Here is a 57,671-nt window from a genome sequence, read left to right as displayed (position 1 = left end):
TGAACGCCTACACCGGCATGGCGAGCGTGAAGATCCAGCTCGCCCAGTACCTCAAGGAGCACCGCGACTGACCGCCGCGGCCCCGGCTGGAGTCGACCTCCGGCCGGGGCCGGCGGTTCTCCCACTCCGCCACGACCGATCAGGCCGTGGCGGAGTCGGAGAGCCGGAACGGCTCGGCAAAGCAAAGAGGCCCCGTGCGAGGGGGCCTCTCCTTTGTTCTCGCGATCCGCTGACAAGGAGCGATTCGCATGGCCAACGCTACCAGCGGGGGTGCCCGGTGAGTACTACCGCAGCCCCGGCCCCCGACAAGGCAACGGACGACACGTACGTGGCACACAGCCCCTTCGCGGCGCTGCTGGCCACGGTCATCGCTGTGGTCGCCACCGTCCTGGCCTTGTTCGACCTGTTCGCGAACGGCCTGTGGCCCACCTGTCTGCACGTGGCCGTCGGCCTCGCCGTCTTCGGCGCGGTCCGGCTGTGCGTGGGCCTGGCCCTGGAACCGTTCATCCCGACCGACGACCCGGAGAGCACCACATGACCGCCGTCGACTTCCGCAAGCCCGACGTGATCCGCCCGGACGGCGACGATGACCAGCACTCCTGGGACGTCCCCGCCCCGGCCGACCACTCCGACTACCCCGACCACAACGACGACCAGGAGCAGCTGAAGCTGGACGACGCCCCGGAGGCCGGCACTGAGCCGGACGACGACCCGCGCGCCATGCGGCTGCTCGCCGTCATCGCCGGAGTCGGCGGCCTGGTGCTCGCCGGGATCGGCTTCACCGGCTCTTACGACACCCTGCGCAACCTCGCGGAGGACAAAGGCTTCGGCCTCTTCTCCTACGCGTTCCCCATCGGGATCGACGCGGGCATCCTCGTGCTCCTGGCGCTCGACCTCTACATGATGCGCAAGCGGATGCCGCTGCCGATCCTGCGCTGGGCAGCCCACGGGCTGACCGCCGCCACGGTGGCGTTCAACGCCGCTGCCCCCCGGGGGCCGTGGACGGCCGACCCGCTCGCGGCCTCCATGCATGGTGTCATCCCGGTGCTGTTCGTCATCGCGGTGGAGGCCGCCCGCCACTACATCGGCCGGATGGCCGACCTGCTGGCTGGTGAAGCCCCGCTCGGGTCGGTCCCGCTGACCCGGTGGCTCCTCTCCCCGCTGACCACGCCCCGCCTGGCCCGCCGGATGCGGCTGTACAACCTCCCCTACAAGGAGGTCGCCGCTCAGCACCAGCAGCTGCGGATCTACCGCGAGGGCCTGCGCCAGAGGTACGACGGCAACGAGCAGGGCTGGCGGAAGGCGGCGACGGCGAACGAGATGTTGCCGTTCAAGTTGGCGCCCTTCGGGTTCAGCGTGGAGCGTGCCCTCGCGGTGCCGCTGGAGGAGGAGACCAAGCGGATCGAGAGGGAGGCGCAGGCCGCCGTTCAGCGTGCCGAGGCCGAGATTCAGCGAGTGAAGACCGATGTTCAACTCGGAGCCGCTCGCATTCAGGCGGAGGTCGACAAGATCCGCGGCGAGGGTCAGCTGAAGATCGCCAAGGCCGAAGCGGAACGGGAGGCTCAGGCGGAGATTCAGCGCGCCGAAGCCGATGCTCAACTCCGTGAGGCCAAGCGTCAGCACGCGCTCAAGCTCGCTGAGGACCAGGCAGCGGCCGAGGCGCAGGCGCTCGCCGACGAGACCGAGAAGCGCCGCACCCTCGCCCAGATCGAGCGGGAGAAGGTGCAGGCCAGTTGGGGTCTGGAGAAGCAGCAGATGGCCACGGAGGCCACCGAGGCCGAGCGCCGGATCCAGGCGGATGCCGCCGCCCGCGCTCAGCGCGACGAGGTCGCCCGCAAGGCCGGCATCGCGGAGCAGGAGCGGCGCCGGGCGGAGGCCGAAGCCGCGGCCAAGAAGGCCCTCGAAGAGGCTGCTGAACACGAGCGGAAGGAGGCTGAACACCGCGCCGCGACGGTGAACGCGACCAAGGAGGAGCAGCTCGCCAACGAGGAAATCGCCGCCTCGAAGGCCCGCGAGGAGGCTGCGGTCGAAGAGGCCGCGGAGCGTCGGGCGCGTGCTGCTGAGCACGAGGCCCGCGCGGTCGAAGCCGCCGCCCTGGCCCGCATGAACCAGGTCGACTGGGACGTCCAGAGGGTCGTCGCGATGATCCAGGCCCGGGGCGAGAGCGCGGTGACCGTCCGCGTCATCGCCGACGAGCTGGGCATCTCCACCGGCTCCGCGCAGGACCGCAAGACCCGCGCCGTCGACCTGCTCAAGGGCGGTGGCACTGAGGCTCCGGAGCAGGCCGCGGCCTGAAAACGGAACCTGATCGAAGGTCCTCCTGGCCCTCACGGTCGCCCCTCGCAGCGCCTCTCCGGCACACCGCCGGACGGGGTGGCTGTCGGGGGTCGGCCGCGGCCGCCAGACCGACCACTTCACCCGCTCCACCCAGCACGATCCGGCCCACCAGCGGCCCGGAAGGCACCTTTTGCACCCTGACCCCGCCGTTTACGGAAAGTAGCGGCGAGGCGAGGCGAAGCGAGGCGAGGCGAGGGAAAGACCCCCTCCCAGCCCCCCTGCTGCGCCCTCCAACCGGGGGTGCCGGAGGGTCTCTGCCCTCACCTCGCGTCGCCTCGCCTCTCCTCTCCGCTACACATTGTGAGGAGATTCGTCGTGGCAGACACCGCGACCGCGCCCCCGGACACCACCGCCGGCGGCACCACCACCGAGGACACCCACACCGCCGAATACACCGTCGTCACCGAGCCTTTGGAGACCACGGACCCGGCTCCGGAGCAGAAGAAGACCAGCCGCAGACGCCCCCAGGCGCTGCCGCTTCTCGTCCACGGCACGAACGCAACCGGAATCGCTACGGGCATCGCCTACGGCGTCGCCGGAGTGCCCGGACTCATCGCCGCGGGCGCTGCCGGAGTGGCTGTCGCCGCTGCCGCGCTGGCCGGGCGCAAGAAGCGCTCGAAGGTCTCCGCCGCCCGCAAAGCCGCCACCGCGAACCGCTCCGGAGGCGGCTCCGGCCGGGCCGGCGGGGGCGCGGGCAAGGGCGGTTTGCTCGGGCGCGGTGGAGGTCGCGGCCGGTCAGGCGGCGGCGGGTCCGGCGGCGGCCGGATGAACAGTCGCGGCGGCCGGTTGAACGGCACCGGCGGCAAGATGAACAGCGCCGAGAGCGGCGCTGGACGCCGCCCGGGCGGCGGCCGACACGCCGCCGGCGGCGGCACCGGCGGGTCCGGGGCCGGGAAGAACGGACGCGGCCTGGGCGGTCTGCTCGGCAAGGGCGGAGGCCGCGGCAAGGGCGGCCTGGGCGGCAGAGCCACCAGCCCCGCCGCCAACACCCCCAAGGGCACCGGGGGCGGCAAGAACGGCCCCGGCGGGAGCAGCGGCGGCGGGAAGGCCGGCGCCGGTCAGCAGTCTCACACCGGCAAGGCGTGGCAGACCCTCAAGGGCTGGGGCAACAAGATGCGCCGCAAGAACGGCGGCGCGGGCACCGGCAGCTCCGGGAGCGCCGGTTCCTCCGGCGGCTCCAGCGGCTCCGGCTCCGGGTCGGGCTCCGGCTCCAGCGGCAAGGGCACCACCACCCCGGCGAAGTCCCGCCTCGGGCGCGCGATGCAGAAGATGCGCGGCTGGGCGGGCAAGCTGCGCCGCTCCAAGAAGGGCAAGGGCGGCACGTCCGGCGGCGCCAGTGGTTCCGGCACCAAGGCCGGTACGGCATCGGGCCGCCTGTACCGGATGCGCCGCACGGCCGCCCGCAAGCTCGGGCACTGGGCCCGCTGCGCCGGAGCCGGGTTCCTCGCCGGACTCGCCGGGCTCCTCACGCTGCCGCTGGGAATCCTGTGGGGCACCTGGCGCCTGCTCACCAAGCACCGCGACCCGCTCGCCGGGTTTGCCTTCCCCGTCCGGACCGCCGGACGGATCTGGCGGTTCTTCTTCCGCCGCTCCAAGACCCGCCACGACAAGGAAGCCAAGGCGGACCGGCTCAACCTCACCGTCAACGACCCCCGGAAGGACACCGACCCCATGACCGGACCCTCTCTCGCCGCCGGCACCAGCGTGCTGGACGGCAACAACTCCAAGTTCGCCCTGGCCATGCGCGCCACGCACTCCGCGTACACCGGCTACAGCCCGACCAGCATGATGGAGGTCGCCGCCGAGTACGCGGGCCTGCCCAACGGCATCCGCGCCGCGGCGATGGCCGTGCAGCAGATGGCCGTCAACTTGGACCAGAAGTACCCGTGCTCCAAGCGGGCCCTCGCCAAGCTGACCGAGGCGTACCAGCGGATGGTCAACGCCGCCTCACGTGCGGAGAACACGGTCGTCCTGTTCCGCTTCGCCCACGCTTTCGACATCGAGCGGATCGTCGCTCCGAGGACGAACGAGTGGATGTGGAACGTCACCCCGAACGGGTCGTCCGCGTCCGAGGCCGCGATGTTCCAGCCCGGCCGGATCGAGTCCGGGTGCGTCCTGATGGCCGTGCTCTACCGGACCTTCGACCCGGTCCACATGATGCAGGTCGGCTCCGAATACCAGGGCATCGGCTACGGGCTCAACGCCCTGGCCGACGCGATCGACGCCCTGCACCAGCGCACCCGCGACCTGTACCCGGTCGACGACCGAGTCACCGACGAGCTCGGCACGCTGGTCCAGATGATCCGGGCGGCGGCAGACGACGCCGACATGGCGGCGAAGCTGTTCCTCGAGGACCACCGCCTGGAGATCAGCCACAACACCAACCCCCGCAAGGGCCCGGCCGCCGAGTCCATGTGGAACACCCCCCGCTGACCCACCAACCTGCACGACCCGCACCACCAGGAGCCGGTGGCCGCCCCCAAACCCGTGGGCCGGCCACCGGCTCCCTTGCTGCCTATCCACCTTGTTGCTGCCCCCGCCCCGCCTTCCTGACCAGGACGGAGAACCTTCCCATGTCGATGCGTCACTGGGACTGGTCGCTGCCCAGCGGCCACACCACCTTCCTCGGATACGCCAGCGAGACCACCGCCTCGATGGTGATGCTCGCCCCGATCACCGGACTGCCCTGGCAGACCGCCGCCATCACCCTCACCGGCGCGGCCGCCGCCGGCACCGTCCACGACCTGCGCGAGGGCACCACGGTCGGCACCCTCACCACCCGCGCCCTGTCCTGGGTCACCGCGGCCGGATGGGCGTCCTGGGCGCTGGCGACCGCGCCCCTGACCTCCACCGGCTGGGCGACCAGCCTGGGACTTGCCGCCGTCGGCATCGCCGCGAACGCGTCCGCGACCCGCTCGGAGTCCACCCGCTCCGAGCGCAAGCGGCTGCTCAAGCTGCGCCGCGAGTCCGTCGGCATCCTGCACGACTGGGAAGACCGCATGAATCGCGTCGCCCGGGTGGATAACTGCGTCGGCAAGGACGTCCAACACTGGCCCGGGAAGGTCGGCTACACCATCGAGATCGACCTGCCCTCCGGCGGTATGAACGTCGACGACCTCAACGGCTACGGACCGAAGTTCGCCGCCGACCTGCGCCTGCCCGACGGCTGCGGTGTCGAGATCTTCCCCGGCGCCAACCGCGGCACGATCCTGATCGAGGTCACCCTCAAGGACGTCATCAGCCAGGACATCAACTACCCGGAGGACTTCTCCGAACTCACCCTGACCGAGCGGTTCCCCTTCGGTCTGCACCGCAACGGCCAGGAAGCGCTCGGCAGCCTCTGCAACGACTGCGGCATCCTCATCGGCGAGACCGACGCGGGCAAGACGAACACGCTGCGCGTCGTCACCGCCCAGCTCGCCCGGATGCCCGACGCGCTGATCTGGGCCATCGACATCACCGGCGGCGGCGTCGCCCTCCCCTGGATCACCCCGTGGGCCACCGAGGGCCTCGCTTCCGCGCCGGTCGTCGACTGGATCGCGCACACCGAGGACGAAGCCCGGCTCATGCTCAAGATGGCCGGGGAGATCATCGCCGCCCGCAAGGCCGGCTACCAGCAGCTCATGCGGGAGAAGAAGACCGACAACAAGCTACCGATCTCCCACGAGATCCCCGGCATCGTCATCATCTGTGACGAGACCGCCTCCCTCCCCTTCGACGTCAAAGAGGGCCTGGACAAGGTCGCCGAAGAGGGCCGCGCCATGCGCGTGCGCAACCTCGTCTGCGGCCTGCGCGCCACACAGGACGTCGTCACCGCCACCATGAAGATCCAGGCGAAGTGGCGCGTGGGCATGACCGTCTCCGACGCCGAAGAACTCGCCTACCTCTTCCCCGGCTACATCAAGATCGACCCGAAGGACGCGCCCGTCGCGGGCGCCGGCTGGACGATGCACACCCGCCTCGGGCCCAAAAAGCCCACCGCGATGAAGGTGTGGCGCCTGGTCGACGAGCTCACCGACAAGATCTGCGCCGCGACCGCCGCACGGCGGCCCAAGCTGGACCAACTGTCCGCCTCGGTGGAAAGCGGCGCGTTCTACCCGCAGCGGTGGGCGCGTACGCTGCCCGACCTCTACAAGGGCCAGCAGCTCACCGAGCCCGCGCAGTACGCCATCGACAACGCCGGGGAGATCATCGACGCCTCCACCCTGCTCGCCTCCGACCCGGCCGCGCCCAAGGCGGCCGGCACCACCCCGGTGGCCCCGGCCGCCTCGGTGCCGCAGGGATTCGAGGGCTTCGGCGGCGCGGCGGAGCTGTTCGCCGCCGTCGACGCCACCCTCGACCCGACCGCCGGGCCGATCACGGTACCCGCAGGCCCGGCGCCGGCTCCGGCCGCCGCCCCGCAGGCGGCACCACTCCCCCGCCCCGCCCGCCCGGTCGACCCGCGCGAGAAGGGCTGGGAGCTCCTGGTCGCCGCCGGCGAAACCGGCTACACGCCCAAGGCCCTGCACGACATGCTCAAACAGCTTCTGGGCGACGACGCCACCCCGGCGCCGCGTACGGTCGGCGGCTGGCTCCAGACCTGGGCCAAGGACGGCAGGGCCATCAAGGACGACTCCGGGCAGTACACCCGGTACATCGCCCGCGAGGCCGCCGCCCAGCAGCCCAGCACCGCCCCCATCGAACCGGCCGGGACGGCGCTGCCCGAGGGCCTGGACGGCGCCCTGGTCCTCCAGGCCGTCGACCTGATCGTGTCCACCCAGTTCGGGTCGACGTCGATGCTCCAGCGCAAGCTGCGCATCGGCTTCGCCCTGGCGGAGACGCTGATGGACTACCTCCACCAGCTGGACATCGTCGGCCCCTCCGACGGCTCCAAGGCACGCGAAATCCAGGTCTCGACTGACGACCTGGACGTGGTGAAGATGAGGATGGCCGACGAACTCGGCTTCACCGCGCGCGACTTGGACGCGATGGGGCTCGCGGCCGCCGCCGCTTCGCACACCAAGGAGTGACCATGGAGACAACGGATGAGGAGATCGAGCGCCTAGAGGCCGAACGGCACTCCTACAGCGAAACCTTCAAGAACACCTCCGAGGCCGACACAGTCACCCGCGCGCACCTCCAGTCGGAGATGGACCGGCGCACCGTCCGGATCCAGGAGCTCCAGCAGCACCAGCCGCTGGGGTTCTTCGCCCGCTGGGGCCTGCGCGCCGCCGCCATCGCGGCAGTCTGGGGCGCGTTCGAGTTCGGCCCGTGGTGGGTGAAAGTCGGCCTCGGCCTCCTCGCGGCGTTCCTCGCCTTCTACAGCCTCGGTTGATCCCCGCCCGCGCACCCCACGGCCCGCTCCGGGCCACCAGGACCCGCCCAGCCATCCCGGCCGGGCGGGTCCTTCGCGTTCCCCGCCACCCTCTCCCCCGTCAAGGAGCACTCCGTGGAACCCCGCGATCTCACCCTCACCGACTACCAGCACACCCTGCCGAACCCCAGCCCGGCCACCGCCGGCCTCCCGGTCGACGGGCTGGAGCAGATCTGGGCCCTGTTCCCCGAGGCCCGCCCCGGCGACCATCCGGCCGCACCCGCCCACGCCGTCGTCGGACTCCCCACCGACGAGGCGTACATGGCGCGCGTCTACGACCTGGTCCGCCGGGAGGAAGCCCTCCAGTACCTCCGCGCGCAGTACCAGCAGGCGGCCCTCACCCCGGTCCCGGTCCACGGTCAGATCATGGCCCCGGCGCCCACGCACCTGCTTCCGCCCGCCGCTCCGACCGCGCCGCAGCGAGCGATGCCGGCGTTCGTGTGGAAGTACAGCGCCATCGCCCTGTCGACCGGCGGCGGCATCGCGCTCGCCGGGGTCGGCGTCGGCGCCGCGGCCCCGACCCTCGCGCAGCTGCCCGCCATCCTCACCGCGACCGGCCAGGCCGTGATGAGCGTGGCCGGCCTGTTCGTGCTGATCTTCCTCGCGCTCGCCGTACGCGGAGCCTCGCGCGGCAACGGCGGGGGCGGCACCACGGTCCACATCCGCAAGGCGGTCTTCCGGCGCAACAAGTTCCACGGATGAGCCGGGCCGCCTGCCTCGTCCCCGCCCCGCCCGCTCCGGGCGTCGGGGACGGGACAGGCCGCCCGGCCCGCACCACCACCGTCCCGAAGGAGCAGCATCACCTTGGCACCCAACGACCCCACCCCGGCCGCCGACAACGACCCCACGAAGTCGACGTCGACGAAGAAGAAGTCCCGCCTCGCCGAAGCCCGCACCTGGTGGAACGGGGCGTGGGACGAGGGCGGCACCCTCCACGAGCTGTGGGAAGACGTCCGGCGCGCACCCGACGGCGGATGGCACGGCATGGCCAACTGGATCAAGGCCGCCGCCGCCATCACCGTGTTCTCGTCCGTCGTCCTGCTCTTCATCGGCGCCGTCGACGTCCTGCTGGACGCCACGCACCGCATCCTCACCGCCGTGCCGAACGTCCAGGTCGGCGACAACACCTCCACCGGCGTGTGGGCCACGATCGACAACCCGATCCGCTCCTACATCGCCGTCCACTCCACCGGCCTGCCGATCAGCGCCTCCACCGTCTACACCCTGTGGCAGGTCACCGGCCTGTTCGCCCTGATCGGCGGGTTCATCACCCGCAGCAACGGCATCCGGCTGACGTGGTTGGCATGGGGGTGCGCCAGCATCGCGATGGTCTGGACGACGACCCCGGACAGCTCGCGCACCGTCGCCACCGCCATCGCCGTCCTCGCTTGGACGACCACCTCGGCCATCGCCCTGCGCGGACTGAACCTGCGCCCGCGGGTCTTCTCCACCGTCCACACCGGCGCCCCGCAGATCACGGTCCAGCCGCAGATCCACATCCCGGCCCAGCCCGATGGCCCCGCCCCGGACAACGTCCGCCAGCTCGGCTGCTGATCCGGTCGCTCCGCCTGGCCACCGGCCGCCGCCGCCCGCACCCCGGGTGGCCAGCGGCCGGTGACCGGACAGGCCGACCGGCCTGAACTCCACCCGCGCCCGCCGCCCCGCCACCAGGCGCGGCGGGCGCATCCACGTCCACACGCCACCGACATGGAAGGTTCATCGTGCTCATCCAGAAGACCTTGGGCTCCTGCCTGGAGTGCCACGACGGCACACCCGCCGACCCGAGCACCTACACCGCTCCCCCGGCCAAGCACCTGCTGGCCGCCTGACCCGAGAGGACCCCAGCCCATGACCACCGACACCACCGCCGAGACGATTCGCTACACCGCTGACGTCGTCCTGCTCGCTGTCGGCCACGTCCTGCTGATCGAGCGGGGCTGGGCCCCGTTCGAGGGCTGCTGGGCGCTGCCTGGCGGTCACGTCGACATCGGGGAGACCAGCCTCGTAGCCGCCGGGCGCGAGCTGGTGGAGGAGGCCGGCATCACCGTCCCGCTCGCCGAGCTCCGGCAGCTGGGCGCCTACGACGCCCCCGGCCGCGACCCCCGCGGCCGGTACGTCACCGTCGCCTACACCGCCACCCTTTCCTCACCCCTCCCGCCGGCGGCAGGGGACGACGCCACCGCCGCCCACTGGTGGCCCCTGGACGCCCTCCCCGACCTTGCGTTCGACCACGCCGAGATCCTCGCGGACGCCGCGGCCCGCTGACGTGACCGACCGACTGCGCGCTGCCCTGCTGCTCGCCGCCGCCGTCCCGCTCGCCGGGGCGATGGCGGCCGCGGTGCTCAAGGCCGGCCACCTCACGCTCCACGCCGACCGGCACCACATCGCGATCACCGCCCGGCCCCGGCCGAACTGCCCGCACTGCCACGGTGACGGCGGCTGGTGGACCGGCGGCCCGTTCCCGGAGATGGAGGCATGCGGCTGCTGGGCGAACCGGCGCGAGCTGCGCATCCGGCTCTGGCCGGTCCGGCACCCCTGGCCGGACGAACCACCGTTCTGACCGGTCCCGCCCCGGGCCCCACGAGCCGGGGCGGGCCCCCGGGACGGCTATGGCACCGGCGAAAGGCCGGTCGCACTCTCACCCCTTCGAGCTTGGCAGGCCGACGAGGACCTGAAGGCCGATGACTTAGACGCACTCGAACTCGCCGCGTTCCTGTGCGAGCTCCAGGAAGACGTGGACGTGCCGGCGGGCTCCTGCCTGCGCTCGCGCAGATGGTCAGCACCGCAGCACGCCGGGCGGAGCAGATCGACCTTGACCGCGACGCCTCCTGCTACCGCCATGAAGCCGCCGCCTAAGGGGCCCCGTGATCACCACCCCCGCCCTGTAACGCCCGGAAATCGTCGCGTCGTTGTCGGCGCGGGAGCCTAGGGTTGGCCTCCCGATCGCACGAGCGGTCGACGCGTATCATGGGGAGATTTCGCACTTGCGCATACGAAGATTCGCGGGGGGAACGGCACTCGCCACCATCACCGCTTCAGTGACCCTGCTCGTCAGCCCTAGCCCGGCCCAGGCCTTAGACAGCATCGTGCTCCCGGTGACCTCACACTGGCAAACCCTCGCTGACAGCCAGCATGTCTACGTCTCTGCCCCCGGTCAGGACGCCGTGTTGGCCACCGACCACAACGGAAGAGTGATCAAGACCGTCGAGGGGCTCGACGGTGCCCGCGGCATGACACTCACGGCCGATGAGTCCCACCTGTATGTCGCCCTCCCTGATGCTGACGCCATCGCGGAGATCGACACCACCACCCTGACCGAAACCCGCCGCTTCCCTACAGGGACGGACACCCGACCGGAGAATCTCGCCGTCGCCGGCGGGCGGTTGTGGTTCTCCTACCAGGCGACACTCTTCGACGCCGGCATCGGGTCCATCGCCGTCACTGACGCCGCACCGGCCGTCGAACTGGACGACGACCCTGTGTGGTCCGGGAAACCCCGGCTCGCCTCGTCTCCGGGCGCCCCCGACCGGCTGGTCGCCGCGGAAAGTCTAGGTGGGGCGGGGATGCGGGTGTACGACGTGGCGTCGGGCACCGCCGAGGAGATTGCTTACACCGACGGCACCGGCGACGTCGAGGACCTCGCCATCACGCCGGACGGTCACAGCGCAATAACCGCGAACGGCGGTACCTATTACCACCAGCGGTGGGCGCTGCCGGACCTGGCAGAGGAAGCTCCATACGACACAGGGGCCTACCCCAATGCCGTCTCCATCGCTCCCAACGGCACCGTGGCCGCAGGTGTTATGGCCACCGGGGACTGGGAAATCTTCATCTACCGGCCCGGTGAAACGACCCCGTTCCGCACGGTCTCCCTGAATTACGGCCACTTGGAACTGCTGGACCGGGGGGTAGCCTGGGCGCCCGATGGCAGCCGCCTGTTCGGTACGCGTCGCCCGTACTCCGGCGAGATCATCCTCGACATCGTCACCGATGTGCACAAGGCGAACAGCAACATCGCCCTCGCCGCGCCCGCGACCTGCCCCCACGGACAGCCGGTGACGGTTGGCGGGAAGCTCACTTCCCTGGTGCCGTTCCCGGAGAACAAGGTAGTTACCGTCGCACGGGCCAATGGGCCCATCGCAACCGTGCAAGTCAAGCCCGACGGCAGTTTCGCCTTCACCGACCTGCCGCCCGACTACATGAGCTATGCCGAGTACGTCGTCACCTACTCGGGCGACGATACTCACGCACCCGGCCAAGCCACCGCAACGGTGGAGATCGTCCAGTAGGCAGCTGATCCGTCTGAGGGCCGGGCGGTCGACGCCCGGCCCCACCAGCTTGCCCGGCCCACGGGCGACTGACCCGCGAGCTCGCCCCTCCTTTTTGCGCGGACGTGGGCCGAGACGAGCACGGTCCTGGACAGGCCGGCCAGGCTCTTGTCGGCCAGCACGTCGAGAATCTTCTGATGCAGCCGGTCCCAGACTCCGGCCCGACCAGATCAGGAATTGGCGACGGACTGTCGAAGCCGAGACCGCAAGCGCCACCCGAGTCATTCTGGTCGAGCCCGAGTCGGGCCGACCAGCACCCTGTGGGAGGTCCTCGATCAGGTCACCGCCCGGCCCTCCCGGACTTGCCCATCCCGGCCAGCTCGGTCACTGTGACCCTCCCGAACCGCTGGGAGGCGAATGACCTGCGTCTTCTGCTCCATCGCTGCCGAGGAGGCCCCGGCTGTGCGTCCGTGAGTGTTCTGACGCTCTGGCGATCCGCCCCCGCCGCGGTGGTGTGCATGAGGGCCACCTCCTGGTGCTGCCCCGAGTCCATGCTGCCGACGCCGGGACAGACCTCGAGGTCACCGCCGCGGTCATGCGCCGCGCCGCCGAGCTGATGGTCGACCTCCCGGCCGCGAACCTCAAACACCGACCGAGCGGGCTGCGCTGCGAGGCGACTGCGATCCTCTGCGTCTCGAAGCCGGCCACCCGATGATCGCCCACGCTGCGGCAGGCCGGGCCTCCCCGAAGACCCCGGCATGACCCCTGCCCTCTAGGGTCCGTTTGCCGAGGCCAAGGACGAACCGGAAGCCACAGAGAGCGTATCGAGGAGGCTCAGCTCCAACTCAATGAGACCTCGGGCCACCGGCTGTACGGCACGGGCCGGCCGGTGTACGCGTCCAGGATCATGCGGTCGCCGAGATGTCGGTCCAGCTTCACCGTCACTGTCTCGCCGCGCATCTCGCCGGTGCAGTTGCCGTCGTCGGCATCAACGGTCGACGCGGACAGCACCACACTGCGGTCTGTCTCCAGCACGTCCACAAGCGGCCCGTCATCGCAGGATCCGTGGGTGGCCATCACGGTGACGGAGCGGCCGTCCTGCGCCATCTCGACCAGCCCGCCCAGTGCCGCGAGGGCGTCGGTCGCCACCCGCCGGACCGGCTCGACGGGTGGCTGGGGGAGCTTGGACGGGCGGATGGCCGCCCGCTTCAGCGGAGTGTCGTAGCCCTCCAGGGCGAAGTGCCAGGCGGGGACAGTCGCCGCGCCGCGGCTGGTGATCACGGTCATCTCGCCCAGTTCCGCTCCGGTCACCGTCAGGTGCCGTCCGGGACTGCTGTCGCGGTCCAGGGTCGCATAGGCTTCCTGGGCCTTCATCAGCGGCAGCGTGCGGGAGCCACTGCTCTTCCACCTCACGCGCCCGTCCCTGTGCGGGGAGGCGGGGAAGGTGCCGCGAAGGTCGAAGTTGCCGGTCTCGAAGGCGCGCTCGTCGGCCTCGTCGCGGAAGCCGCCCTCGGGTGTCTGGACCACCTCACCCATTGGGTGATAACCCCGGCGCCACTGCTCGGCGGCTTCGGACCCTTCCCAGGCGTCGGCGACCTGACGCGCCCTGATGTCCGGATCCGGCGCCGGCTCGCCGCGGCGGGTCTCCTCGTCGCGACTGCCGGCCTTCTCACCGGAGCAGCCGACGACGGCGCCGGCTCCCACGGCACATATGAGGAGTGCGGCGATCAGTCGGCTGGTGCGCGTGGTCTTCGTGGACATGGATCCTCCCGGGAGTCGGCGATGACGGGTGCTGGCGGTGCCGTGGAGCGCGGACACTTCGCCGCCCCTGTGACGTGCCGGCCTCGGACCGGGTTCGGCTGCGGGGCGTGTCCGGCCGCGTTCTTCACCGCACCGTGACCGGCGTCCGCGGCGCGGCCCGCACCGGCACGGAGTGGCTCCGGGGGTGGGCCCACTACGATCCGTCGCGGAACCCGCCCGCGGCGCCCTGGTCCGGGCACGAGCCCCGACCGGCACCGGCCCGGCCGGTTACCGTGCACTGGCCGGAGCGAAAGGCCGCATTGCCCGCCTCGCGGCACATCGCACGGGCAGTTGGCCAGGCCCGCGGCGAGCGATTGCCGAGGCGTGGATCGAGGTTCAAAAGACGCGCAGGTCATGCCTGATAAGCACGTCCTGAACGGGGTGGTAGTAGGAGACGCGGTCGGGCTGCGCGTCCGTGTCGCCGCAGGCCTCGTCGGCGTAGTTTCCACCGGAGTTGATGCCCAGCGCGGTGGTCCCGGTGAACATGGCGCCGCCACTGTCACCGTGCATCACGCAGAGGCTGGTCTCGATCATGTTGTAGAGGGTGACACCACCATCGAAGGTGACCGTGGTGCTCGGGTTGAGCACCATGCCGTCCCGGTCCTGGCTCACGGTGCCGACTCGCTTGACCTTCTCTCCGTCGGTGACCCAGCGGGAACTGGTGATCTGACCTTCGGAGCCGTCCTTGTACTGGATCGTGCCGTACGGGACGACGTCCGGGTTGGTGTAGTCGACGATGGCCCAGTCCCCGGGCTCGTCCTCCCAGTCGGTCACCGTTCCCAGCCTGATGTAGCCGTTGTGCCGGTACCAGGTGTAGTTCCCGTTGAGCATGCAGTGCCCGGCGGTGAGCATGAACCTCTCACCGGTGTCGTTCTGCACATTGAACCCCGAGCTGCACCGCCAGTTCGTGGAGACGATCCCGACCCCACCGCGCATGTCGTAGGAGGTCCGCTCCAGCTTGCCCGCGCGTGTCTCGATGCGCACGGCGCCCTGGTGCGCTGAGGCCACTCGCTCGATCCGGGCCCGGTCGGCGGCGGACACGCCGTCATGGATCGCGATGGACACCTGGTTGCCGGCCGGGTCGACTCCCCACGCGGTGTTGGGAATGCCTCCCAGCTGGTCCAGCTCGGCGTGGACGGAGTCGAGGTCGGCGGCGCTGTACTTCACAACCTCCGGCGTACCGCCTGCCTCGCGGACCGCTGCAGCGGCGTCCTGGTCGGTGACCGCGATCACGAGGCGTCCGTCCTTCTCGTAGACCCCAGCGGAGCGATCGTGCCCTAGCTCGGCGGCGATCGCGGCCGCCTTGCCGGGATCGGTGAGCGGCGCCGGCGCCGCCTGCGCGGCGGGTGAGACGAACACCGAGAACAGAGCACTGACCGCTGCGGCGCATCCAGTGCGGCGCATGTGGCGTCTTCGCATCTAAGTCCCCCCAATTCCGAAGACTGCGGCCGTGGTGAACGGCCGCGCACGGGGAGGTTGTCTACCGCGCGTTGCGGACAGGTGAACGCCACCTGACAGCTTCACCGCAGCAGCCGGGAGTGGCTGGACTTCGCGGATGTGTGGCTCGAACGGGTGTCCTCACACCTCGCGAACGGCGGGTCGGTGGGCTTTCGCCGGCCCCACACTCGGTGGCTGTGTTGTCGTGGACCGGGGACGTGACCACGTCCTCGGCGAGGGTGGCCTGGCCAAACTGCTGGGCGTTCTCGGACTGCCCAGCACCGGCGCTCGATCCCGGCGATCACAGCCGGAGCCAGCCGAGGTGGCTGCCACGCTGCCAGCGACTGCTCCCCTTGGAGGATGACCGTGAGGTGCCCGGTCTAGAGCTGGGCACGTACGCCCTGAGCTGCTGCTTGCGAGGTGGCTTCGGTCGTGCCGGGCCTCCTCTCGCTCGGCGGAGCGGGGCCTGCCAGGCGGCCGTCTATTCCTTGAGGGGCAGCTTCACCAGCGAGCGGGTAGCCCGCAGCGGGAGATCGCCAGAGCTCACCAGAGTCTGAGGTTCAGGTGCCAGGTCCAGCAGGTAGATATCTGCTGCGTGACCCAGCCCGTCGGCTTTCCATAGTGCCCGGCGACCTTCGGCTTGCCACCCAACTCTTCGACCATGGTTCGGATACCGAGAGCATGGTTGGGGTCGATGGCGGTTGACGGTAGAGGACACGCCCACGACGATCGTGGTCGCCAGGGTCCAAGGTCGACTCGCAGACCGTGCGGTCCTCGACGAACGCGCCCCAGGAGACGGCTGGGCTCGATCCAGGCAGGAAGAGCCCTGGCCGCAAGACAGGCATCGCCACCGACATCCATGGCCTGGCTATCGCCGACTGTTCCTGTCAGGCTTTACCGCGGTAAAGCCCAGCTTCCTGAAAGCGGTCCCTCTCGGGCACACGAACCCTTGCCTGCGGTGAAGAACGCCCCAGCTCACATCGAGGCGGTTGGGAACCCGGGCGCGGTGCGGCAGCGTGCGCCTTCCCACGGCCTCTGGCTGACTTCTCGATCACCGCGCATCGCTTGCGCTCAAGAGAGAGGCTGCCGCGGCGTAGGCGGCGTGGGCTTCATTGGTTCGCGCGGCGGGCCGGGCGGTGATTCGCGTGTGCCGGTCCAGGTGGCGGAGGGCAGCCCGCAGGTATGTCTCCAAGCTGGCCTGCTGGCGAGGAGTGGTGCAGTCGGCCAGCACGGCAGACGCTTCGTCCAGCCAGTAGTCCACGTCATCTCTCTCGTCGCCGGCGTCGAAGTCGGTGCGGTGGGCCAGGAGCCGGGTGGCGACGGCGGCCACCAACCGATGCCGTCGGGTGGCGGCTTGCTCCCGGCGTTGCTCGGCGGCTTGTCGACGGGCGAGTTCATGCTGGGCGGCGGTCACCGCTTCAGGAGTTCGGCGTACGGGTTGTCCGTCCACCATGAGGCTGGCACCTCGCAGCCGTTGTGCCTTGTTGTAGGCGGCGCTGGGCGTACGAACGGCTAGTGCACCTGCTAGGTCGGCCCATTCAGCCCCGGCTTCTCGGGCTGCGTCCACCGCGGCGGCCTGGTGCGGGTCGCACCGTTCCTTGAGTACCTCCCAGAGTCGTACCCGGATCAGAGCTGCCTCGCGACGGGCCTCGGGTGCGGCCGTCCGGAGTCTGTCGGAGTGCCGACCCGCCCAGACGAGGGCCCCGTACAGTTCCGCGTCGTCGGGCATGCCATCGGCGCTGCCAGCCTTCTCGTACACCTCGCGCATCTGGTTGACCAGAGCTGAGGTGTCGACGGGGCCGAGCCGTGTGCGGGGCCTGACCAGGGGCGCGACGGTCTGCTGGCGGCTGAGCTTCCTTTTCGCCATGAGTCGATTCTGCCCGGAACTCGATGATTCACATTCTGTGAATTGCCCTCAGCTCCGGTCCCGGGAACTGCGAGTGGTGAACGTGGGGCTAGGCGGGACTGGTGGGAACCGCGTACGGGAGCGCCATGTCCCAGGTGAGGAGCTCCAGACTGCCCGCGGTTCGACCCCTCCCGGTCGCGCGCGGTTGATTTGCGGAACGTGAGTGAGGCGTTTCCGGAACGTCAGTCCCTCCGGGAAAAGTGGTGTGCACACCGCGGGTCCGGCCAAGAACAGACGCCCGCACGAAACGCAGGGGGAACTTGAGCATGCGTACTTCTCGGATTCGTACCGCCGCCCTGGCCGCCGTCACCGCCGCGCTGGCGTTGGGGCTGACCGCCTGCGGCGGCTCCGACGGTGACTCGAAGGCGACCGGCGGCGAGACCGCCGCTGGTACCGCGCAGAGCCGGCCAGCGTCCGGCGGGGACGGTAAGGGCGGTGCGGAGCAGGCTGACAGCGGCGGTGACACCGACGAGGCCGCGCGCCCGACGACCGCCCCGGGCGGGACGGAGGAGGTCAGGAGCAAGGGCACGACGGCCGGCGCCCAGCAGTGTGTCGGGGACGAGATGCTGGTCACCGCGGTGCACCGGTTCGCCGGGCAGCAGGGCGACCACCTGCTCATCACCGCGTCGAACGAGGGCAGCACGCCGTGCTGGGTCACCTCCTACCCGGCGGTGAAGCTCGGCGACGTCGACGCCGTACTGCCGCACTCGACGAAGGACGACCCCGGCAGCGGCCGGCGTATCACGCTCAAGCCCGGCGGCAAGGCGTACAGCGCGGTGAACCTCTTCGACTACGGCTCGGAGAACCACACGGCGCAGTCCTTCGCCATCGCGCTGCGCGGCACCGGCGGCAACGACGGCCCCTTCTACTCCGTGGACAGCAAGGGCGAGGAGCCGCAGTTCAGCTGGAACGAGGCCGACGTGTTGAACTGGAACACCGAGAAGCCGTACGACTTCTGACGGCTCCACTCCCAATGGCCCGACAGAGCGCTAAGTCACAGACAGCATCGGCTGCTGGTGGTAGCGAAGCCGCACCAGGAGCCTTTGCTCGAGGAGCTGGAGAGCGACGGTGCTGGGCGTATGAAGGGCTCGGCCGCGCAGTTGGAGGTACGGACCGACAGCGTGGCCCGGCGCTGCTACGAGCGCTGGCCGGTGTGCAACAGCCCGCTGGTCTGGAGCCGGGCACGTGGGTGCGGAGACGTATCGGACCGTCGCGGGGTCGAGCCCGTCTGGCGGCCCGGCGCCGGGAGGAGGGTCAGTAGGGGAGGAGAACGGGCCCCTAGAGGAAGTGTGCCTGAGGCCGCCTCATGCTCATACAGTGCTTCGACTGCGCCTGCCCGATGCACGATTCGTCTCGACAGTGGCTGCGTTCAATCCCGTTGCCGCCTCCAGCAGGGCTGCCAGAGGGGTGTCGGTGTCGGTTTCTATTGCTCGGATCCGCGAGCCACATGTACGAGGCGCCCATCGGGCTTGCCGTCGTGCTGGATGATGGCGAAGCTCAACGCCCGCAGTTGGAACAGGACGACGTGAGGCGCGCACAGTTCCTCCTAGGACCGCACGTGCGAACGAGTTCAGGGCCGCATACCAGGGGGCTGTACTGCCTGGTGCTGCCGGGCCTGGGCGGGGCACAGCTCGTGAGCTGTGGCAGTCGGCGTCCCTTGGTGCCTTTACCGCGGTAAAGCAAACCTCCGACTCTCAGAGCATGCACGTAGGTGCCTGCCGCTGATCTGGCGTGGCGCCGTCCCGGTCCATGCGCCCGCCGGAAGTCCGTCTTGCGGGGGCTCGAAGCCGCGCCTTGCTGAGGGGGTAATTACAGCCGGCGCAGCGGTGCCGCCGGGAGGACAGTCAGAGCCTTCGGGTGGATCAGAACCACAGGCCCCGGCGATGCTCCGTCCGGCTCGCGGCTCGCGGCTCGCGCCGACCTGGCGGCGTCTGGGAGGCCAAGCTGACCTGCACCTGATCTCGCTTCGGTCGGATCCATTCGGTGTAGGTGAGCCGGACCTCCGCAGCAGACCGTCCACAGCTGCGTTCTTCGTACGGAGCCTGGACCTTCCGCGCACGTTCCCCTTGTGATCGGTCTTGGTGGGGTGAGCCGCTGTGGCTTTACCGCGGTAAAGCGATATGGGCCGCTGGTGCGGCTGCCTGCTCTGGGGCGTGGCTGGCATGTCGGAGAGTGCGTGGAACTTGAGGGGGGCGATGGCCGAAAGAACTCTGGGTTGTTCTGTGGTGCGTGGTCGTGAGACTCGCTGGCCTTGGGAGGTCGGTTGCATGGCAAGGCCCCGGTTCCTACCGCGTTCGCGGTTGGCCGGGGCCTTGCGTGATGTGATCGAGGCGTCTGGAGGGGAAGCGTCGGTTTGAGCGCTAACGGGTAAGTGATCCGCCCTCCGCTGCTTCACGGGCATGGGCGGGGCAACCGTCGGTGCTATGGCTGGAGGCCCAACTGCCGGTTGGTCGTGACCAGGCGTGTGGTCAGGAGGACCCGGTCCTCAGGTGTCATGCGCTCCATTACCAAGTTGTACATCTCGTTGGGGTTGTCCCAGGGAAGTGCGTCCACTGCGTGATCGACACCTCGTGTCTGGGCTGGCACTGCCGTTTCAGTGGCAGGTACATCGTGAACGTAGGAGGCGCTGCCGGCTGGTGCAATGGTGGGGGCGGGATGAGATGACGCAGGCCGTTGTCCCTCATCCGAGGCTTCGGTGACAGCAGAGTAATTTTCTGCGGGCGCAGCTTGCCGGTCTGCGGGCTGAGGTGGCTTTACCGCGGTAAAGCCGTGGCGCTTCGATGCCTGCCCAGAGGAGAGCTGTGAGGTGTCCGGTGTCGGCTGCTGCTTGCGAGGCGGCTTCGGTCGTGCCCGGTCCTCCTCTCTCTCGGCGGAGCGGGCCTGCCAGGCAGCCACCTGTTCCTCGACGGGGAGTTTCACCAGCGAGCGGGTTTCCCGCACGGGGAGGTCGCCCGAGCTCACCAGAGTCTGAAGTTCAGGTGCCAGGTCCAGCAGGTACATCTGCTGCGTGACCCAGCCCGCCGACTTTCCATAGTGTTCGGCGACCTTCGCCTTGCCACCCAGCTCTTCGACCATGGTCTGGATACCGAGAGCCCGCTCGATGGGGTCGAGGTCTTCACGGTCGTTGTTCTCTGAGAGAACCGCGTCCAGGAAGTCGGCGCGTGACGACGCGATCTCGTCGTCGATGACGACCTCGAGAGTCGGGAGTCCGGCGGCCTGGGATCCGCGGTAGCGCCGCTCGCCGTTGGCGATGACGTACTTGGCGTTCCCCAGTGCCTCTTCCTCATCTGGCCAGAGCCGGATGTAGGCCTCCCGTGTGACGGCTACCGCCGGCTGCAGCTGCTTCTTCTTCAGCTTCAGGCCGAACTCGACCAGGTCCTCGGGAGCGCCGAAATTACGGCGTGGGTTGAAACGCGTGGGCACCAGCTGTGCCAGAGGAAGGGTGCGGAGGCGGCTGTCCGGAGCTCCTGTCGTGGGTGCTCCGGTAGTGGCGGCGACCGCCTGCCGACGCGCACTGACCCCGCCGCGAGCTCGGTTGAAAGAGCTGCCCGTTCCCAGTTGATCCGCTACTCGGCTGCTCACGACACCTCCCTCGCCAGGGCTCGCATGGTGGTGGCCTGCTCACCGCGGGGGGCGAAAGATAGCAACGGCTGCTTCACACGCACCGCTTTGCGCTGGTCGGTCAGGTCACCGATGACGGCGACGACTCTCGGGTCCTTGATGTCTATCCACGCTTCAAGGGAGGACGTGGCGATGTACCCGCGTCGCGGGTCGTAAAGGTTGACCACGATGCCGAGATAGTCAACCTCCACCCCCATATCGTCACGGAGATCCTCGATCTGCGTGACGAGGAGGTCGTAGGCGTCGGCGCTGCTGTCCTCGGCCTGGACGACGATGAGAGGGCCGGAGCTACCGGGGTCCTCGTCCTCGCGCCGGCGGCCGTAGTAGATCGCGGTGTCCATGCTCAGCCCCAGGCTAGGTGGGCAGTCCACGATGATTTCGTCGTAAAGCGGCTCGATCGGCGCCAGCGCGCGTTCGAGCGCGGCTTCCCGGAAACGCACCTTGGACAGGGCGACGTCGAGGAGGAAACCGTCCTGGCAGCCCGGCAGCAGGTCCAAGCGGCCGCCGTACCGGGTGTCAGCGATGGGGACGATGAGGTCGCGGATGTCGCCCTTGGCCTCACCGGTCATGTGCTTGCTGAGGCTCTCCATATCCGGAGCCATGGGGATCTCTTGCTGCCCCAGTTGCTTGGTCAGGTGCCGCTGGGGGTCGAAGTCCACCAGCAGCGTGCGCCGCCCGAGGCCCGGAAGGTCTTCTACCTCCAGCGGGTCGTTCTCCGGCTGCTCGTTGAGCAGGGCAGCGAAGTGCTTGGAGATCCGCACCGGGTGCAAGGAGCCGGGATCCTCTGCAAGGGCCTCGCCAAGTCCAGCGGCCACGGCCGTCTTACCGACGCCGCCTTTCTGGTTGCAGACGATGCGTCGCCGCGGGTGCTTGGCGCGCTTCACGCTCGGAGCTGGGTTCTTCTCCAGCCAGAGGCGGACGGACTGGGCGAGTCCTTGGATCAAGGAGACGCGGCGGTCGGCGGCGGTCTGCCGGAACAGGTCCCATTGCCCGGCAGGTAGGAAGGTGGAGAAGGAATCGGCGCCGGAGGTGTCGACCTCGCTGGGGGTGGAGGCCAGAGAAACCCAGGCCTCAATGCCCTGCTCTACGGCGGATTGGATGTCAACGCCGAGCTGTGCGGCTCTGACCTTGAGGTCTTGCCGGAGCCATCCCGGCAGTTTGGAGACGACCTTTTCCCGGTCGTTGGAGGTAGCTGGAGGCGTCATGCCTGACACCTTACTAACGTCCAAGATCAACCTCCAAGGCGACACGTTAGGAAAGGCGTCCGAATGGTGGAGCGGTCGGCTTTACCGCGGTAAAGGCCCGAAGTAGCGGCGGCCTCCCTCCCCCGCGGACCCTGATACCTGGTCGTACAGCAAGTCCCGGCGAGCGTCGCGCCGCGCTGGCCAAGTGCCAGCCCGCAGTAAACGCCATTGCCTCCGGCTCACGGCAACCCTGGCGACGGAGCCGACGCCGACTGTCCCAATCCCGGAGCACGGAAACGCCAAGTGGTTCAGCCAAACCCGCCACACCTCGCTCGACGACTTGCCTGGAATGGTTCACCGGCGCAGCCCCCGATGCGAGCGGGGCTGAACCCTGCGCCGAAGCCGCCGCCGGCCCGGCACCGCTCACCACATGACGCCGGGCGCTTCCTGACCTAACGGCCCCTGCTCAGATCGAAGCTGCCCATCCAAGCCCTGGCCACGGTGACCATCACCCACAAAGGAATCCGGCTCTACCGGCCGGCCGCAGAGCACGCACCTGCGTGGACTTAGGACCATCCTTGCGGAGACCACGGTCCATCATCCGCCGTCTCCACTCGCAGGCGAGCGCACGGCCGATCCAGGGTTCAGCCCCGAAGGTGTCAACTGGAGCACCCGGGCGGCTATCACCAGCCCCGGGACGCGCGGATCGCGCTGGACAGTGCGCAAGAGCGCGACGCGGAGGTGTTCGGCTGGACGCCGGGTCGGGGGTCTCGGTGGTCCATTAGTGGGGCGTTATCCAGGCGTCAACGGTTCGGAAGCGGGCTGCGGAAAGCTCATGGTCACACCGAGACCGCCGATCGCCCTGGGGGAGACCGACCATGAACCGCACCGCCACCCGCCGCTCTCAGATCCTGCGTACCGCCGCCGCCGCGCTGACCGCCGTCGCTGCACTGGCGCTCACGGCCTGCACCGAGGACGGCGGTGGTACCAAGACCGAGGGCAAGGCCACCAGCTCGGCTTCCGCAACGGACACCCAGCAGACCACCGGGGGATCGGGCGGCACCGGGGACGGGAACACCCAGCGGCCCGCCGGCGGCGAGCGGACTTCCGGCGCGCAGGCGCCCGAAGCCGCGGAAAACACCCCGGACATCCCGGAGAAGAGCACGCAGGAGAGGAGCGCTCCGGAGAAGGACAAGACGGAGAACTCCACCAGCGGCCGGAACGGCAAGGCATCCGAGCCTTCCGAGGCCGACGCGTCGATCCCCGACTGCTCGGCCTTGTCTATGAACATGGCCGTGCAGAGCGTGCAGCGTCCGATCAACCACCTGCTGCTCCAGGCCACTAACGAGTCCGACGCGCCGTGTGCGATCTACGGCTACCCCTACCTGGGGTTCGGTGAGGAGGCCCAGTCGACGGTGGTGCCGCTGGAGTCCTCCAAGCCGCAGTCCGTCGTCGTCCTCAAGCCGGGCGAGACCGCTTACGCCGGCATCATGACCTCCTTGGCCGACGGATCCGGGAGCGAGGGCTACGAGGCGGACAGCGTCAAGGTGTACCTCTCCAACTCCCAGCAGGACGACAGCCTCGACGAGGAAACGACCCTGAAGCTGCCGCAGGCCACCCACGTGGACAGCAGCGCGTGGGTCAGCTACTGGCAGAGCAACGTCGACGACTCCATCTCGTAGGCCCGCCCGCCCGCAGGCATCTTCCTCTGGCCCGCACGGTGACCCAAACGAAACGGCCTAGGCGTGGCGCCGTGCATCCGCGATGCCCTACTCCTTGCACGGACTAAGCGTGACGCATGTGACCATCCGTACAAGTTGGTTGCAGGCGACCATCAACAATTGCAAAGCGGGGAAAGTGCCGCAGGAACCCCACACCTCGGGCTAGTGTGCGGGAATTACCGCAGGCGGCCGGGGTGGCCTGCAGTGTGGCGGAGGTGCCATGGGTGGGGACCCGCATGTGTCAGCGACGGTCGGCGATCACGGGCGAACGGGGGTGTCAGACCCGTACGGTGACCAGGTTTTGCTGACTCCCGCCATGACGAAAGGCTATGACGCCGTACCTGGCGGGGAACGACATCTGTTGCTGCGCTATCTTGAGGCGGTGGCTGCCGCCCGCCGGGCACCAGTACACACCGCCGTCGCCTTCAATGCCGTGTACTTTGGGTACGACCTTGGGGGCGACGGATACGGGGGCAGCCCGCTGCGCCTCGATGACTTCCCTGTGATCACCCTCGGAGGTTCCGTCCGTGCACTCCCGGTCGGTGCCATGGTACGCGTGGCCACGGGATCGGACCCGCTCTACGCGGAGATCGTCCACCGGGAGGGCGCGCATCCGGAAGTGGGGCCGCTCGGGGACGTACCGGAATGGGTGTCCGGGGCGCCCGCCGGCGCTGCAGGCCCGGGCAGGCCGGCGACCGGCGCGGCTCTCAGTCGAAGGGAGCTCCTGGTCCCGGACCTCCATGCCTTCGGCCCAGCCCTGAGCCTGTCACCGGCCCAGCTCCATCGCTTACGCACGCGCCGGCGCTGGATCAACGAGGACGGGCATGTCGTCGTCGACGTCTCCTACCCGTCCCCGGAGGCGGCCCGATGTGACGACCTGACGGCCTACGCGGACCACCTCCTGACCGCGGCGCGGGAGCAGCTGCTCAGTCCCTTCGTTCCCGTGTCCCTCGCCGAACTCGTGGGCGGCACAAGCAATGACGAACTGCGGGCGGGCCTGCTCGGTCTGCTCGACACGGTGCGGGGCGTCCTCGGCTCCAGCGCCTCGCTGCGCACATGGGGTTACTACGCCGTGACCCGGGCTTCTCTCGCGGAGTGCTGGGCCGATGCCGGACCGCTGGGCGGCGACGACCTCAGGTCTCTCGCGGCCACGGTGGAACACGCGGCCACCCCGGCGAGGCGGCGCCATGGCCTCACCACCCCGGTCACGGTGTACACGGCGGTCGGGCCGCGGCTTCGCCAGTTCCCCGGCGCGAAGGAACTGCTCAGGGGAGTGGGGTACGCCGCGGCGGTCTGCCGGGCGAACATGACACTCGCCGATGTCGTCCGAAGGGACAGCGACCAGGGCCTGTTCGAGAATGGCTCCCGGATCACGCTTGACGACACCTTCGAGAGCGGGGGCGTCTGGCGGTCTCATCATCCGGGTGGTGCAAAAGCGCCTGGAGACCCCCTGGCCCCGGCAGGGCGTGGCTGGGCGTCGACGCTCCCCGCGCGGCCGGAGTCGGAAGCAGGGGGGGATCCGGAAGCGGAGATCGATCCGGTCGATCTTCCCCTCGCTGACGATGCCTTCCTCGGCCCCGGCGAACTCCTGCGGAACGACGCGAAGGAGATCGCCTGGCGGGCGCCCCTGCGGCTTGCCCATCTCATCGACGGCTGGTTCCCTCTGCACTCGTACGTCGCGCACGAACTCCGCAGGTCTCACGGCCCACGCCTCGCGTCACACCTCGAACTCGACCATGTCGGCCAGACACTGGACGAACGAGAGGCAGCTCAGGACGTCATCGCCGAACTCGGTGGCGAACCGGGTCGTTTGACGGGAATCCTCTGGCCCCGCGACTTCTTTCCCGGCCTGATGCTCGAGCTGCGCTGGCTCCGCGGCGAAACGGTGATCCGCGTGGCCACGACCCCGCTCACGGATCCGGTGCATGTCGACGACCGTGTGATCGGGCACTGCTACGACTCCCGCGTGCTCACCAGGGAGGACGCTCCGGGCAGCGATCGCCATGGCGACAGCGCGGTCGGTCTCGGCCCCCGGCAGCTGGTGATGCGCACCGTGCGCCGCTGCGGGCTGCTCACCCTGGACGGCCATGCTCTACTGGATCGTTCGGTCCTGCCGAGCGCGGTCTACGGGCGCTGGCCGGCACGGTCGCAAGTCGCGGTCCTGGAGTCGGCGGTCGCGGATCTGCTCGCGGAACGAATCCTGGAGCCGGCCCTCGGCAGCCGGGACGCCTGGGGGCAACCGTACTACCCGGCACGCGACGGGCAGCTGGCCATCCCGCTCATCGGCTACCGCCCTGTACGGCGACGGGTGATACGCCCATGGGGCGGCACGGAACCGGACGATTTGGGGCTGCTCGCCGTCCAGTTCGTTGCTGGTCACCTGCGGCGCCTCCGGCCGGGGTGCTCGCCCAGCGAGGCGCAGCGAGCGGCCTTCCGTGAACACTGCCGCAGGCTCGGTAAGGCGGACGGCTGGGAATTGCCCCACGGCTACACGTTCGTCACAGAGCACACACGCGGTCACTGACCCGCGAATCCACGTTTCCGAGCCTCATTCGGCCATCTTGTTCCTCCCTTTCGGCTCCTCGGCGTCGAGCGAGTCGATCCCGCAGAATCAGCCGCAGAAACGGAGTAGGCGTACATGCACGACCGCTACCACGTCATCACGGGGCCGCCGCTGTCCCCGCCGACCGTCTCGGCCGAGGATCTCGAAGGCCTGGCCGCCGCGCTCAACGCCTTGGAACACCCGGTCGGAGCCACTCTGAACGAGCTCACGGTCGGCATGGTGGAACTCGCCTTCAACTCTCTGCCGCCCAGAAACCGGCAGAAGCTGCTCGGCAGCCTGGGCATCCGCATGGCGGCCCCTCGGCGGGCAGGCAGGGCCCTCTGCCAGGACGTTCTCTCCCGGCTGCGGCGCGACGCCCGGCAGCACACCTGCACCTGCGGTATCAGGGATCTCACGCTCACCGTGCTGGACCAGATCCTCCAGGTCGCCTTCGCCAAGGACAGCAAGACCATCTCCGAGCCCGTTGCCCGATGGGGTACGACGCTGCTCCGAGCCACGGTATTCGCTTGGTGCAACGCCTCCGTCACCGACGCCTACGTTCTCGCCTGGGCGGCCGACCAGGACTGGTTCACGGAGACGGCCGACGATGAGGAGTCCGTTCGTCTGGCCGTCGTGGCCGACGAGGCTCGGTCCGTCATGGCTGCGTACCCGGACTTCGACGGCATACGGGAAGACTTCGAGCGGCTGTCCGCGGGTGAGAGGAAGGGCGAGGTGGCTGCCGTCGCCGACAGGCCGGGCGGGAAGGTCGCCGTTTCCGAGGAGGTTGTGCCGAGCTCCGGCGCCCCGCACGACGTGCTCGTGACCGCATCCGAAGACGCTCAGGCCGAGCAGGGGACGGACCTGGAGGATGCCTGCCGCCAGCTGGAGTCGGCCCTCGCGGGAGCCCGGCGAGCTGCGGAGAACGTGACCAGTGTGGTGGCGGACGGCTGCCCTCCGCATGACGAGGACCTGGCTGTCCTGGCCGCGCTGGGCGCCGTCTTCGACAGCGCTGACGCGGTGTTCCACGCGGCGGGGATGAACGGGGTGCCCCGCCGCCTGAAGGACATGACGGAGGCCGCACGCGAGTACCGGACGGCATGTGACCGTGACCGCCAGGCACGGGGGACGCTGCGGGGACTGCTGGATGTCGCAGGCAGGCCGGACAGCCCCGCTGCCTTTGCCGCCGAGGCTGTGAGAGGAGCGACCCGCCGTCTGCTGAACGCAGAGGTGTGGGAGCAGACGCATCGGCAGGAAAGCGCCGCGCTCGCCGACCTGGCACGGCTGATCCGGGAGGGGCGACAGGCGTACGCGGCGACGGAGATCCTGGCCCTGCAGGATCAGATGGTGCGGGTGTTACCCGCGTGTGCCATGGCGGTGGTCCTGGCCCCTGAACTGGTACTGGCGCAGCCGGAGGAGAGCTTCGCGGACCTGGCCGAGGCCGAGGTGGAGGTCTCCGAAGGAGACGTCGGCGGAGGCGAGGATCCCACCGCTGACGACATGACCGCCGAGCACGGCGAGCTAGTCGTCGAGCAAACGGACGAGAGCCTGTCGGCGAGGCCTGACGGTCGGGCCACCGAAGGCCCCCCGCCCCACGCCGCACTCGAACCGCAAGCCTCCGCCTTACCGCCGACGGACGGTCCGCTCGACACGGACGACGTGCGGGCCGCGACACCCATCGACGAGCCGACGGCACCCGCCACGGACCCGGAAACGAACCTCTCGGCCGCGCCCGCCCCGGTGCCCGCACCTGCTACCGTCCCGGTAGCCGCGCCTGCGCCTGCTTCCAACGCGTCACGCGACGAGGGCGCTCCATCCGCAGAGCCGGCTCTGAATCCTCTGGCCTCCGCCAACGCCGAGGCGAATCCCAACGAGGCTGCGACAGAGCGAGTCCTGACGCGGCTGGTCGTGGAGCGGCGCTTCGGACTCGCCCACCGCGTTGCGACTGCCGCCGGCCACCCCGAGCCGCAGGTGGCGGCGCTCCGCCTGGCCGGTGCCGCCGCGTTGCTGACGTCCGGTGATAGCCAGGGGGTCCGGCTTACCGCCGACCTGCTCCAGCGATATGGCGGATACGCCAGCCGAGACACGGAAGGCAGCGAGCTCCTTCTGCTGCCCGCCCTGTTGCGTACGGCGCTGATCACCGGGGACCATCTGGCGGGTGCCCAGCTGAAGGCTCTAGCGCCCCGGCTGCCGGAACGGCTGGCGGAGGCGGCGACCACGGTCGCCGACCGTGCCCTTAGCGGGGCCCTGATGGTGGCCTCGCCGCTGGTGGTCAGCGCCGACGTCTCCGGGGCGGAGGCACGGCTGCGGGAGTTGCTGGAGCAGTGCCGTGTCCTGCTCGTACCGCCGAGGCTTCGGTTCGCACGAGCGACGGAGATCGCGAAGCGCTGGTTGTCCGGCGACGGGCTGCTCGGATCGCTGCTCATGGCCGTAGTCGGTGACCAACGTGACGGGGTGGCCCAGGTGCGCGAGCAGGCCGAGCGCCTGTCGAAGCTGCCCGAGGTAAGTAACGAGATCGACCGTATGGACCGCAAGCACCGCTCGCCCAGCGGCAAGCCGCTCCAGGGCTCCGGGCGGCAAGACCTGGTGCATCTCGTGGATCGAGCCATCGGTCTGGTCAAGGAGTGGTGTCTGGCGGTCGACACCATACGCCGTGGTGACCGCTCCGACGGCAACCGGGCGGTCAAGGAGATCTCCTCCCTGCGCCGGTCCCTGCTGGACGGCCAGGAGGCGGCACTGGGCGAACTGGAGCAGCTGGCGCGGGGCTCGGGCGCCGTCAAGGCCGCAGCCGCCTGGGCGGCACGCGCCTCCATGGAAGAGCTGTTCGCCCTGCTGGCCGGTGACACCGCGAGCACGCATCCCGGCGATCCGGTAGACCCCGAACTTGTCCTGGACGCGGAACTGCTGAAGGTGTGCGACCACCGTGACGAGCGGCCGTCGCTCGACGAGCTGTTCACCGCCGTCGACCGGAGCTGGCAGGACGCCCTCGCCGAGCGGCTCGCCCACGACGCCTTCGCCGCGGCTCGTACTCTCGTCGAGCTGGCGGGACGAGGGCTGCTGCCTGGTGCACGGGCCGGGGAGTTCACTCCGCCCGCAGTGGCCGAGATCGAGGCCCAGGCGGCCGCCCGGCGCGCTGAGCTGCGCGGGAAGCACGACGACCTTGTCGCCGAGCTGCACCGCGCGCAGGCCGATGGTGCCGTGACCGACGACCAGGACCTGCGCCTCCAGGAACTCCTCGCCGATGCCAAGGACCGGCTCGACGGCACCGACACGTACCACCTGGTGGACGTACGACGAGCGCTCGACACTGTACGGAGCGACCTGCCCACCTTCCGGCAGCAGGCGGCCGACCGGATCCGGGCCCGGCTCGATGCCCTGGACCCCACCGAGGAGCAACGCGCACAGGTCCTGCGGCACCTGGACACCGGTGGCCTGGCCACAGCCGCCGACCTGGTCTACTTCCTGGAGATCGGCGAGGACGTCCCAGAGATCGACGGCGGCGAGTCCCACCTGACCGAGTTCTTCCCGGCCGTGCCCGACGGGTTGCCCAAGGGCATCGACCGTGCCCTCGTCGACCTCGTCCGGTCCGGCGGGACGCACCCGGACATTCCGATCCTGGACTACAGCACGCTCTCGACCGACGAGGCGGCCCTGGCGGCCGACGTCCTCGACGAGTGGCGGGTGCTGGGCGCGACCGAGCCGAAAGACCGGCTCGACGTCTCAGCGCGGCGGCAGTTGCCGCCGCTCCTCAAACTCCTCGGCTACGAGGCTAAGAGCGCCAGGCCGCTCGACGAGCGGTCCCCGCACCTGCGCCGGCGCGAGTACCGCCTCTTCGAAGCGACCGAGGTGGAGATCAACGGCAGGGCGAAGGCGCCCGCGTTCGGTTCGCAGATTCGGGAGCAGGGTGGCAGCCTTCGTGTGCTGATGGTCTGGGGCCGTCCGCCCGCCAAGTTCGTCATGAGCCTGGCAGAGCGCGACACCAGCGGAGCGAGCCTCCTCGTTCTCTACTTCGGCACGCTGAGCCGTGAGGCTCGCGTCGAACTCGCCATCGGCTCCGGCCGGCTGCAGCCGATGCTGGTCGTGGACGACGCCGCCCTGGCCTACCTCGCGGCACGGGGCAATCGCCAGGTCAGCACGGCCACGCAGACACTGTTGCCGTTCTCCGGCGTCAACCCGTACATTCGGGAGAAGCGCGGCCGGATCGGCGGCGAGATGTTCTACGGCCGTGACGCCGAGCGCAAAAGCGTCCTTGACCGGCACGGCACGCAGGTCATCTTCGGCGGCCGGGGACTCGGCAAGTCCGCCCTGCTCAGTGATGCCGGGGAGCGGTTCGAGGAGCAGCGCCCCGGCTACCAGCTCGCGGTGTACGTGAATCTCGACCAGGAGAACATCGGCAAGGGCAGCTCGCTGGGGCCGGAGGCGCTGTGGAGCGTCCTCGATCGGGAGCTTCGGGCGGTCGAGGTGCTGGACGGGCAGCCGGGTCGCAGGTCGCGACAGGACATCTCCGAACGGGTCCGCGCCGGCATCCGGGCCTGGCTCGACGGTGACTCCCGCCGGCGCCTGCTGGTCTTGCTCGACGAGTGCGACCAGTTCTTCGAAGCGGATGCTCCTCGCTTCGACCAGACCAAGAAGCTCAAGGGCCTCGGGTCCGACACCAAGGATCGTGCCAAGGTCGTCTTCGCCGGCCTGCACTCCGTGCAGCGGTTCTCCAAGCTCGCCAGCAACGGGCCGTTCGGCCACCTCGCGCAAACCCCGAAGGTGATCGGCCCGCTCGCCCCTCAGTCCGCCGCCGAACTGCTGGTCGACCCGATGCGGGCGCTCGGCTTCGAGTTTCAGGACATGGATCTCGTCAACAAGGTGCTCGGTTACTGCTCCTATCAGCCGTTCTTGCTCCAGATGTTCGGGCACCGGCTGGTCGAGGTGATGCACCGCAAACGGGCACGGCGCGGAGCCGAGGGGCCCCCGTACGCGGTGGAGAGCGCCGACATCGAGGTCGTGGAGTCGGACACCGGCCTCAGGGACGGCATCTCGGCGGCGTTCAAGGACACCCTCAGCCTCGACCACCGCTACGACGTGATCGCCAACGTGCTGGCCTATCACGCGCGCCATCGCGGCCTTGAGGTGCGGCTGAGCGACGCCGAACTGCGTGAGGAGTGCGAGACGTTTTGGCGCAAAGGCTTCGAACAGCTCGACACGGAGGGATTCCGCGCCTACCTCTCCGAGATGGTGGGCCTCGGCGTGCTCGCCCCCAACCACGACGGGCAGGGCTGGCATCTGAGGGGGCCGAACGCCCTGCGTATGATCGGAACCTCCCACGAGGTGGACGCCCGTTTGCTCAGGGCCGAACACGACTGCGAGCTCCAGGAGAGCATCGTTCAGGAGGGTCGTCCCGAGCTGCTCGACGGCCGACCGGCTCCGCTCACCATCACCCAGCTCGACGACCTTCTTGGCGAGAGGTCCAACCAGACGAGGGTCGTCCTCGGCACCACGGCCACGGGTGTCGGCGACGTCGGAGACACCCTCCGTGAGATTGCCGGACGCATCGCCGACTGGACGCTGCCGCCCGTAGGCAAGCCCAGTGTCTACAAGCAGGAACTCACGGGCGGCCGGCCCCGGGAACGGCGGGTCGTCATCAGCGACTTCGCCCGCTACCCGGATGCCCGGCCGGAGGCTCCCCGACAGGCCGTCGACCTGGCCGAGACGCTGCTGCCCGTCACGCCGGGGGTGACCCGTGCCGTGGTCGTCGTCACCGATCCCACCCAGCTGGGCCTGTGGCGCCCCCTGCTGACGGGCACCGAACCCACCTCGGCCGCTCCCGTGGTGCTGCGCCGGCACGACCGCCGCAGCCTGCACGGCTGGGCCCAGCGGGTCGAGAAGTTCCACACAGAGGACCGTCTGGACCGTCTCCACGAGCTGACCGGAGGCTGGCCGATCCTTGTCGACCGGGCCCACCGTCTCCACAATGAACTGGGCGATCCGGACGCGGTGCTGCGCCGACTGGCCGATCTCTGCGCGGACCGGACCGAGGCTCGCGCCTTTGTTGAGGCGACCGGCGTGTACGTGGACCCGCTGCTCGTGACCGGCTACCGGTCTCTCGCCGAGGAGTTCATGGAGGACCCGTTTGACCTGGAGAGTGCGGTGACCGCTGTGGCGGTCCGGATCGAGGACGAAGACGAGGCCCGCTGGATCGTCACCTGCCTTGATGCCCTCCAGGCCTTCGACCACCAGGGGAACCAGTTGCGCCTGGAACGGCTGCTCCGGAAGTGCCTGACGCTCCAGAACTGACGCCGAAGCATAGGCAGGCTTCTGACCGGCGATTCTGATAGCGGCAACTTCCCTGCTTGGCCGAGACGACTTGCTGCCAGGCGGCGACGAGTCCACAGCGAAGCGGTCGGCGAGCATGGCGACGAGGAGACCCCTTCTTGTAGGGGTCTCCTCTGGCTGGGCTGGGCCACCGTCGGGGCAGCCTGTGTCCTCCAGCTCACCGACACCGACGACGGCGCCCGCTGCGGTGGCAATACGCCGTCGGCGCCGCCCGGCCCGCCGCCGCATACTGTCTCTACCTCCACCACCTCGCCCTCGGCCAAGCCGACGCAGCCGACTGGTGGCACCAGCGCCGAGCGGCTGACGCCGGCAGGGCCCTGCCATCCATCGGAGGGCGTACCGGGTCGGCTGGTCGGTCAGCGGCGGCGTTTGAGGTGGCGCAGGAGACTGGCCCGCTCCGCGCTCATGGGCGTGGGGGCCGGGTGGGCGGCGGGCTGGGGCGGTGGGTCATCGGCGTGGGCTTGCTGCGATGCCTCGATCATGGGGCTGGTGCGGATCACCAGATGGTCAGCCGGGCCCTGGGGCCAGCAGGTGATGAGGTACTCCTCGGTCGGTTCCTCTGCGACGCCGTCGGGGTTGATCGACCGGCCTCTGGCGTGGACCCGGACCCGGTACCAGCCCGGGCCTTGAGCGTTGAGAGTAGGGAGGGTGTCCGGAGTGATCTCTCCATCGGAGGTGATGCGGAGGTCTCCCTCGAGGGACCGCACGCTGATCTCCACGATCTCCTCCCAGTCGGCTTCCTCCACGCTGGGGGCAGCGCTGAGGACCTCGGCCCGGATCCGGACGTACCCGGTGTGGATGCCGGTGCTGACCCATGCTCCCCAGTCCATGGGAGCGGCCAGGCCAGCTGACCAGCGTGCTGTGTCCGCGGGGATGGAGGCGGCGTCGGTGATGCCGAAAAGTCCGTCGTTGATGAACATGACAGATGTGTTCACAGGGCTGAGCCTATCGAGGCAAGGGGTGGAGATGCGGGGCCACGGGGGAAATTCGTGGCCCTCGCACCCGCACCGTCAGGTACCGATCAGGACCCGGAAGGGATCGCCGTCCAGCATCCGCTCATCCCTGTAGAAGGAGCTGTTCTTCCCGCCCTGGTAATCCTGGTCCTGCCTTTTGATCATGCAGGCACTCGCTCCCTTCGGCCCCGTCCGCGAGGGCACACCCGCGATGGAGCATCCGGAGAAGCTGCGGCGCTGCCCTCCCGACGCCAGGCCTTCCCGGGAGGTGGCCACCGGGTACTCGTCACAGGTCTTTCCCGGGGGGCGAGGTTCATTGCGCGGGCAGGCCAGGTTGCGGTTCTTGTCCTGCCTGGCGGCATCAGTTGTCCGGTGCAGCGGATGCTTGAAGCTGCCTCCCGGCAGACCGGAGGCCTGGGCCCGCTTGACGTGTGACGCCAGCTCAGGCGCCCGGCTCTTGCTGTAGATGAGTGGCGAGGCGTACCAGGGCACGACGCATCCCACGCGTGTCGTGCCCGCGGTCGCGTTGTCGCACCGGAAATCGTTGAAGCCGGTCTTGGCGCCGGCCGGCGGGTAGCCGGCGCTGGTGAAGGTCAGGTTCCACGTGGTGGCACACTTTCCCTTTGCTCCCCGCCGCGTGACCGTGGTGTCGAAGTATGACTCCCCGAGCTTCCACGATCCCACCGGTGCCAGTTTCCGTGAGGGGAACTTCGATTCGGCGACCTTGCACGCCCCGTCCTTGGTGGCCGTGCCCTTGATCGAGCCCTTCAGCGCGTCACCCCAGCCGCGATACACGGACGTTTCGACCTGGTGGCCCCATGCGGGCAGGCCGGCGTCGCCGTAGGAGTAGCTGATGACTATGAGGCTGGTCTGGCCGGTTTCTCTCCTTTGGCCGTTGACCGTGCGGTAGGTGGAGTAGGTCAGTCCCGAGGTCCTGCAGACTGCCGTGCGGGTGCCGTGGGTGCGATCGCGGGCGTCCTCGCACCACTTGGGTGCCGCAACGGCGGCGGCCCGGGCGCGGCTGTCTTCGCCCAGAATGCGTGCCAGCTGCGGTGCCGCCATCGGTCGCAGGCAGCTCGTCGCACCGCTGGTGTTCGGCGCCGAGCACGTTTCGGGCCGGACCTGTGCTTCTCTGTCCGCGCCGGGCTTGGCCGACGGCTCGGCACCCGGGCCGGTGACGATGACCGGTACGGGCCTGTCCTTCTGCGGCGCGGTGCCGGGGTCGGCAGCCGCTGAGCCCGCCGTGAGCAGCGTTGCCAAAAGGCCGCTCCCAGCGGCACCCGATAACAAAACGTTTCTCCAATTCAATATAAACCCCTCCCCCATTTTCCGGCGGTAAGCATTCATATTGCCGCCTTTTGTTGCCGTGATTCCATCACGCAAGCCGCTTCAGCAACAGGTGGTTACCGGACGAGAAGGGGCTACCGGTGCGTCAGGTTCATGAAATGCATTTGATCTCGGCGAGCCTCCTTGACTGACGGAAGTGGAATTTAGGAATCTATTACTGTTCAGCTGTCAATAGGTGAATTTGCAAACTTGGGCCGGTCCAAGACGCTCCGCATCCCGATTCGGTACCAGACGATGTGGGTGGGCACCGCGGACCACCTCCCGGCCGTACGACCACGTTGCGCGACCGACCGGCGCCCAGGTGAGTTCGTAGACACCCGGGGTGCAGCGGACGGGCAAGATGCGGAGGTCGGCGCGGAAGCGGCGGGTGCGTAGGTCGTCGACGAAGGCGGCCACGGCCTGGCGGAAGCGGCGGCGCTGCTCTGGGGTGAGGCGGTGATGGTCGGCGGTGAAGGCCTGGTGGTCCGGGGGGAGTGGGCAGCGGTGTCTGCCGGGAGCCCGCGCTCTCTTCAAGGTGCGCCGCCGGTACACCACCGAGGCGGTGATCGGCGCGATCACCGGCACCCTGCGCCGACACCCGGACGCTCGTGCTGGGCCGCCTCGACGAGGAGGGTACGCTGCGGCCGGTCGGCCGGAGTACGCCGCTGCGGCCTGATGCGGCGCGCGACCTGGCCGAGCGGCTGACGCCGGCAGGCCCCGGACATCCATGGGAGGGCGTACGGTTCACGACCTCCTGGGGCTCGCGGACACCGCTCGACGTCGTGTTGGTCGAACCGGTGCTGGTCGCCGAGATCATGGTGGACACGGCGCTGGAGCGCGGAGCGTGGAGACACCCGGTGCGCTTCGCCCGGATCCGGATGGACGTCGCGGTCACGGATGGTCCGCCTTTCGGCGCAGGCACCGAGCCCGCCAACGGGTGACCCTCCCTTCCGCTTTTGCGGTGCGACAGCGTCATGGGCCGGTTCAGCGAAAGGCTCCGTGGGCTTCAGTCGAACGATCTTCCCCGCGGGGCGACAGGCGGCCCGGGTACCTGGTGGCGCCTTGGTCACGTGGGGCCGGCGGCCACTCGTGCCGAGCGGTGGCATGCCTCGCACAGCATCACCGTGCCGGCCGGGTCGGCGAGCACAGCAGCGGCCTCGGGCAGCACGAGGTTCGAGGTACCAGGCATCCAGCAGCCCCGTGCGTGGAGATAGCCGCGGCGGGCCCGGGCGCCGCTCGAGGTACGCCTCCTCTACCCGCAGCCCGTACGGATCGGCGACGAGATCACGCACCTCTGACCGAACCGCCACAGTCCCCGTCACAGTGATCACCGCCTCCCCCGGGTGCGTGCCCGGATGATCGCCTCCCGGCCGCGCCGGGTCGGCACGGCCTCGTAGGAGACCCCCTCGATGCGATGGACGTGTGTGGCCGGGGCGTCGAAGATGGTGTCGGCGGGCTCGGCGACGACCTGGCCGTCGCGCGTCTGGACGCTCGCCCACAACGTCACCGACACCGTGTAGAACCAGGTCCCGCTGGGCGCCTGCCAGCGTTCCAGCAGCCGGCCGGTCAGGACCTGGCCGTCGAAGGTGACAACCTCGACCAGCGGGCCCAGGTCATCGGGGCCGCCTGGGGCCAAGGGGCGAGGATCGTGCCGGCGGTCCATGGCGGTCTACGCCGCGACGTCGTCGGCGTCCCTTTCGTGGGCGTGCTTGAGCTGCATGCGCGCCTCCACGACCTTCTCTCGCTCCAGAGAAGCCCAGAAGGGGTGCGTGCTGACCACAGTGGACAGCTCCCGCAGGCGCTCGTGCAGTCGCTGTACCTCCGCCAGCTGCTCCGCGGTGTATCCCGGTGAGGCCGGACGCCGGCGGGGCTGCCACCGGTCGGTGTCCTCCCAGCCGTCCATCGGTTCCACGGACCAGGGAAGGGTCCGGCACAGCGCGTCGTACTCGGCGCGCGTCTGGTGCAGCTCCAGCTGGGCTGCGAGCAGGTCTGGCGGGAAGGTGGTACTCACACAGAAATCATATGCCTGTTCGATTCTGTCGGGGTAGCCATCCCTCCCTCGCCGCGCTGCCGTGTCCTCCGGTCGGCGGCATGGTGGCGCCTGCCGCCTCCGATGTCCCCGTTCGGACGGTGACGCGCTCCTGGCTGGAGTGCCCTTCCGGGGGGCAGAGCCTCCCGAGCCCTGGCCCGCCGACCCAGGCGTGCAGCGGGCCCCCGGGGGCGCGCGGACGGTCGCGCGCGCCAAGGGGCCGGAGCTCTCGCAGATGCGACTGAACGTTCGGGTGCCCTATGCGATGAACTGATTGCACACAGTGTCCGGCCGTATGGGGCGGTTCGGCACTGCACCGAGCAAATAGGGAGGTCTTGTGAACCTCGAATGGTTCGAGGCAGCGACAGCCGCCGGGACGGTGAGCACCGTGGCTCTCTCGGCAGCCCGCGGCGAGCAGGGCGGGGGAGAGCAGATGGCCGGTGCCGCCTCTGAGCCACCACTCGATTTCCAAACGTTCTACAAGCGCTACCACCGCGTCTACCTGCGCTACGCCCACCTGCACCTGGGCGACCGCAGCGCCGCGATCGAGACCGTGGAGACGGTCTTCGTCCAACTGCTGGAGTCCTGGCCGAAGGTCCTGAGCGAGGCCAGCGTCCAGCGCTACACCGTGTCGGTCCTGCGGCACACCATCGCCTCCCGGCTGGCGGTCACCGGCCGCACCAGCGCTCTGGTGGAGACCGCCGTCTTCGACCGGGTGCGCGCCGCGGTCCGCCGGCAGCTGGAGGTCATGGAGTCTTCACTGGGACTGTACGGGGCGATCGCCCGGCTGCCCGAGCGCCAGATGGACGTCATCGTCTTCCGCTTCGTGCTGGGGTACACCCCCGAGCAGGTCGCGGAAATCATGGGGGTCTCGTGCGGCACGGTGCGCTCGCACACCCATGCTGCCCGCCGGCAACTGGCCCGGGAGCTGGGCATGCGGTGCAGCAACAAGGAAGCGGAGGAGATTGCATGAGCGCCAAGGAATCCGAGCTGGCTTTCATCGACGTGATGCTGAGCGAGGCGGAAGCCGTGGCCGACGAGTTCGACGGATTCGACGTCGACGCATCCCTGCAGCGGATCGCCCGCCGAGCGGTGAGCCGGGCCGCCGACGAGATGGACCACCGTGCCCGCCTGGCCGCCGCGTCCGGAGCCAGGATTCGGTCGGAGTTCGGGCCGCAGCCCGTCTACCAGCGGGCCGCCGCCAGCCTTGAGAAGCTGTCCTCGCAAGTGGTGCGCGACCCGGGCACGGTGGAGGCGATGGCGAGGCTAGTCGACGACCGCTCCCGCATCGAGCCGGCCGGAGCTCTCACCTTCGCCTGCCTGCTGTACCTGTCCGACCGGCCCGAAGGCGCGCAGTTTTGGTGGCAGTTCGCTGCCGGTGCCGGGGTCGCCACTGCGGCGTACTGCCTGTACCTGCACCATGCGCAGTACTGCGAGGACAGCGTGGCCAGCTTCTGGCACCGGGAGGCACTGGCCCTCCGCGACCCCGCCGGCGAAGACCTCTACTCCAGCATCGAGCTTCACACCCCTGCTGCGGTGGGTCCGGTCGCGGCAGCCAGAGCCGAGGCCACCTCCTGGTGGGAAGAGCAGATCACCGACCCCGCCCTGGGCACGGTGGTCAGCTGGGCACTGGACCACGCCAAGATCGCCGATGCTGTATGCCGTCTGAAAGCCGACACAGACGAAGACTACGGGCTCGTGCCCCGCCCCGACCCCGCGCTCGCCGCCGAACTGGAAGAGCACTTCGAGCACGCCCCCTGACGCCCTCCTCACCGGCCACCGGCATCACGATCCGGCGTCTGCCCCGCGCTCAGGGGCGGTTGAGGATGCTGTGGGTGCCGATCCGCCGCCAGACGATGTGCTGCTCGCCCGGGACTATCTCGGGCCCGTACTGCCAGGTCGCCCGCCCGTTGCTGTCCCAGGTCAGCTCGAAGACGCCGGGCGCGCAGCGGACGCCCTTCACGCGGAGGCCGGCGCGGAAGCTCCCGCGTCCGGTGCACAGGTCGCGGACGAAGGCGTTGACGGCCTGGTGGAAACGGCGGCGCTGGGCGGGGGAGAGGCGGCGAAGGTCGGTGGTGAAGCGGGGCGTGGCCTCGTAGGTCGGCACGTCGGTCCTCCAGTCAGCAAGAAGCCCCCGGCACTGCCGGGGGCGGAGAGTCGGTGACGTGTGCAGGGCGCGGCGTCTTTGGCCGCCGGGCGGGGGAGCGGTACGTAGATGCGCGCTCGTTGACGGTGGAGTCGTCTACTGGCGGTTTCCGGTGTGTGTGAGGCGGGTGTGACTGGGGGCCGCGCAGCATTTACATGGCCCTGGCGGTGTCCGCCGGGCGGGCACGGTGGCGCCGCGAGCGCCCGCCGGGAGGGATCAGCCGTGAAGATCCGGTGAACCCTCCCGCCTCACGGGATCGCGCTTTTTCGCAGGTCAGAGCCGGTGTGTGCTGTGGCGATGCTGAGTGTCGCGAAGATCCAGAGACGTAACGCGTGGCGGTACTACATACGCGGAGTCGCGTTCGGTGACGGCCGCCGCCCGGCCGGTCAGTCGTTGAAGGACGCCCAGGAGCTGGCCGGGCTCCCACCGGGACGGTGGGTGGGGCGTGGTCTGCGTGCGCTGGGGCTCACCGAGGGCGGCCAAGTGTCCGAGCGACAGCTGGAGCTGCTGTTCGGCGAGGGCCGGCACCCGGACGCGGACCGCATCGAGCGCGGCCTCCTGGACGACGGTGTCGACGCGGCCACGGCCCGCCGGCTGACGGTGCTGGGGCAGCCGATCGAGGAGATCGAGGCGCGCAAGCAGACTCCGCTGCTCGGCATGGACTTCACCTTCCGGCCGCAGGCGTCACTGGTCGTGCTGTGGGCGCTGGGCGACGCTGCCACGCGCCGGATCATCGAGCGGGCCCACGAACGGGCCGTCGCCACGGCGCTGAGCTGGCTGGAGGATGAGGTTGCCGAGACCCGGTGGGCGTCAGGCCGCGGCCGCGCGAAGACACCCGCGCTCGTGGTCGCCGCCTTCCGGCACATCGACAACCGCGACGGACTGCCGCTCCTGCACGAGCACTGCCTGATCCTCAACCGCGTCCAGCGCCTGGGCGCCGATGGTGAACCGGTCTGGGGCGCTGTGGACACCTACCGCCTCTACCAGAACGTGGTGGCTGCCGGGACGCTCTACACCCTGGCGATGACAACCGAGGTGTGCGAAACCCTGGGGCTGGCGACCGTGCCGCGCGAGGTCACACCGGGCCTGCGTCCGGTCATGGAGATCGCCGGAGTACCCGAGGACCTCATCAACTGGTCGGCGTCCCGCCGCCAGCGCATCGAGGACGCACTGGAGGTGCTCACCGACCAGTACGTGAAGAACCACGGGCACCTGCCCTCAGAGCGCGGCCGTCACCAACTGGGCTGGTGGGCGGCGCAGGAGACCCGGCCTGCGAAGAAGAAGCCGAAGCCGCTCGCGCAGCTGCTCGCGTGGTGGCGCGCCTCCGCGATCCTCCGCTTCGGCCGGCAGCTCATCGACGGCCTCCTGGACAGGTGCCGGGCAGCCGGAGCGGCGATCCGGGCGCGGGTGGATCCCGCCGTGGACGTGGCCCTCGCCGCCGTTGACGTCGCCGCGGTCGTCTCCACCGTCCGCGGTAAATTCGCCCGCCGCCACATCCTGGCCGAAGCCCGCCGGCACCTGCTGGAGACCCTGCGCGGCCAGGAGTTCACGCGCGGCCTGGACGACTACATCGCAGACCGCGCCCTGTCCGACCACAGCCGTCAGTCCACCGCTCCGAAGCCCGGCCGCCGGACCCCGGCTGCCGACCAGCTCTTCTACACCGCCGACTTCACCGAGCCCGAACGCTGGTGGATCGCCGGCACCGACGGCAAGCCTCCCCGCGAGTCGAGCCGGTACGAGCGAGCACGGGTCGCCAGCCTCGCCGTGCAGAACGCGATCCGCGCCGCCCGTACCCCGCCCGCCGCCGCACAGGACGACGCCCCGGCCGCGACCGCGTCGGCCGGCGTGCACACGGAAGACCACCACGATCAGGCGTCAGACCCGCCGCACGCCGTCGACCACCCGGGCCGGGATGCCGTGCCCACCCCGGCGCAGCGGGCCGCCGCCGTCCAGGCCCACCAGCAGGCCGCGATGCCCGAGGAGTACCTGGAGGGCCGTACGACCGACCCGGCTACGTGGCTGCGCACACCGGAGAACCTGGAACGGCTCGCCGCCTTCACCCGCACGGCCAATGCCCGCCGTCGCGCCTTCGAGGCCCGGCCGAAGCCCGAGCAGCCGGCCGACGTGGTCAAGCCCGCCGACCAGCAGCAGCACCACACGAACCGGCCCGATCGCGGCAGGAGAGCAGGCCGTGACCGGTGAGGGATGGCAACCGGCCAGCGCATGGCCGATCTGTGACTTCACCCGCGAGGCCAGGCTGCCTGGACTGAGCATCGGGGCGTTGGCACCTGGTTTGGAAGGAACCTTGACCGACCTGCACGAACCGCTGGAACCGTTCGACAGCTGCCCCGACGAACTGCCCCCGCCCGCCAGCGCGGCGAGGTGAATGGTGGGCCTGCTCAGCGTCGCCGACGACCTCGCCAGGAGCCTGGCGGTGCTGAAGATCCGGGTGCAGCCTGACGACCACGTTGACCTTCGAGCCACGAGACCTGAACCGGACCGATCCGGAGAAGGGCTACCTGAACTTCGTCCCGGACTCACCCCGTGAAACACCGGCACCTCCTACCTGGCCAACCTCATCGGATAGCACCCCTCCGTGGCCGTATGCGTCACCCCGGCACGGTTGCGGCGTTGTGCCGGGCATGGAATGGAGACAGATACTTGACGAGCTCACCGACGCGGTAGAGGTGCGTAACGGCCACGTAGCAGCTCTGCGCAACGCCAGCACGCATGTGACCGAACTGACTGCGCAGGCGATCGCAGCGGGCGCCCCCCACCCGTCTCTCACCCGCGTCTTGGCCGACCTGCAACCAGTCATCGTGCAGCAGCAGTTGAGCCGACGCGGGCAGGACACTAAGGCTCCGCCGCAGCCGGAGCCCGCAGCGCCGACACCCCTCGCGCACCCGGGAGCGGACAGCTGCCCTCTGATCGTCCGGCGGCTCCTGGAGGCCTTCACCGCGCATGGCGACCCCGAGTGGCTGACTCTCTCGAAGATCGCCGACCATCTGGTCAGCGCCGACCCGACCACCTGGGGCCAGTGGGAGGGACGGCACAACCGACTACTCATGATTGGCCGCACCCTACGGGCCGCACTCCGGCGAGACAGACTGCAGATTCCCGTCGTGCGACTCAGCGCCACCATCGACCGGAAACGCCCGGCGGTCTACCAACTGGCGGACATCCAGCGCGTACTGTAGCCGCCCGCCCAGGTCGGCGAACGCGTGGAGCTTATCCACGCTGAGTTTCCCACGCCTGCTCTTGCTCCGGCGGGAGGGGCGGCGAGGGCGGCGTGTTCAGCCGGTCGCGCGTCGCTGGGGGCCGCCGCGCTGCGCCGCCGTCAGCGTGGCCTGTCTTTGGTGGTACACCCGGGTGTGCGTTTTCCACAGAGGCGTGCACTCGGGGCCACGTTTTACCAGGTCAGATATAGTGCACCGAGATGCAAGCACCGGTGCACCCCCCTTCCGTGCATCGGGCATCAAGGCGCCGAAGCCGCCGTCGGCCTGGCGCCGCTCCTCGGCAGTGCCCCGGTGGCCGGCCAAACCCGTGGCGCACCGTGCAGCCGCGCCGAGGCCGACCAATGTGAGTGTGCGCGGTGGAGCCCATCGCGCACCGGGTGAGCGAATCGTCGATGCCCCCAGGAGGGGAGTGGAGCCCACTCGAAGAGCGGAGCTCACCGCGGCGGTGCGGACCGGGCGGAGCGGGGAGTCCACGTCGGACCAGGCGGAGGGTGGACTCCATTCTGGCGAGCACTGACCGGTGGGGGAACGGGAGACACCCTGCATCCCGTGCGCACCACCGCGGTGGCGATGCACGGCACTGTGCACACCGGTGCGCATCCTGGCGCGCTCCACTGCGCGCCGCCATCCGCCCACCCTGCCCGCCGCCAGCGCTGGCTGATATGACCAAGGACTTCCGGCTCGTGACGAGCGAGCCGACCACCGGCGTATACCCGGGACCGTTCCGTATGGCGGGACAGAGGACGAGGTGGCTGTGTCAGATGCCGGGACGGAACCGGAGGGCCGCGGTCGGAGCCAGCGGGGAGGAGGGAAGCTGAGGGGACCGACCCCCTCACGGATCGAGGCCCGACATGGTCGACCCGGAACCGCTTGAGCTCTCACCGGAGCGACTGCAGCAGATTCAACGGATCATCGATTCCGTCCGGCTGCGCCAGGCGTTGTACCAGCCGCCGAAGCCGCCGCAGCGACGTCGCCGCTCGCGACAATACCCGGGCCGCTGGCCGAACCCGGGACAGGCCCCGCGCCACCCCAGGCGCTCCCAGGGCTGAAGCCGCGCACCGCGGTGGATTGCATCCCGCGCACCCGGGCACACCACGACCCGCGGCGCGGCCTGGCATCCGCAATGCTCGGGTGCATCGCATCGGAGCATCCCCTGCCTGAACCGATGCCCACTACCCGGCCGAGTCCGCTTCGTGCACTCCCGGCCGTATGCAATGCGCTCCACGACGGACGCGACGGTGGCCTCCACTCTCGATGCACCGCGTCCGATGTGTACACGGAACGTGTCCACTCCCGAGGGCACCCACTCAGTTCGGACCCCCTTGACCAGTGTGGACAAGCGGGGCGTAGCTACCCGGCAAAACCCCTTGACCACGTGTGGAATCCCGCACGTTTTCCCTTGACAGCGTCCGCTACTGACGTCGTGGCCCCGCCGATGCACGCTCACGGAGGGGAGATCTCTCTCCCTCCATCGCTACGGAACGTGTTCAGGCCGGGGTGCGCGTGGTGCGATGCACTCTGCATCGGATGCGCGCCGCTGAGTGGAAGTGGGCCCCACCGTGCGCTCCATCGGCACGGTGGAACGCACTCCACGGTGGAGTCCAACCCGCACCGGATGCACGCGGCGCGCTGCATCGCGCGCGTCCGATACGTGTCCCTCACGATGCCGCGCACTGCGTCGGATGCGCGAAGGAGTGCGGTGGGGGACAGGGCTCTACGGTCGCGGGCGGCGCAGGTTCTCCTTGGCCGACAGCAGCCCGAGAACGGCGTGTTCCTGGTGGTGGGCGTGCCAGCGCTCCGCCAGGGTCCGGTCGGTGAACAGGGCCAGTCCCCGCGCGGTCTCTGCGGTCAGGTCGACGGCATCGAAGCCGTCGGCGGCCTGGATGAACTCCATCGCGATGTCGTGGAAGGAGACGTGTACGTCGGCGGGGGCCAGGGGCTGGCCGCTCTCGTCGGACACGAGCGTGTGTGACGCCTTGCGGGATTCGTAGTAGGTGTTGACCTGCGGCTGGATCTCGGTGCGCATCGCGGCCAGCACGCGCTGCCGGTGCGTGGGTGCGTCCAGGCACTTCTGGTACGAGAAGGCGACCTTGCTGCCGTCGACCAGGACCGCCTCAGGGCCCTTGTGGTGACCGCGCGGGGTGGCGATGACCCGGAAACGGTCCACCCCCGGGCCGATCTTCTCCGCCGCGTCGGGGTGCATGTCCAGCAGGTCCCGCAGCAGCAGATCGTCGTCCTCCTGGTCGACGACCTTCCCCAGGCCGTAGCGGCCCAGGATCGCCTGCACCGCCTCCTGGCGGGCCTTCTTCGTCGCGTAGCGGCGCGAGCCGATCCAGACCTCGGCACCTTCAGCTCCTCTGCCGTACGGGTGACGGGAGCGCTCACGCTAGGGCACATCTCTCGGTCCGGATGGTGCTTCGACCTTGCTGTGAGATCGCCGGGGGACACGGCGCCGCAGCGACGACCGAGCCCAAAGAGGCACAGTCGATCGTGATGCCGCTCACGGACAAACTGGGAGGACAAGGGGCGGTCAAGGGGCGTATCGGGCATCGGCGGCGGGCGGCGAACAGACCGCGGTCAAGGGGTGGCTTCGCACGGTGTCCCCGGCCCGCTCGCGCACGGCGCGCGGGCCGGTTGAGCCACCGTCCCGGCCGCACAGGCCGGAGAGAGCCGAGAAACCGATGCCCACCGCCCCCACCCCACGCGCTTCCTCGACCGCCGCCGGCGCCGCCGCGACAGCCGGCCCCACGGCGAGCCCCGCTGCGAGCCCTACTCCCGGCCCCGCAGCCGTTGGCCGTCGCCTGAGCGTTGTCCCTGACCAGTCCGCACTTTCGGCCGGTCCCGGCCGTTGCAACTCCTCTTCTCCTTGTACTGATGTACCGGGAGAAGCGTCCCGGGCTCGGAAGAGTGCGGCGGCGAAGGCCAGTGCGGAACTGCGCGGCGAGGTTCTGCTCTGCCTCGCCCAGCTGCGCCTTGCCACGCCCCGCCAGCTCAAGGCCCTACTGCTGCCGCACCAGCAGGGCACCGACCACGTCCGGCGCGCCCTGCGCAACCTGCTCGCCGAATCCCCGGCGCTGATCGGCCGGACCCACCGGGCGCAACAGAGCTACTGGTACTGCACCCCGGCGGGTCTGGCCGAAGCCGCTGCCTCCGGGGAGCTCGCGCCGACTGTCGGCCGGACCACTGGGAAGCGCATCGCGGCCAGCAAGACGGGCCTGCGTGAGCACGGCCTCGCCCTGGTCGACACCGTCATAGCTTTCCACCAGGCGCAGGTCGCCGACCACGCCGACTGGCAGGTGGAAGTCGCCCACCCCACGCCGGCCGGGAACCTGGTGCCCGACGGCGTGGTGCTCCTGGCCGACGGCTCCAGCGCGTTCGTGGAGATCGACCGCACCATGTCCTACGCCCGCCTGATCGCCAAGCTGGAGCGCTACGACGCCTACCGCAACGCACCGCCGTCCGGGCGTGGGAACGCCGCCCGCGCCCCGCGCAGCCACTGGCAGGAGACCTACGCCGGGCCGTCCCTGGACCGACCGTTCCCGCCGCTGCTGCTCGTCTTCGCCCCTGCCCCGCGCCGTGCGGCCCCGGCCACGAGGGAGGCCGCCTTCCACGACCGCGCCGGCCGCCTGCCGAACGTGGGCTACCGGCTCACCGTGGCGACCACGACCCTGCCACTGCTGACGAAGAACGCTGCGAACCGTCCGGTGTGGCGGGTCGTCGGCAACCGCCGCAGCGAGGAACGCCGCCCCCTGGCCGCGCTGCCGAAGGCGCAGTGAGCACAGCGGGCACGGCCTCCACCGGGCCGGGCCCGCCAGCCAGCAGCCCGCGCTGCCGGTGGCGGCTGCAACGCTGATCAGATGAACGGAGACGAGCAGCTGCTGAACGGCCTCGTCTACGGCGCGGAGCACGACGACCCCAACCCCGGCCCGCTCCCGCACCGGACCTGCGCCGAACTGGTCTGCGGGCCACTGGACGGTCTGCTGCTGGACATCCACGGTTGGCGGCCCGAGGAAGTCGACGGCGGCGTTCCGCCGGGCCACCGAGCTCTCACAGTGGCCCGGCGGCCGCGCCGTGTACGACCTGTGCCCTGGCGAACCGCCAGCGCACAGGAGCCCGGCGTCAGCGGCCGCTTCTACTACTCCGGCGACACACCCTGACCACAGGCCCGACTACGGCAGGTCAGGAGCCGGTGATGTGGTCGCTCAGCACCGGCTGCCGGCACCGGACGAGGCGCTGGTAACCACGCCACCGGGCCCGGTCCCGGCGCGCGGTTCAGCTTTCCACGGCCGGGGCGTGGTCGAAGAACCGGTCGGTCTCGTTGATCGGGATCTCCCTCACGCCGGGGTAGGGGCGGGGGAGGGGATCGTTGGTCGCGGCGATGACCTGGCAGGCGTATCCGTCGGCGGAGGGGTCGTTGGCGATGGAGATGAGGGTGTCGATCAGACGCAGGCTTGTGTCGTGATCGAGACCGGTCGAGCCGAGTCCGGCCAGGGGTGAGTCGATGATCAGCAGCGGGGGGACCCGGACCGCGGTGTCGACCCGGCCGAGGTCGCGCAGGGCCAGGAGCAGGGCGACGTTCGTCGCGACCTTGGGACTGCCGGCGACGGAGCTGTCGTCGAAGGACTTGTCGACCTCGTCGCGTTCCTTGACCAGGGTGGTGAAGTCGTGCGGGTCGAGGTGTGCTGACTCGACGGCCGGGTTGATCTGGCGCAGACGTGCGAGGAAGAACTCCGACAAGCGGCCCGTCACCTCTTTACGGCGGACAGCGTCGGCAACCTGAGCGGCGTCCCGGGCGGCCTGAGCGGCCTCCATCCGCTCCTTCGCCTCCTTGACGACCTGTGCCTGGGCCCGGAGGTAGTCGGCGTTCTCGGTCTGCCGCTTGAGCTGGGCGACATCCCGGCTGAGCCCGAAGGCCTCCTTCTCCGCCTGCTGCGCGGCGCTGCGGGCTGGCGCGAGACGCTCCTTCTCGAAGGCAACCCGGTCCGAGAACGCCTGCGAGGTGGCCCTCTCACCGGCCTCCGCCACCTCGGTCGCGGCGGTCGCGGCATCCTCCAGCTCGCGTACCTTCAGCCGCAGCCGGTCCACCTTCGCTGTCGCTGCGGCGAGCTGCCGGGCGCGTCGCTTCTCCCCCTCCGGGTGAGGCTGATCGCACTGTGGGCAGTGCCCCGGGGCGCGTTCAGGGAGACGCTGCTCGCACTCCGTGCACGCCTGCTGTGACGGCAGCTGCAGGGCATCGCGCGCGCCCTCGGCGCGCGCGAGGTCCGCCTTCGCGCTGCTCAGCCTCGCCCGCGCACCCTCAGCCTGCCTGGACACCTTGCGGCGGTGCTGCTCCGCCGCCTTGTACAGCGCGGCGAGACGGCCCAGCTCTCCGACCGCATCCGTGAGCACCCCGGCCGCCTTCTGCCACTGGTCGGAGGCCGCCTTGTGCTCCCGCACCTTCTGCTCGTACTCGGCCCTCGTAGCATCCGGGTCGGTCAGGGCACCGGAATCACGCAGCTTTTTGAACTGGTTGAGGGCTGTGCGCGCTGCCCGGTGCTGTGACTCGGCCTCGGACGCGCTCTTCTCCAGCCCAGCGAGTCCCTCGTTCCACAGCCCGAGGATCACCTCCATGGCCAGAACCCGCGTCGCGTCTGGCACGCCACCGAGGAACTCCGAGGCGATCGTCTTCTGCCGCAGCGCCATCACGGTGTTGTAGAAGCTGTCGAGAGTGAGCCGCGTCGTCCCGCGGACCGCAGCCGGCAGTCCGAGAAGTTCCTGGACGAACGCGCCCGCCGTCGTCTCACCGGCCTTCGAGGAGCTGACCGGTAAGGCCATCTCCAGCTCCTCAGGACGGTCCAGGTTGCTCAACAGCACCCGCGCCTTGGGGTCCGACCCGCTGCGCGTGGCCTGCCAGCGCGTCCCGGCTACGCGGAACACCAGACGGATCTGCTCGCAGCTGCGGACTTCGGGCATCACCCGCGCGGACTTCAGCCCGAGCGGGTAGAGAAGCGTCTCGATCGCGGTTGACTTTCCCGATTTCGAGTGGCCAACCAGGAAGGTAACCAGCCCCTTGAGCCAGCGAACGTACCAAATACCATTGCGCTTGAACTCGAGCCGCTCGATCACAAACGACGGGCCCACCGGGGCCTCCTTCGCGTCAGGTGAGTTGGACACTTCAAGAACGAGCAGCCCCCGAACGGGTGACGCCGCCAGCGCGGGTCACGCACCGTCGTCTTCTCCAACACGATGCGCGCGGTCACCGTCACCCCCCGTGCCCTGGCCCACCGGCCCGGGGCATGGACCGGACCCACCGCCTTGCCCCTCATCGGCGCCTCCGCGGTCGCCGACACGATCTGCACTGCGTGCGGGCCGCGTCGGCGGGCCGGACCTCAGCCGTGCTGTGGCAGATGTCCTGGGTGTAAGGACATGTCCGGGGATGGCTGCGTGTTCAGCCGGTCGCGCGTCGCCGGGGGCCGCCGCGCTGCGCCGCCGTCAGCGTGGCCTCTCTTTGGCGGTGCAGCCCGGGTTTGCGATTGCCAGCGCTGGCATGTGGCAGCGGCTCGCCCTGATAGCCGGCCCCGCCCCCAGAGCAGCCCGCTCCCGGGCCGAGTTCACGTCGCCCAGGTCGGCGACGCCCACCCGGCTCAGGTGCCGCTGATGACCGACGCCGAAGCCGCCGACTGGCAGGCGGAAGTCGCCCACCTCACTCCGGCCGGGTACCTCGTGCCCGACGGCTCCAGCGCATTCGTGGAGATCGACCGCACCATGTCCTGCGCTCGCCTTCCACGACCGCGCTGGCTGTCTGTCGAATCTGGGCTACCGGTTCACCGTGGTGATCACGACCTTGCCCCTGCTGACGAAGAACAGTGCGGACTGTCCGGTGTGGTGGGTCATGGGCAGCGGCTGCGGCGAGGAGCGCCGCACCCTGGCCGCGCTGCCGAAGGCGCGGTGAGCACAGCGGGCCCGGCCTCCACCGGGCCGGGCCCGCCGGCCAGCAGCCGCGCTGCCGGTAGCGGGCGGAAAGCTGATCGGATGAACGGAGACGAGCAGCTGCTGAACGGCCGCGTCTACGGGCACGACCACGACGACCCCGACCCCGACCCCGGCCCGCTCCCGCACCGGACCTACGCCGAACTGGTCGGCGGCCCGCTGGACGGCCTGCTGCTCGACATCCACGGCTGGCGCACCGAGGAAGTCGACGGCGTCGCCCTGACCACCGAGCTGTCCCGGCGGCGGCCCACAGCTCGCCAGCACTCCGAGTCTCGAAGAGGTCCGCGCCCGTATCTGGGGGCCGTGGAAGTTCAGCGCGCACGGCCGCGACGACACCCCTCGCCGTCGGCGAGTGGACCCGCTACGGTCTGACCCCGACCTTCCCGCCCACCTGGTCGGCGAGCACCACGGACGACTGGCGCCGAGGCTACGTGAACGAGCCGGTACGCCTGAGCGTCACCGCCACGTCCAAGGGCAGTGAGTGGACCGTGCCGCTGGAAGTCCCCGTCACCATCGAGGCCGACTCCTGACCACGGCAGGTCAGGAGTCGGTGATGTGGTCGAAGCCGCTCAGCGTGCACAGCCGCGTCCCCCGGTTCTCCGCGTTCTCTGTCAAGTTCTGCTTGTTGAACCGACCGGAAGATCAGAAGGGGGCAGGAGGACGCTCGGTGCAGATTCGACTCAGCGCCCAGAAATGAGGGAGTTGAGTCGGGTGAACAGCTGATCGGCTCGTGCGACCGTTGCCGGGTCGATCAGCGGCGTCAGGATGGCCTGCTCGCGGAGGAGAACGGCCGCCGGCTTGTAGTGGTTGAAGCGCGTAGTGATGTTCCGCTTCTTGAACTCGGCCTCGATCTGGCGAACAACGCGGGGGTCCTTGGCATTGAGGTCCGCTGCCGTGATCGGGGTGGTGAGCTCGGTGGCGTAGGCGCGATTGACCAGTTTCAGGTAGAAGTCACGGTCGAAGAGGTCCTCGACGTCGGCGTCAGCCGCGCTGGTGAACTCGCTGATCTCGACGAGTCCGTTCCTGGCGAGCTGGTCGTTGTCCCGGAGGCGCTGGATGGCCCCGACGTCCTTGGTGCTGGAGTCGACGAGGACCGCAACGTTCAGTTTGTTCGCCCCCAGGAGGGTCACGAAGGTGGACAGCTTCCCCGATCCGCCGATGGGGGTCTTCACCCAGAGGGGGTCAAGCCCGGTGGAGCCGTTAGCCTCGGTGATCTCCGTGAGGACGTCCAGGTAGATCAGGTCGCTCGGGCCTTCGAGAAGCAAGACGTGCTCGCCCACGAACAGCGTCTGGGTCATCTCGATCCCCATCGCGGTCAACAGCGGGAACACGGTGTCCTCGTCGGCCTTGAAGATCTCCGAGGAGACCTTCGCGCCGCCCCGGTCCATGTCGATGACGGTCCGGACCCTCTGGATGTGGTCGGGATCGACCATGAACGGGGAGTGCGTGGTGTAGAGGACCTGGTGCTTGCGGGCCAGTCGCTCGTCGATCAGACGGAGCAGATCTGCCTGGGCCCGGCCGTGCAGGGACAGGCCCGGCTCGTCCAGCAGCAGAATCAGGTCCGTGGTGCCTGCGTCCTCCAGCTCGTTGAAGTAGGCGAGGAAGCTGAAGAACCAGACGAAGCCGCGGGACCGGTCGTCGAAGGGGACCGACGCCCGGTGGCGGGTGTTGAAGACGCGGACCTGGAGGATCGGTCCCTCGTGGAAGGGCGGCTGGGCCCCGGTTTCGGGGGCCAGAACCTTCAGCTGGACTTCCAACTCCTTGTTCTGCGACCAGTAGTCGAAGACCTCCTCCGAGATGACGTTGCCCGCGTTCTCCAGCTCGCGGATGAGCCGTTCGTGCTGGCCGGAGTCCTGGAAGTCCTCCGGTGAGACTCCCGCCATGTCCAGCAGGCTCAGCAGGGCGCGCTCACCGCGCCTGAGGTCTCCCGATTCCCGCCGCCGGACCAGATCAGGCAGCGAGACCTTGCCGGGCATCGTGTCGTAGTCCGCGAAGTAGACGAACTTCGGCATGAGCGGGGCGGCGTACTTGTCGATCAAGTACGAGCCGAGATCGCAGTCGCGCCAGTCCCGGATGCGGTCGGCCAGCGCGGATGCCTCGGACGGGAGCTCGTCCAGCGCGTCGAGGGCATTGAGGAGCTCGCCGATCGTGTTCGCGCCGCCGATGGCCTTGGCGGCCGCAGCCGGCAGGTCCAGAGCGGAACGCAGGTGATCGACGACCGCAGCTTCGTTGTAGTGGAGCTCGAAGGTCTCGCCGTCGTCCCGGTAGCCGATGACCACCTCGAATTCGGGGCTCCTCATGGCCTTGGGGCCGAGGTCCTCCCCGATGATCTGCATCTCGGTGTCGTCGAAGCGGAAGGTCGCCCGGACCACGGGGATCTTCTGGTCGGCCGGGAGCTTCTTGCGGTCGCGGGTCTTGCGGGCGGGGAAATCGACCACTTCGTCGAAGGCGGCGGGCTCCACGGGGTTGAGCCGGAAGAGCGCCTGGAGGAGCGTCGTCTTGCCCGACTCGTTCTTCCCGACGAAGCAGGTGACGTCCTCCTCAACGTCGAATATGACGGAGTCCTCGACGGACCGGTAGTCGGTAATACGGGCCTTGATCAGCTGCACTGTGTTGTGGGTCCTTCCTCATTCCAGCGAGGTGGCCCGGCGTGCCAGATCGAGAGGCACTGATCACAACGACATGGCACCAAGTGCCTTCGGCGTTGTGTTCGAGGTATGTTCCAGATGCCAATCAGGAGAGCCCCGGTGCCCGTCGACCTCGACGCCGCCGGGGTCCTCATTTGAGCTAGATCTGAGCGTAACCCCCGGCACCGACAGCGCCGCCCGAATTGTCTTCGCGCGTGCTCACTGCGTCGACGGCTGCGGCTGTGTCGGAAGGACACGGAGGTTGCCGGGCTGCTCGGTCACTCGGAGCCGGAGCTGACGGTTCTCCATCACCATGTGGTGCAGTGCGCCGACCAGCGCCTTGTTGTCGGCCTTGAGGCGTTCGATCTCCTTCAGCGCCTCGGCCCGGAGTTCCTTGGCCTTCACCAGCTGCCGCCGGAGTCGCTTCTCGCTGTCCGGCATCTCACCGCGGGCCCAGGCCTTCTTGTAGAACTCGTTCCTGAGGTCCAGGTGCCGCTGGGTGAGGGCATTGCGGGGGACGTCGGCCTCCATCGCGAGGACGACGATGGTCAGGGCTCCATTCGACCGCTGCGGGGTTCCGCCGAGGATGCCTCTATGGCCGCGCGGATGCGATCGCGTTCGTCGACTGCGCGGGGCTCATGCGGGCTCCTCCAAGGGGGTGATCCGTTCGCGGTAGTGCTGGTCCGCGAGGTCGCGCAGGCCCCGGCATGGTCCCGGAGCCGTTCAGCCAGGGGGTCGTGGACGAGTTCGCCGGTGGCCTGCCTGTCGAGTTCGTCGGCCTTGAGGACGAGCTGGGCCGCGTGCTGGTCAGTGCGGGCGATGCTCGCGCAGGTCGACGCGCAACGCTCCAGACTGGGGGGTTTCCTGGCTCGCCCGAAGTCGGTAGAGCGCCTTGTCAGGGTTATAGACGCAGGTCAGGAAGACGTTCGGGTTGGTCGTCACGTTCAACGCGTGCTCCAGATCGAGCAGCGGAGCGCCCCGGTCCCGCCTCTGGCACACCCTCGCCAGCACTCACCCCGAAGGCCGGCACTCCCCGAGGACCTCGCGAACCATCGACCGCGGTGGCGGCTCCAGCCGCTCGGTGATGACCTGGTCGTAGTCGACGCGTCGACCGGCCGTAGACGGTCGGGAGCCCGAACCCGTACCTGGTCCTCCGCCGTCTCCACTGTTCCGTTCTCACCGTTGCGGTACGCGGGAAGCCCGACGAGGTAGTGCATCCCGTCGGCGTCTGGCGGCGCGTGTAGAGGCGGGTGACGACTTCCTGCTCCGGCAGTCCGAGTACCGGGTCGGCGGGCAGAATCACGCGGCACGGGCGCGGGAGCGGCTGTGCCGTCCGGGGGCTGGTCATGTTCCTACGGAGAGTCGGTCCTGCGGTTCCGCACCGCCGACCCCGAGGCGATGCGCGGGCAGCTGCGCCACCTCCTGGCGGTGATGCCGCTCGCCTCGGTCGTTCACCGCGCAGCGCACCGTGTGGCCGCTGGAGGCGTTCTACCTCCACGACGACACCGTGGCCGTGGTGGAGACGCTGACGGCGGAGATCAAGGTGACGCAGCCGCGCGAGCTGGCCGACTACGCGAAAGCGTTCGCCGGCCTCGCGGAGATGGCCGTCTACGGCGACGCCGCCCGCGACCTCATCGCGGCCGCGATCGACACTCTGGGGTGAAGTTCCGCAATTTCCCGCAATTTCGTTGAGGGCGGAGCGGCGTCCTCCGTAGCGTCGAACGACACCGACGCGACGCACTCAGCACACGGAGGCGGTGCCCATGAGCGCACCCACACCCGCCGGCGCCCAACCGGAAGACCGGGCCTCCAGCCGCCCGCCTTCGGCCGGCCTTCCCCGGCGCTGATCGTCCGCCCCGACCGCGGCTACGCCCGCCGCGTCGCCGTCCAGGCCCCGGCCGCCGACACCGGCGACCACGACCAGGGCGACGACGCACCAGGCGCCCGATGAGCGACACCTACGCCGTGCTCCACGACCCGCGCGGCCTGACCGAGGCCGAACTCCCCCTGGCCCCCCCCGCACGAGGCCCTCGTCACCGCCGTCCTCGCGTGGAAGGACCCGGACCTCGCACCCCGCGACTACGAGCAGATCGCCCTCCAGCTCACCGGGCACGCCCGCGCGGTCGCCGCCGACGTCCGACGTCTCGCCGCCGCCCTGCCCAGGAGCGACGGCCGCGGCGCCCTCGCTGAAATCGTCCTCCGCGAAGCCGAAGGCCGCCTCTCCCAACCGCTCCAGGGCACCGCCCGCTGCGTCCAGAACCGCGCCCGCCTCGTACAGGCCCTCTACACCCGGCTGGACCGCCTCACCGAACCCGCCCCGGCCGCCACGTAGTTCGGCAGGTGGAGCGCCAAGATCCCAGGGCCTACACGCACACCAGTGCGATGTCGCAGCTCAGGGTCCCCGGGCATCGCACCTCAGTGCGTGTAGGGCCTGGGAGCGGTGCCGCTGGCCCCGGACAGCGAAGGATCCCGGGCCGCCCTGCGCCCCGGGATCCTGTCACCGGTCTCACCGCCACTGCTCACCAGTCGTCGGGCGCGCTGCCCACCCACGCGATCGGCTGGCCTTCGCTGTTGCGGCCCCAGTGCGGTTCCTCCATCGAGGTCTCGTGCCCGTCGGGCAGGACGCAGTTCCGCCCCCAGCGGCCGTGCTTGCCCGCACAGGCCCCGATGAGCGGGGCCGCGTCGCCCTCCGCCACGGGCCTGGTCGTAGCGGTCCTGGAACGGCTGGAGACGGGCGCACAGCTCTATACCGAGCTCCTTCTCCGCCGCCTCCACCCGCTCCCGCGCCTCCTGCACCCCAGGGTCGGCCAGCACAGTCGAGATGACGTCCTCCGCCTCCGCGAAGGCCCTGATGCGGGCGTGCCGCCGTACGTCTTCCTGCACGCGCTGCTCTTCCTCGGGTGCGGTCATCGCGCCGCTCCTTCCGTGGCCGCCCACTCCAGCCCGAGGCCGGCGAGCGCGGCGAGCTTGTCGACGGTCAGCTTGGTCCGGCGGCTCTTGGTGTTGGACAGGAACACACCGAGCTTGACCTCCGTCCCGTCCGGCAACGCCTCTACGTGGGCCCTGGAGACCTTCACAGAGCCCGTGCGGGCCTTGTACTGCGCCAGGGCCGCAACGCCCCTCTCGAAGGCGCTCACGGGAGCCGTGGACGGTTCCGCGGACACGTCCGGCTCCACCGGGGCCGGAGCCTCAGCGAGCGGGGTGACGCCGACGGCCTCCAGGCGCTCGCGCTGCCCGTCGGCCAGGGCCGCCCACACCTCGGGCTTGCGCTGCCGGGCCAGCCACTTGCCGACGTCCATGCCGTGCACGGTGAAGCCGGGCAGGACCTCCGCCGGGCCTTCCTCATCACGCACCAGCTCGCGCAGCGCGGCGTAGTGCCGCTGCCACTCGGTGGGCCACGACGGGTTCCAGTCCTCGTCGATCTCCTTCAACGCGGCCTCCCACTCCGCGTGTTCGGCCAGCGCACCGGGACGGCGCAGGTTGGACAGCCACTGCCCGATCGGCTTGTCCAGCGCGGCCGCCGACCGGGGAGCGCACATCGTCCAGTGCTCCGCGTAGTACACCCGGGCCGCCGCCAGGTTCTCCTGGAACCGCGCGTCGGCCGCCGTCCAGGCCATGCCCAGCTTCTCCAGCCGCGCCGCGCGCCGGCCGTTCATCTGCCCAGCCCCGTACGCCCGTCGCTGCTCCGCGACCCACGTCCCCAGCGGGAACGCGCCCTCCTTGTGCTCGTACGGCACCCGGGCGTGACCCTCACGCTCGGTGAACTCCTTGAGCTTCGCCCAGCCGCGCGCCCAGTCCTGCCGCTCCGTGTCGATCACGTTGAAGCTGACCCAGTTCGCGACCATCACCGGATCACGCGGAGCTGCAAAACGGAGCAGAAGCCGGGTTTCTTCCTCGTCATCACCGGACGCGGCACCGATGTATTCGGAGGGCTGCGCAACGTCCTTCTGAGGCTCCTGCGGGATCGCCAGCAATTCCACGGCTTCCTCATCGTGAGCCCGCAGACCTTCCAATACCTTCACCAACGGCTTGTACGAACCCGAGGTGAACATATCCTCCGGGGATTCATCGGGCTGGAGGAATACCGGCACGATCAAAGAGGCGAGCTTGCCTTCTCCGGGCTTCTGACGCAGCGCGCGGCCGATCGCCTGCACGATGTCGTGCGGTGCGCCCTTGGGGTCCAGCAGGGCCACGGAGTCCACGGCCCGGATGTCCACTCCCTCCCCCAGGACACGGCAGTTGGAGAGCACGGCCCGCCGGGCGGTGGAGCCGAACTTGCCCAGCACCTCCCGCCGGCGCTCCGGGACGTGCTCGCCGCACAGCCAGTCCGCCCAGATCTCCGCCGGGTACTTCTCGGGCTGGTCGGCGTGCAGCCGCTTGGCCACGCGCTGAAGGCCCTCCGCGTACGCCGCGGCCTCTATGGTCCGGTGGTGGAAGGTGATGCAGGTCTGGAGGTTGTGCTGCGCCATCGTGTGCAGCAGCGCGGCCTGGAGGGCGCCCAGGCGCTGCCCGCGGACCTCCTCGGTGTGCCGCTCCTCGCCCATCAGCCGCTCGGGCGTCACGACCGGGTCCTGGAGCTCCAGGACGATGATCTGGTACCGCGCCAGCAGCTTCCGCGACACGGCCGACGCGAGGCTTAGCTTGTAGAGGACCGGCCCGAAGACCTTCTCGTCGTCCATGGAGGCCGCCATCTCGCGCGGCAGCGGATCGCGGACCCCTTCGGCGACCTCGCGGTTCAGCCGCTCCTCCCAGATCCGCGGCGTCGCCGTCAGGTACAGCCGGCGGTGAGCCGGGATCTTCGTCTGGTCGTGGATGTCCGCCCACGCCTTACCCATCGACCCGCTGGTCCGGTGCGCCTCATCGACCACCGCCAGGTCCACCGGCGCGAGCTTCTGCCCGTAGGCACCCTCGAACGCCTCCGTGAGCACGCCCAGCGAGGCGTAGGTGGCGTAGATGGTCACCGGCCCTGTGGAGTGCCACAGCGCCAGCCGCACGGGGTTGGTGGTGCTCCGGACGCCCAGGTGCCACAGCTCCGGGTCGTCCAGCGGCGAGCACACCATGACCGCCGGCCCCTTGTGTCCGACGCCGCTCCACGCCTTCACGGTCTGCGCCAGGAGATCCAGGGTCGGCACCACCACGAGAATGCGGCCCTTGGGCACAATCCGCTTTGCGGAGGCCGCCGCGATGATGGTCTTTCCGGTTCCGCACGCGGCGTGCACCTGCCCGCGCAGACCGTTCCAGGGAATTCCGCCCGGCGGGATATCGAGGCCGCGCACGATGGCGGCTACGGCCTCAATCTGGTGTTCACGCAGTTTCACGGCCATTCCCGTGTTCTCCTTCTCGCGGAATGTGGCGCGTAATAGGAATGAGAGTCCGGCGCGGTGAGTGGCGGGCCGGGGTGGTGGTGTCTGGTCCCAAACTCTACACAGCAAGCACCCATGATGCATCGTCCACGCGACAGCTTTCCCCTGCAGGCTGATACTTGACTAAATCCCGCCCCAAGGGCACGGTTCATAGGGTATGCTGGCGGGTCATTGGTGAACGTTAGAGGCCAGTTTCGAGGATGTGGGAGGGGTTCGGGTGGAGCGCAGCGGAGCCCGTCACTGCGGTGCGGCCGGCACCTTGTCAGGTCACAACGGTCCGTCACTCTCGTTGCGGGGGTGGTAGCCAGTAATTCCAAGTCCTACACAGGCCCACGCGCGATGCACCTCCCCTCGCTGCCAGCCCAGACAACCGCGCTTGCGCGGGTGTCTCCAATTCGCGCTTGCGCGAATTGACCCGCTTTTAGAATTCCGTTTACGGAATTCGATTCTCGCGCTTGCGCGGGAATCTGGCGGAGCGTTAGCGGAGCCGTCACTACTGCGCGGCTTGCCGCGCAGTATCCCGCTCCGCGGG

At 69.6% G+C, this 57,671-nt stretch carries 42 protein-coding genes and 3 pseudogenes (1 of these 45 running past the window's edge); 27 read left to right on the top strand and 18 right to left on the bottom strand.

Annotated elements, in window-relative coordinates; all coding sequences use genetic code 11:
* From ACH4B3_RS31695 to ACH4B3_RS31640, 12 genes are all read left to right on the top strand, one after another.
* Positions 1–71, top strand: partial view of a hypothetical protein gene (locus tag ACH4B3_RS31695; protein ID WP_398468766.1) — the 3' end only. Its footprint begins 127 nt before the window's first position; 71 of the gene's 198 nt are visible here — the last part of the coding sequence; the start codon falls outside the window, past its left edge; it ends in the stop codon at positions 69–71.
* Positions 72–277: 206 nt separating this feature from the next.
* Positions 278–538, top strand: a complete 261-nt coding sequence (locus ACH4B3_RS31690) for a hypothetical protein (protein WP_398468765.1) — start codon at positions 278–280, stop codon at positions 536–538.
* Positions 535–2,295, top strand: coding sequence for a DUF2637 domain-containing protein (locus ACH4B3_RS31685; RefSeq protein WP_398468763.1), 1,761 nt, complete (start codon positions 535–537; stop codon positions 2,293–2,295). The genes ACH4B3_RS31690 and ACH4B3_RS31685 overlap by 4 nt, the downstream gene beginning before the upstream one ends.
* A gap of 357 nt (positions 2,296–2,652) precedes the next feature.
* On the top strand, positions 2,653–4,770 hold the full coding sequence (locus ACH4B3_RS31680) for a hypothetical protein (RefSeq protein WP_398468761.1): 2,118 nt from the start codon (positions 2,653–2,655) through the stop codon (positions 4,768–4,770).
* Between the two features lie 146 nt (positions 4,771–4,916).
* Complete coding sequence (locus ACH4B3_RS31675) at positions 4,917–7,346, top strand: DNA translocase FtsK (RefSeq protein WP_398468823.1); 2,430 nt, start codon at positions 4,917–4,919, stop codon at positions 7,344–7,346.
* A gap of 2 nt (positions 7,347–7,348) precedes the next feature.
* Positions 7,349–7,651: a hypothetical protein gene (locus ACH4B3_RS31670; protein WP_398468759.1), complete on the top strand. Its 303-nt coding sequence runs from the start codon at positions 7,349–7,351 to the stop codon at positions 7,649–7,651.
* 114 nt (positions 7,652–7,765) lie between these two features.
* Positions 7,766–8,392 (top strand): hypothetical protein, encoded by a 627-nt coding sequence (locus ACH4B3_RS31665; RefSeq protein WP_398468757.1) that lies wholly within the window; start codon positions 7,766–7,768, stop codon positions 8,390–8,392.
* Between the two features lie 102 nt (positions 8,393–8,494).
* On the top strand, positions 8,495–9,244 hold the full coding sequence (locus ACH4B3_RS31660; protein WP_398468756.1) for a hypothetical protein: 750 nt from the start codon (positions 8,495–8,497) through the stop codon (positions 9,242–9,244).
* Positions 9,245–9,538: 294 nt separating this feature from the next.
* On the top strand, positions 9,539–9,955 hold the full coding sequence (locus ACH4B3_RS31655; RefSeq protein WP_398468755.1) for an NUDIX domain-containing protein: 417 nt from the start codon (positions 9,539–9,541) through the stop codon (positions 9,953–9,955).
* Position 9,956: 1 nt separating this feature from the next.
* Positions 9,957–10,250 (top strand): hypothetical protein, encoded by a 294-nt coding sequence (locus ACH4B3_RS31650; RefSeq protein WP_398468754.1) that lies wholly within the window; start codon positions 9,957–9,959, stop codon positions 10,248–10,250.
* Between the two features lie 478 nt (positions 10,251–10,728).
* Positions 10,729–11,979 carry a hypothetical protein gene (locus tag ACH4B3_RS31645; protein ID WP_398468752.1) on the top strand — a complete coding sequence of 417 codons (1,251 nt, stop codon included), beginning with the start codon at positions 10,729–10,731 and terminating at the stop codon, positions 11,977–11,979.
* 493 nt (positions 11,980–12,472) lie between these two features.
* Positions 12,473–12,673, top strand: a complete 201-nt coding sequence (locus tag ACH4B3_RS31640) for a hypothetical protein (RefSeq protein ID WP_398468750.1) — start codon at positions 12,473–12,475, stop codon at positions 12,671–12,673.
* A gap of 119 nt (positions 12,674–12,792) precedes the next feature.
* Here ACH4B3_RS31640 and ACH4B3_RS31635 read toward each other — a convergent pair whose 3' ends face one another.
* The 3 genes from ACH4B3_RS31635 to ACH4B3_RS31625 form a co-directional block, all read right to left on the bottom strand.
* Positions 12,793–13,719: a hypothetical protein gene (locus ACH4B3_RS31635; protein ID WP_398468749.1), complete on the bottom strand. Its 927-nt coding sequence runs from the start codon at positions 13,717–13,719 to the stop codon at positions 12,793–12,795.
* Between the two features lie 375 nt (positions 13,720–14,094).
* Positions 14,095–15,117 (bottom strand): S1 family peptidase, encoded by a 1,023-nt coding sequence (locus ACH4B3_RS31630; protein WP_398468747.1) that lies wholly within the window; start codon positions 15,115–15,117, stop codon positions 14,095–14,097.
* 1,129 nt (positions 15,118–16,246) lie between these two features.
* Positions 16,247–17,062 carry a hypothetical protein gene (locus tag ACH4B3_RS31625; protein WP_398468745.1) on the bottom strand — a complete coding sequence of 272 codons (816 nt, stop codon included), beginning with the start codon at positions 17,060–17,062 and terminating at the stop codon, positions 16,247–16,249.
* 305 nt (positions 17,063–17,367) lie between these two features.
* Between ACH4B3_RS31625 and ACH4B3_RS31620 the strand changes: the two genes are divergently transcribed.
* A complete protein-coding gene (locus ACH4B3_RS31620; protein WP_398468743.1) occupies positions 17,368–18,060 on the top strand; it encodes a DUF4232 domain-containing protein in 693 nt (230 codons plus the stop codon).
* Between the two features lie 1,462 nt (positions 18,061–19,522).
* On the opposite strand, the gene ACH4B3_RS31615 is transcribed toward ACH4B3_RS31620, so the two are convergent.
* Both ACH4B3_RS31615 and ACH4B3_RS31610 read right to left on the bottom strand, forming a co-directional pair.
* Positions 19,523–20,683 (bottom strand): ParB/RepB/Spo0J family partition protein, encoded by a 1,161-nt coding sequence (locus ACH4B3_RS31615; RefSeq protein WP_398468741.1) that lies wholly within the window; start codon positions 20,681–20,683, stop codon positions 19,523–19,525.
* Positions 20,680–21,927, bottom strand: a complete 1,248-nt coding sequence (locus ACH4B3_RS31610; protein WP_398468739.1) for a ParA family protein — start codon at positions 21,925–21,927, stop codon at positions 20,680–20,682. Before ACH4B3_RS31610 ends, ACH4B3_RS31615 begins: the two co-directional genes overlap by 4 nt.
* An 857-nt stretch (positions 21,928–22,784) precedes the next feature.
* Between ACH4B3_RS31610 and ACH4B3_RS31605 the strand changes: the two genes are divergently transcribed.
* From ACH4B3_RS31605 to ACH4B3_RS31595, 3 genes are all read left to right on the top strand, one after another.
* The gene (locus ACH4B3_RS31605) at positions 22,785–23,588 is read left to right on the top strand and encodes a DUF4232 domain-containing protein (protein ID WP_398468737.1); all 804 of its coding nucleotides are present in this window, start codon (positions 22,785–22,787) and stop codon (positions 23,586–23,588) included.
* Between the two features lie 355 nt (positions 23,589–23,943).
* Positions 23,944–26,151 (top strand): hypothetical protein, encoded by a 2,208-nt coding sequence (locus tag ACH4B3_RS31600; protein ID WP_398468735.1) that lies wholly within the window; start codon positions 23,944–23,946, stop codon positions 26,149–26,151.
* A gap of 114 nt (positions 26,152–26,265) precedes the next feature.
* Positions 26,266–32,451, top strand: a complete 6,186-nt coding sequence (locus ACH4B3_RS31595; RefSeq protein ID WP_398468734.1) for a hypothetical protein — start codon at positions 26,266–26,268, stop codon at positions 32,449–32,451.
* A 395-nt stretch (positions 32,452–32,846) separates the two neighbouring features.
* On the opposite strand, the gene ACH4B3_RS31590 is transcribed toward ACH4B3_RS31595, so the two are convergent.
* Together ACH4B3_RS31590 and ACH4B3_RS31585 are read right to left on the bottom strand one after the other, a co-directional pair.
* The gene (locus tag ACH4B3_RS31590) at positions 32,847–33,425 is read right to left on the bottom strand and encodes a hypothetical protein (RefSeq protein WP_398468732.1); all 579 of its coding nucleotides are present in this window, start codon (positions 33,423–33,425) and stop codon (positions 32,847–32,849) included.
* A gap of 75 nt (positions 33,426–33,500) precedes the next feature.
* The gene (locus ACH4B3_RS31585; protein WP_398468730.1) at positions 33,501–34,703 is read right to left on the bottom strand and encodes a hypothetical protein; all 1,203 of its coding nucleotides are present in this window, start codon (positions 34,701–34,703) and stop codon (positions 33,501–33,503) included.
* Between the two features lie 674 nt (positions 34,704–35,377).
* Here ACH4B3_RS31585 and ACH4B3_RS31580 point away from each other — a divergent pair.
* Positions 35,378–35,710 carry a hypothetical protein gene (locus ACH4B3_RS31580; RefSeq protein ID WP_398468728.1) on the top strand — a complete coding sequence of 111 codons (333 nt, stop codon included), beginning with the start codon at positions 35,378–35,380 and terminating at the stop codon, positions 35,708–35,710.
* Between the two features lie 125 nt (positions 35,711–35,835).
* On the opposite strand, the gene ACH4B3_RS31575 is transcribed toward ACH4B3_RS31580, so the two are convergent.
* From ACH4B3_RS31575 to ACH4B3_RS31565, 3 genes are all read right to left on the bottom strand, one after another.
* Positions 35,836–35,958, bottom strand: coding sequence for a hypothetical protein (locus tag ACH4B3_RS31575; RefSeq protein WP_398468726.1), 123 nt, complete (start codon positions 35,956–35,958; stop codon positions 35,836–35,838).
* 138 nt (positions 35,959–36,096) lie between these two features.
* Positions 36,097–36,405 carry a hypothetical protein gene (locus ACH4B3_RS31570; RefSeq protein ID WP_398468724.1) on the bottom strand — a complete coding sequence of 103 codons (309 nt, stop codon included), beginning with the start codon at positions 36,403–36,405 and terminating at the stop codon, positions 36,097–36,099.
* A gap of 33 nt (positions 36,406–36,438) precedes the next feature.
* Entirely contained in the window at positions 36,439–36,780 is a 342-nt protein-coding gene (locus tag ACH4B3_RS31565; RefSeq protein ID WP_398468722.1) for a hypothetical protein, read from the bottom strand.
* A gap of 355 nt (positions 36,781–37,135) precedes the next feature.
* Between ACH4B3_RS31565 and ACH4B3_RS31560 the strand changes: the two genes are divergently transcribed.
* Together ACH4B3_RS31560 and ACH4B3_RS31555 are read left to right on the top strand one after the other, a co-directional pair.
* Positions 37,136–37,771 (top strand): RNA polymerase sigma factor, encoded by a 636-nt coding sequence (locus ACH4B3_RS31560; RefSeq protein WP_398468720.1) that lies wholly within the window; start codon positions 37,136–37,138, stop codon positions 37,769–37,771.
* Positions 37,768–38,559 (top strand): hypothetical protein, encoded by a 792-nt coding sequence (locus tag ACH4B3_RS31555; RefSeq protein WP_398468718.1) that lies wholly within the window; start codon positions 37,768–37,770, stop codon positions 38,557–38,559. Before ACH4B3_RS31560 ends, ACH4B3_RS31555 begins: the two co-directional genes overlap by 4 nt.
* A 49-nt stretch (positions 38,560–38,608) precedes the next feature.
* Here the strand turns inward: ACH4B3_RS31555 and ACH4B3_RS31550 are convergent, their stop codons facing one another.
* Positions 38,609–38,905 (bottom strand): hypothetical protein, encoded by a 297-nt coding sequence (locus ACH4B3_RS31550; RefSeq protein ID WP_398468716.1) that lies wholly within the window; start codon positions 38,903–38,905, stop codon positions 38,609–38,611.
* 336 nt (positions 38,906–39,241) lie between these two features.
* On the opposite strand from ACH4B3_RS31550, the gene mobF reads away from it, so the two are divergent.
* Both mobF and ACH4B3_RS31540 read left to right on the top strand, forming a co-directional pair.
* Entirely contained in the window at positions 39,242–41,146 is a 1,905-nt protein-coding gene (gene mobF / locus ACH4B3_RS31545) for a MobF family relaxase (protein ID WP_398468714.1), read from the top strand.
* A 440-nt stretch (positions 41,147–41,586) separates the two neighbouring features.
* Complete coding sequence (locus tag ACH4B3_RS31540; protein WP_398468712.1) at positions 41,587–42,141, top strand: hypothetical protein; 555 nt, start codon at positions 41,587–41,589, stop codon at positions 42,139–42,141.
* 1,753 nt (positions 42,142–43,894) lie between these two features.
* Here ACH4B3_RS31540 and ACH4B3_RS31535 read toward each other — a convergent pair.
* A complete protein-coding gene (locus ACH4B3_RS31535; protein ID WP_398468710.1) occupies positions 43,895–44,467 on the bottom strand; it encodes a DUF3223 domain-containing protein in 573 nt (190 codons plus the stop codon).
* A gap of 394 nt (positions 44,468–44,861) precedes the next feature.
* Here ACH4B3_RS31535 and ACH4B3_RS31530 point away from each other — a divergent pair, with 394 nt between their 5' ends.
* Both ACH4B3_RS31530 and ACH4B3_RS31525 read left to right on the top strand, forming a co-directional pair.
* Positions 44,862–45,956 carry a replication-relaxation family protein gene (locus ACH4B3_RS31530; protein ID WP_398468708.1) on the top strand — a complete coding sequence of 365 codons (1,095 nt, stop codon included), beginning with the start codon at positions 44,862–44,864 and terminating at the stop codon, positions 45,954–45,956.
* An 81-nt stretch (positions 45,957–46,037) separates the two neighbouring features.
* Positions 46,038–46,337, top strand: a pseudogene (locus tag ACH4B3_RS31525) (hypothetical protein).
* Between the two features lie 115 nt (positions 46,338–46,452).
* Here ACH4B3_RS31525 and ACH4B3_RS31520 read toward each other — a convergent pair.
* On the bottom strand, positions 46,453–48,300 hold the full coding sequence (locus ACH4B3_RS31520) for a hypothetical protein (protein ID WP_398468706.1): 1,848 nt from the start codon (positions 48,298–48,300) through the stop codon (positions 46,453–46,455).
* 688 nt (positions 48,301–48,988) lie between these two features.
* On the opposite strand from ACH4B3_RS31520, the gene ACH4B3_RS31515 reads away from it, so the two are divergent.
* On the top strand, positions 48,989–49,111 hold the full coding sequence (locus ACH4B3_RS31515; RefSeq protein WP_398468704.1) for a hypothetical protein: 123 nt from the start codon (positions 48,989–48,991) through the stop codon (positions 49,109–49,111).
* An 80-nt stretch (positions 49,112–49,191) separates the two neighbouring features.
* Positions 49,192–49,521 (top strand): hypothetical protein, encoded by a 330-nt coding sequence (locus ACH4B3_RS31510; RefSeq protein ID WP_398468702.1) that lies wholly within the window; start codon positions 49,192–49,194, stop codon positions 49,519–49,521.
* A gap of 308 nt (positions 49,522–49,829) precedes the next feature.
* Here the strand turns inward: ACH4B3_RS31510 and ACH4B3_RS31505 are convergent, their stop codons facing one another.
* The 3 genes from ACH4B3_RS31505 to ACH4B3_RS31495 form a co-directional block, all read right to left on the bottom strand.
* On the bottom strand, positions 49,830–51,758 hold the full coding sequence (locus ACH4B3_RS31505; protein ID WP_398468700.1) for an AAA family ATPase: 1,929 nt from the start codon (positions 51,756–51,758) through the stop codon (positions 49,830–49,832).
* Between the two features lie 237 nt (positions 51,759–51,995).
* The gene (locus ACH4B3_RS31500) at positions 51,996–52,307 is read right to left on the bottom strand and encodes a hypothetical protein (RefSeq protein WP_398468698.1); all 312 of its coding nucleotides are present in this window, start codon (positions 52,305–52,307) and stop codon (positions 51,996–51,998) included.
* Positions 52,308–52,583: 276 nt separating this feature from the next.
* Entirely contained in the window at positions 52,584–52,724 is a 141-nt protein-coding gene (locus ACH4B3_RS31495) for a hypothetical protein (protein ID WP_398468697.1), read from the bottom strand.
* A gap of 411 nt (positions 52,725–53,135) precedes the next feature.
* Here ACH4B3_RS31495 and ACH4B3_RS31490 point away from each other — a divergent pair.
* Positions 53,136–53,439 (top strand): annotated as a pseudogene (locus ACH4B3_RS31490) (Scr1 family TA system antitoxin-like transcriptional regulator); the annotation flags it as partial.
* Between the two features lie 284 nt (positions 53,440–53,723).
* Positions 53,724–54,108, top strand: a pseudogene (locus tag ACH4B3_RS31485) (DUF6415 family natural product biosynthesis protein).
* Positions 54,109–54,295: 187 nt separating this feature from the next.
* On the opposite strand, the gene ACH4B3_RS31480 reads toward ACH4B3_RS31485, so the two are convergent.
* On the bottom strand, positions 54,296–54,472 hold the full coding sequence (locus ACH4B3_RS31480; protein WP_398468695.1) for a hypothetical protein: 177 nt from the start codon (positions 54,470–54,472) through the stop codon (positions 54,296–54,298).
* 210 nt (positions 54,473–54,682) lie between these two features.
* A complete protein-coding gene (locus ACH4B3_RS31475) occupies positions 54,683–57,100 on the bottom strand; it encodes a Helicase associated domain protein (RefSeq protein ID WP_398468693.1) in 2,418 nt (805 codons plus the stop codon).
* Between the last annotated feature and the right edge of the window lie 571 nt (positions 57,101–57,671).

The organism is Streptomyces sp. NPDC018031 (assembly GCF_044327625.1).
GTDB lineage: Bacteria > Actinomycetota > Actinomycetes > Streptomycetales > Streptomycetaceae > Streptomyces.
The sequence above is the reverse complement of the archived record's forward strand: the minus strand, read 5'-3'. Positions and strand labels throughout refer to the sequence as shown.

Coding starts and splice junctions, on each gene's coding strand:
- ACH4B3_RS31685 (WP_398468763.1), top strand. CDS start 535: ATGACCGCCGTCGACTTCCGCAAGCCCGACGTGATCCGCCCGGACGGC.
- ACH4B3_RS31675 (WP_398468823.1), top strand. CDS start 4,917: ATGCGTCACTGGGACTGGTCGCTGCCCAGCGGCCACACCACCTTCCTC.
- ACH4B3_RS31670 (WP_398468759.1), top strand. CDS start 7,349: ATGGAGACAACGGATGAGGAGATCGAGCGCCTAGAGGCCGAACGGCAC.
- ACH4B3_RS31655 (WP_398468755.1), top strand. CDS start 9,539: ATGACCACCGACACCACCGCCGAGACGATTCGCTACACCGCTGACGTC.
- ACH4B3_RS31635 (WP_398468749.1), bottom strand. CDS start 13,719: ATGTCCACGAAGACCACGCGCACCAGCCGACTGATCGCCGCACTCCTC.
- ACH4B3_RS31625 (WP_398468745.1), bottom strand. CDS start 17,062: ATGGCGAAAAGGAAGCTCAGCCGCCAGCAGACCGTCGCGCCCCTGGTC.
- ACH4B3_RS31620 (WP_398468743.1), top strand. CDS start 17,368: ATGCGTACTTCTCGGATTCGTACCGCCGCCCTGGCCGCCGTCACCGCC.
- ACH4B3_RS31610 (WP_398468739.1), bottom strand. CDS start 21,927: ATGACGCCTCCAGCTACCTCCAACGACCGGGAAAAGGTCGTCTCCAAA.
- ACH4B3_RS31605 (WP_398468737.1), top strand. CDS start 22,785: ATGAACCGCACCGCCACCCGCCGCTCTCAGATCCTGCGTACCGCCGCC.
- ACH4B3_RS31600 (WP_398468735.1), top strand. CDS start 23,944: ATGACGAAAGGCTATGACGCCGTACCTGGCGGGGAACGACATCTGTTG.
- ACH4B3_RS31595 (WP_398468734.1), top strand. CDS start 26,266: ATGCACGACCGCTACCACGTCATCACGGGGCCGCCGCTGTCCCCGCCG.
- ACH4B3_RS31575 (WP_398468726.1), bottom strand. CDS start 35,958: ATGCCTGGTACCTCGAACCTCGTGCTGCCCGAGGCCGCTGCTGTGCTC.
- ACH4B3_RS31555 (WP_398468718.1), top strand. CDS start 37,768: ATGAGCGCCAAGGAATCCGAGCTGGCTTTCATCGACGTGATGCTGAGC.
- mobF (WP_398468714.1), top strand. CDS start 39,242: ATGCTGAGTGTCGCGAAGATCCAGAGACGTAACGCGTGGCGGTACTAC.
- ACH4B3_RS31540 (WP_398468712.1), top strand. CDS start 41,587: ATGGAATGGAGACAGATACTTGACGAGCTCACCGACGCGGTAGAGGTG.
- ACH4B3_RS31530 (WP_398468708.1), top strand. CDS start 44,862: ATGCCCACCGCCCCCACCCCACGCGCTTCCTCGACCGCCGCCGGCGCC.
- ACH4B3_RS31510 (WP_398468702.1), top strand. CDS start 49,192: ATGAACGGAGACGAGCAGCTGCTGAACGGCCGCGTCTACGGGCACGAC.
- ACH4B3_RS31500 (WP_398468698.1), bottom strand. CDS start 52,307: ATGGAGGCCGACGTCCCCCGCAATGCCCTCACCCAGCGGCACCTGGAC.
- ACH4B3_RS31475 (WP_398468693.1), bottom strand. CDS start 57,100: ATGGCCGTGAAACTGCGTGAACACCAGATTGAGGCCGTAGCCGCCATC.